The following is a 57,671-nucleotide window of genomic DNA, read 5'->3' as shown; positions in this document are numbered from 1 at the left end:
CTCTGCGGATAATGTCAGCCAGTTACACACGCCATAAGCATGATTGATACAAAAGGCATGCGCTTTCCCTTCTGCCTTTTCTTCCAAAGGCAACCATGTTCCATCGGCCTGTGGTTCTAGCGCAGTCATGGCAGCAAGCTCTGGCAAATAGCCTACGGTAACACCACAGCACTCACATTGTGTCGCCTCAAACCCCACCAGATGGTTGCAGGATTGGCAGAAAAACCGTTTCATTGTTGGGGTAAGTGCTGCACTTGCATGAACACATCAAATACGGCTTTGCAACAATCCAACACGCCAGAAACTGGCGCTGCATCCTGCGGTGTATTTGCAACTGCCAATGGAATATGCCCTGCTCCTGCCAGAAACCCAGATGTGGTATCAAACCCAATCCAACCCTTTTGCGGGATAAGAACCTGCGCCCACGCGTGTAAGTCACCATTCAGGGTTGTCATCTTACCTTCCGCACATTCTTCCTGAATAAGATAACCGGAAACAAAGCGCGCCGAAAAACCAAGCTGACGCGCGGCACTTACCAGCAACCATGCGCTATCTCGGCAAGAACCGCTTGCACGCTGCAATGTTTCCTCTGCCGTCCAGACCCCCGGCTCCATACGCCGTTGGTATTGAATCCGCTGTGCGATAAGCTGGTTAAGGGCTTTTATTTTATCCAAAGGGTTTTGTGCGGCCCGAACCTGATGCGCACCTATGAGTGATTGCATATTCTCACTTATATGCTGCGGCGTGTGCCCATTTCCCTCATTCACAGGTTCCGGGCCTATAAGTGTATGAGCAAGAGGATCATACGGCGTAAGATCCACCATCAGCGCAACTTCAATATCAAACTGCGTCACCTGATCGGCACATTCAACACACGCAATCTGATTGCCCAGTGCATCCTGTGTCCAATTTACCAAGCATTCAGTTGGTTGCACATGTAGGTTATACGAGAGCACAGGTGTGCGGGAATATAGCGTAGGGCGTAGCCGAATTGTTTGTGGCCCCATGCTGACAGGCCTATCATACCGATAGCAGGTTTGATGCGTCAGCATAACGTGAGAACTCATCAAACCCTAACCCTGTCTTTTATCTTATTTATGGCAAGCATTGTTGCCTCGTTCAACAAGAACACACACTTGTAGCGTAAAACCATAGCAGCATGGTCTGCACATGCAATACATATCCAACGCAATCAAAAACTTGCTCAAGTAGCCGCTTTTTTAGACTTGGCAAACATCTGGAAACCTGTTCAGTTAATTCGGTAGTGAAACAAGTTGAGGCCGCACTGGCCGCCAGCCTGACGGGAGAGAAACCATGACACCAACAGCCCTGCATGCTCCCCCTCAGGCCACTTCCTCAGGATTACTGGATAATTACCACATCCCTGATTTTTTCTGCGAGTTGATGAATCGGCGTGATCCAACGCCCGCCACCCTACAATGTGTAAAAGACCGGCTTGCTGCACTCAGTCTGTCAGAACTGCGCCGCAGAACGCAGGCTGCAGAGGCCCAACTCTACCGCATGGGCATTACCTTTACAGTGTATTCAGATAAGGAAGCGATTGACCGTATTCTGCCGTTTGATGCCATCCCTCGCGTTATTACCGCACAGGAGTGGGACCACGTAGAGCGCGGTGTGCAGCAGCGTATTCAGGCTATCAATCTGTTTTTGCATGATATTTACCATGATCGAAACATCCTGCGTGATGGCATATTACCCGCCGAACTGGTGCTGAATAACCCCAATTACTGTGAGGCCATGGTGGGGGTAAATGTTCCGGGCGGCGTTTATGTGCATATCAACGGCACGGATCTGATACGGGACGATAACGGCCAGTTTCTGATTTTGGAAGATAATGCCCGCACGCCCTCCGGCGTATCCTACGTTATTGAAAACAGGCATATGATGCTACGCCTTATGCCGGATCTGGCATCGGGCCTGCCCATTCGCTCGGTTGAAGAATATGGCCTGCGCCTACACCAGACCTTGTGTGAAGTGGCCCCAGAAGGCGTAGTTGATCCACAAATCGTTCTTCTTTCTCCCGGCATTTATAATTCTGCTTACTTTGAGCATGTTTTTCTCTCGCGCGAGATGGGCGTGCCTCTTGTAGAAGGTAAAGATCTGTTTGTTGAAAACCATCGGGTGTTTATGCGCACGGTTAACGGCCCGCGGGCCGTACATGCCATTTATCGCCGCCTGAATGATGATTTCTTAGACCCACTCGCATTTAACCCTAACAGCTTGTTGGGGGTTCCCGGATTGGTAGAAGCGTATCGACGCGGCAACGTCACGCTCGCTAATGCCTTAGGCACAGGTGTGGCTGACGATAAAGCCGTATATGCTTATATGCCGCGCATTATTCGGTACTATTTAGGGCAAGACCCCATTCTGCAAAGTGTTGAAACGCATATCTGTGCAGAACCAGACGGCCTTGCCTATACATTAGCCAATCTGAACAAGCTGGTTATAAAACCTGTTGGGGAATCAGGGGGATATGGCCTGTTAATTGGCCCTCACGCCAGCCAGAAAGAACTGGCAGATTTTAGAGAAAAATTACTGGCTGATCCTTCCAACTATATCAGCCAACCCGTTATCAATCTGTCTGTCACCCCCACCCTCTGCCCGGATGGCGTGGAAGCCCGGCATGTGGACCTGCGCCCCTTTGCCTTAACCGGTCGCTCTGTATGGGTTTTGCCCGGTGGTTTGGCCCGTGTGGCACTCCGCAAAGGATCTCTGGTGGTGAATTCATCTCAGGGTGGTGGTTCTAAAGATACATGGGTGATGGCATCATGATGAACGAAACACAGGGCCACCTGCTCTCTCGCTACGCCGAATGCATGATGTGGCTGGCACGCTATATGGAGCGCACAGAAAATCTGGCCCGCCTTCTGGAAGTGACAGAAACATTTGTGCGCGATGCCAACGGCCAGATTGCATGGCATTCCATTGTGCAAATTAACTCGGACGAGCAAACTTTTCTTGCCCTGCACCCATCAGGCGATGCAGACGCTGTCGCCAGCTTTTATCTGACAGAACAGGCTAACCCGGCTTCTATCTGCGCAACTGCCCACGCGATACGTGAAAATGCGCGTGCTGTTCGCCCTTTGGTTTCTATTGAAATGTGGACACAGTTAAATGTGTTCACGCGCTGGGTTCTGGATCTAAAAGAAAAGGACATTTATCAAAACAGTCTTTCCAGCTTGTGCACACATATCAAACAGGATTGTCAGGCTCATTTTGGTATTACAGAAGGTACGCTTTACCGCGATCAGGCATGGCTTTTTTACAAACTCGGCAAAACGCTTGAGCGGTGCGACCAAATTACGCGCTTGGTAGATATTCGCTACCATATGCTGCTACCGCAGGGAGAGGCTCCCGGTTCTGAAATCGACATCACACAATGGACAGCTGTATTGCGTTCTGCCGCAGCTTACCATGCTTTCCGCCGTTTGCGGCCTGTTACAATTACGCCCGCCAATATTGTAGGCTTCTTGTTAAAGAATGAAGGTTTCTGCCGGTCCTTAGCTACCAATTTGCGCTTGATGGATGAAACGCTTGCGCTTTTAGCCTCTTATCCCGGTTTGCGTTCACGTTGCAGCCAACTGCAGGAATGTGTTGCAGAACTGCGCGTGACACTTGCTGATCAAACTGCAGAAGATATTATTATTCGTGGCCTACATGATTACATGAGTTGGATACAACAGCAGCTTGCACAGCTACAGGGGCAGATTGCATTGGAATTCTGGCCTCCTGTTTCAGTTGTGTCCGTTCAGGCAGATTTTCAGATGCAAGCCTAAGATTGGTTGCATAGAGTATAAAAGCTTTTGGATATAATTTTGGAAAACTAGATGTAATCCAAACCAATATCCAAAGCTTTTACGCTATGGGTTAGCCACCCTGCAGAAATAACATCCACTCCGGTTTCAGCAACAGCGCGCACTGTTTCATGCGTAATCCCGCCTGATGCCTCGGCTATGGCAGAGCCCTTGATCATACTGACAGCTTTACGCAGAGTGTCCGTATCCATATTATCCAGCAGATAGGCATCAGCACCGCCGCAGGCTAGAGCAGTTTTTAACTGTTGAAGCGTATCTACCTCTAGTTCGATTTTCATAAGATGACCTGTTCGCTCACGCGCTTTTTGCAAAGCCACATCAACCCGACCATCACACAAGGCAAGGTGATTATCCTTGATCAAAATAGCATCATCTAACCGAAAACGATGATTGCCACCGCCCCCCGCCTTTACTGCATATTTTTGCAAAGCCCTTAAACCCGGGAGTGTTTTACGGGTGCAGCAAATAACAGCTTTTGTGCCCGCCACTGCATCCACCATCTGGCGTGTTTGAGTGGCAATACCACTCAGATGCGAGAGGATATTCAGGGCTGTCCGCTCTCCTGCCAGAACAGTTAGGGCATCGCCTTCTACTTCGGCAATTACATCACCAATGGCCAGCCTGTCCCCATCCTGCTTGAGGGTACGAAACTGCACATGCTCGTCCAACAAAGCAAAAGCTTGCCGTGCGCCTTCAAGCCCCGCAATAACACCTGGATGACGCGCACAAAATACTGCGCGTATTTTCTGCCCCGGCGTTACCAATGCTTGCGTGGTAATATCTCCTCCCTGCCCCAGATCTTCAAACAATGCGTCTTGAACAACAGGTTTCCATAACAAAGCAGGAAAATGGCATGTGTAAGACATATGTATGAAAGCTCCTATCCTAGCCTTTAAACACGCAGCATACGCTCAACAGCCAAACGGGCACGCTCTTGCAAGGCTTCTGGAATAACAACCTCGGCCTCCAGATTTTCCAAAGACTTTCGAATAGCGGGCAATGTAATCCGCTTCATATGCGAGCACAGATTACAGGGCCGCACAAAAGTTGTATTTGGATATTCTGCTGCCAAATTATCACTCATAGAACATTCTGTTACCAGAAGGACTTTTTCGGGTTTTTCTTGCGCAATATAGGCAATCATCTGGGCAGTAGAGCCCGAATAATCTGCCGCTGCCACTACCTCTGGTGGGCATTCAGGATGCGCAACAACTTTAACCCCTGGATGTATACGCCGATACTGCCGAATTTCTTGCGGGGTAAACCGTTCATGCACCTCACAATGTGCAGGCCATGTTATCATTTCAATTCCGGTTTCAGCTTGAATATTACGGGCCAGAAACTCATCTGGAATCATGATGACACGCGGAACGTTCAGACTTTCCACCACCTTGCGCGCATTGCCTGAAGTGCAGCAGATATCGCTTTCGGCCTTAACTGCGGCCGTGCTGTTCACATAAGTTACAACAGGCACACCGGGATACGCTTGTTTAAGGCTACGCACATTCTCGGCTGTAATGCCTTCCGCCAAAGAACAACCTGCAGCTACATCCGGAATAAGAACTTTCTTTTCTGCATTCAGCAATTTGGCTGTTTCTGCCATAAAATGCACGCCAGCCATAAGAATGATATCGGCATCTATATTCTGCGCTGCACGTGCAAGAGCGAGGCTATCGCCCCGTATATCAGCCACACAATGAAAGATTTCTGGCGTTTGATAGTTATGCGCGAGAATAACGGCATTATGCTGCTTTTTAAGGCGTATAATCGCCTCAATATCCGCTGCATACCGTTCTTCCCACAAATCTCGTGCCATAATGCTGGCTACAGGCTGATACAGAGTATCCCTGTCTGGAACATTGACGACCAACATGAATACCCTCCTGTGCGGTACATATGCTCAATTTGAGTATATGTACCGCACAGGAAAAACAAGCACTTTGAACCTACTTTTTATAACAATGGCGTTAGCGGCAATTTAGCGCCAGCCAGATAGCAGTTCTGCCCTGCTTCTGGCCGAAAACAGTATAGTTTTGCAGGCCGCCCCTGCTGAGGAACATCAAAATTACCCGTTTCTTCCACAAGCTTTTGCTGCAAAACTAGGCGTCTGAAGTTTTGCTTGTGCATCCAACAACCCGCCAATGCTTCCATGGCCAGCTGAAGCTGCAACAATGTGAACGTTTGTGGCAACAGATCGAATACAACCGCTGTATAGCGAATTTTAGCCCGCACGCGCGAAAGAGCAGTCGCCAAAACGCGCCTATAATCTGCCTGCATGGGCAAACCTAATTGAAGTTGTCCTTCAAAATGTTTGGCTTCGTGCACCAAACCAGCTTCCCACAAAAGTTCGTAACGATCTAAAGCCAGTTCATCGTTCCATGGATGCGGAGAAAGGCCAAACAGTCTGGCGCATCTTTGCTGTTTGGCAGAACTCTTCCCGGCCCAATTTTTCAGTAATAAAATGATACTTTCCAGGAGAGGCTGAGCCTCTGGATTTCTCCGATCCTCCCACGGAAAATAATCATATAGGGAACGCTCTGCTATTGTCTGATCTGCATTGGAACTGATCAGAGCCATATAGGAAATACGCACCAAGCGGCTTTTATCTGCCACCTGTGTATCTGCAAACGTATAAAGCTGTTCTGTATGGCCCAATACCACGCCCGTTTGCTGCTCCACCCATCGGCATAGTTCCTTTTGCAAGGAATGACCGCCCAAGGTTAACGGGCCAGATGGTAAGGCCAGACCATTTTCCAGCGTAAGCACACAGGGCGTATCCTTTCTGACATTCAAAAGAACGGCTACAAGCTCTGCCCTGCAAAACGCTGTCTGTTTCATGAAGCCTCAATAATGGAGCAAAAATGAAAATATCATGGATGAAATCTGCATACTCATTTTTCATATGGGCGTGAAGATTCCACACAAAAAAACAGATATTCTTAACAATGTTTCCGCTGCAATATTTTCCAAATGCACATGTCTCGTGATATTATACAAAGACATCATTCATTTCTGGCATCTTCAGGCTGATATTTGTGCTTGTTTAGATAAAGATATAGAAACTTTTTGAAAGAAATCAGGATATTCCCGCGCCCATGAAGACGCCTACAAAACATGATATCGCAAAAAAGAAAATTGTAGATTCAGCACGTGCGCTTATTGCTGAACGCGGATTTTCGGCAGTGGGTCTTTCGCAAATTCTAGAAGTTGCGGGTATTCCCAAGGGTTCGTTTTACCATTATTTTGCATCTAAAGAGGCGTTTGGAGAGGAACTTCTCCGCTCTTACATGCATGATTATTTAATAAATATTCATGCACTCTTTGCCACACCAGATAAAAACGGTGCGCAAAAGTTATTTTCTTATCTGGATTTCTGGCGCTGTTCACATATCAAAGGGCAAATTGGGGATAAATGCCTGATTGTTAAACTGGCCGCAGAGGTTTCTGACATATCAGAACGCATGCGCCGTATTATGGAAACCGGCACAGCTTCTGTTATCACCCATGTCTCTCAAGTTATCAAAATAGGACAGGAGGACGGATCTGTACACTCCGCCCTCCCCGCCCATAAACTTGCATCATCACTCTATCAGCTCTGGCTGGGTGCAACCTTAATGACGAAAATTACGCATTCATCCCATCCAATGGATGAAGCATGGCAAACTTCGCTCACGCTTCTTGGTTGCACCGCAAATCAGATCAGTCCAGCCGCACGGAAGGACGAATAACGGTTTCTACCATATCAGCAAAGATGGAAGCCAAGCCGCGTATCCAGCCAAACAGTTCTATCTGGTGCTGACGATACAGCATGATATGCCCAATACGGGCTGAAAGCCCATGCAGCATACCGCCCCCCATAACGCGGCCACCCGGCAGAGCGGCCCAGCCATTGTAATTACCCAATGCAACAATGGCGCCTTTGTTATGGAAGATGCAGGAAGGCACTTCCTTACCGCTTTCCAGCCATGCTGGCAGATGCTGTGCCAGATGATGCGCCTGCTGGCGAGCAACCTGTGCCGTAGCGGGCAGCGGATCATCTACAATGTAAGAACAATCCCCCATTGCAAAAATACGATCATCATCAACAGAACACAGGTTGGGTTTGACGTTGATCTGCCCAGAACGGCTTAGGGAAAGGCCGCCATAGGTTTTTGTCACCTCCGGCGCCTTCACACCGGCTGCCCATACGCGCAGGGTAGCTGGCACATGTGTGCCATCTTTAAGCGTAAACCCTGTTGGATCAGCAGCAGCAACACGCGCAGATGTGCGCACATTCACACCAATCCGCTCCAGTTCCTGCTGCGCTGCAATGGAAACAGATTCCGGAAAGGCAGGAAGAATACGTGCGCCAGACTGTAACAAAGTGATGCTCAGTTTTGGCGGTGCCTTGCCAAATGCATGCAAGCTGACCGGGTCAACAATCTCAAGAGATTTATGAAGTTCCGCAGCGAGCTGAGTGCCTGTGGCCCCACCCCCAACAATAGCAATATCCAATTCGGAATTATCAGCAAATGACTTCAGAATTTCCATTCTGAACTTTTCATTAAAAGCATTTGCTTCAACAAGATTATCAATAAACAGACAATTTTCCAGTACACCGGGGGTGCCAAAATCATTGGCGCGGCTTCCGATGGACAGCACAATGGCATCATACGTCATGGTTCTGCTATCCAGAACCTTGCTGCCGTCTGATGCATGTAGGGGGCTTAAAACAACTTCCCGCTTTTCTCTATCAATAGAAACAACTTCACCAGGCCAGAATTCAAAATTGTGGCTGCTGGCTTGTGCCATAAAACTGATGCGGTCATTTTCATTCTGCACTGTGCCTGCGGCAAAGCAATGCAGCATGGGCTTCCATACATGTGAAAAGCTTTTATCAATAAGCGTGATACGTGCTTTTCCATGCCGGCCAAGTGTTTTACCCAGACGCGTTGCAAGGGCAAGTCCTGCCACTCCGCCACCGACAATAAGAATTTCAGACTTGGACGACATCAGGTTTACATGCCTCTTTCAGGAAGTAAGCGGGAGATAACGTTATATTTTGAGATGAATATTTTTATTAAAAAGAATTATTTGTTATTACACTATATAATTCTAATTACTTATATTTCTTATACTATAACTATTCTGTGAAAGCAGGCGCCTTTACAGGCGCCTGCTAACAGTATGATCAGAACGGTGCGTCGATATCGACCGTGTTGATCAGCTTGTGGTTCACGAACTCTTTGATACCAAGACCAATCAGTTCACGACCATAACCGGAGTTTTTAATACCACCGAAGGGCAGATCTGCCTTAGGCACCAGCGGATGGTTGATGAACACCATACCCGTGCGGATTTTTGCAGCCACACGTGCGCCGCGTGCTTCGTCTTTAGTGAAGACAGAACCACCCAGACCATAAGGAGAATCATTGGCAATGCGGATTGCATCGTTCTCGTCTTTTGCACGATACAACTGCGTTACCGGGCCAAAGAATTCCCAATGGCGGGCTGCGTTATCACCGTCCAGACCGGTCATCAGCAGCGGACGGAAGAAAGCACCCTTACCAGGAACTTCTGGCCCAATTACTTCAACCTTCGCACCATGCTTGATGGCTTCTGTTACCTGGCGATGCAGATCATCCATAGCGCCTTTGGAGCACAGAGGTGCCAGCGTTGTGGCAGGATCCATCGGGTCACCAGCTTTCAGCTCGGAAACACCCTTTTTGTACAGTTCCAGGAAGCGATCATAAATGGAATCAGCAACAATCAGACGCTTGGCAGATACACATACCTGGCCAGCATTCCAATGGCGGCCAATAACGGCCCATTTAGCAGCTTTTTCTACGTCGGCATCGTCCAGAACAATAAAGGCGTCTGCGCCGCCCAGTTCCATGGTTGCCTTTTTCAGGGCTTTACCAGCAACACCAGCAATAATGGTGCCTGCGCCTTCAGAGCCTGTTAGTGCCACACCGCAAACGCGAGGGTCATTCAGGATAACTTCTGTGTGGCGGCGTGCTGTATAAAGGTTACGGAACAGACCTTTGGGCAGGCCAGCTTCGTTCATCAGTTCTTCACATGCAGCAGCGCACTGCGGCAGGTTGGAAGCGTGCTTAAGCAGAACAGCGTTACCAGCAGAAAGCTGCGGCGCAATAATGCGAACAACCTGATAGAACGGGAAGTTCCATGGCTCAATTGCCAGCACAATACCCAGAGGTTCGTGCACCAGAACAGCCTTGCCTTCAGCCGGATCAGCAACCGGCAGAGATTCCGGCTTCAGCAGCTCTTCTGCATATTTTGCATAGTATTCGAAAATTTCAGCAGAAAGAATAACTTCTGCTTTGGACTCTGCAAACAGCTTGCCCATTTCCAGCGTGCCCAGACGGGCATACTTATCAACATCACGACGCAGAATGGCAGCTGCGGCATTCATAATACGAGCGCGTTCAGCAAAGGAGGTATCACGCCATTTTTCAAAAGCGGCATGAGCTTCGGACAGTGCGGTCTGAACTTCCTGATCTGTAGCTTCAGGAAAATTAGCAAGAACTTCCCCTGTATAGGGATTGGTTGTCGCGTACGCCATTTTTACCTCGTGAACAGTGAAATGGAAAAAGCAGAACGAGCCCGCAAATGCGGCATGCACCCGGCAGAGCAGAATGCTCTTATGTGTGGCATCGTCTCCCTCATCCAAAAAATAGACCGGTCAACTTTTATCGAGCAGGAAAATCCCTGATGGTAAAGTTCCATATACAAACTGGAAATATTCCTACCGAATCTGTATGGCCTGTTCTGGTTATCTGTATATGAATGGATATAGATGAAGTCAATTTATAATTAGACCAGTCGTCTTATAACTCTTATCCCATTTATGGTGGGATCGTATAAATGGGTTCAAGCAGGCATTATGCTTCTGCCCTCCCCCTTTCACCTTGCCGCGTAGTAAATACAAAAAATCTGGAGGGGATATTGCCCTTCCAGCTTAAAATGTTCGCACACAACTCAATATAAAATGCCGTCTCAGGCATTCTATCATAATCTATTCAGGAAATAGGTTGTCTGACTTCTTTCTGCCCACTCCGGCGCAACACCAGAATGGCCAGCAAATACACGACAAGACCACCAGCTGAGAGAACAGCGCCCCCAACACCCAGAGCCGAATACCCAAACTGATGTGCCAGCAACATGCTCCCCAGCGCTGCCCCCAATGCATTGGCAATATTAAATGCAGAGTGGTTAAGGGAAGCCGCCAAGGTTTGTGCATCCCCTGCAAAATCCATCAGACGTGTTTGCAATGCAGGCCCCAAACCATTTACAAAGGTTGGAATAAGAAAGACTGCAAGCGCCAAGAGCAACGGCTGATGCAACACCGTAGAAAAGCCAAGCATAACAACTGCACTCCCGCCAAGAGCCAGTATTGCAGCCAGATCCAACTTACGATCAACAAGCCATGCGCCCAGATTGGCCCCTACCAACATGCCCATGCCCCAGATAACCATGTACACCATAACGGACCATTCCGGCACATGCGTTACATTCTGCAAGATACTGGTAAGATAAGTATAAATGGCGAACATACCGCCAAAGCCGATAGCTGCTGTAAGCAACGTAAGCAAAACCTGCGTGTTACCCATGGCAGAAACTTCTTTTAGCGGTGAGTTCTTGCGGTTGGGTTGATCTGCCGGAATATACCGCCACACCCCCAAAAAGGTAATGCAGCCAAATATACCGATAATAAGATAGGCCACACGCCAGCCAAAATGATCCGCCGCAAATGTAGAAAACGGTGCGCCGACCAAAGTGGAAATGGCAATACCAGACAGAACCCGCCCAACAGCCCATCCGCGGCGTGAACGCTCCACCATGGAAGCCGCAACAAGCGCAGAAATACCAAACAATGCCCCATGCGGCAGGCCGGTAATAAACCGCGCCACTTCAACCAGTTCTGGCGTGGGCATGCAAATGCTCAGGAAATTCCCGAAACAAAACAACACCAACAAAGAAAGAAGGAGCTCTCTGCGGGAAAGCCGCGCACCCAGAATTGTAATAAGTGGCGCGCCAATCACCACCCCCAAAGCATAGGCTGTAATGGCGTATCCTGCATCTGCCGCGGATAGATGTAAGGAACGAGCAAATTCTGGCAACATGCCCATAATGGCAAATTCACCAGTTCCCACAACAAAAGTGCCAAAAGTAAGAATAAAGAGGGCTGCAGCACGACCATGAGGGGGTTCAATGAACGAGGTACTTGCGGGAGGAGGCTGAGGAGCTGTGGTCATTTAAAAACTCAAAAACAAGATAGGATCAGTTATTTACGGCCTGCTTCATTGCAACACGCGCAATGGCAATATCATCTTCCGTTTTGGCGCCGGAAACACCTATGGCACCTAAAAAGGAACCATCAGTGGCTTTAATTACCAACCCACCACCAAAGCTGGTTAAACCACCGTTTGTATTTTCCAGTGTATAGGCCTCTCCATTCGGGTGGCCTTTTGATGCAAAATCCGCACTGTCCATCTGAAACAGAGCCGCCGTGCGCGCCTTTTTCTGGCTGACATCAACCACACCTAATGGCGCCCCATCCATCCGGGCAAAAACCACTGGCCATGCAGCGGCATCTACAATGGAGACACATACATTCACATTAAGCCGGCGTGCCTCTGCCAAGGCGGCATCCAGCATAGATAAAGCCATAGAAAGCTGCATGAAACAGAACTCCTGCACGAAGAAAAGCGCGCAGACTACTCATCTCGCTCTTAAATGAAAGAGAAATTATACACAAAACACATTTATTTAACGGCAATGAACATATTCTTGTTACAAATGGAGCGTGAGGCCCTTATTGGTTTTTTATTTTCGGCCCCACAATTCCTCCGATAGTCTATTTTTGTTCTCTACGTGCCAGATCTGCCAATGCCTGTATCTGGCGCGTAAGAAAAGCGCGTGTTCGCTCGTCTGTCAGTTCCAGCTTATCTGTATCAAACTTATCCGCTGCCTGACCGATCATGGCTTCTGGCCTGTTCAGCACAAGAGCATCCATAAACACCATGCTCTGGCGTATGTGATACTGCGCACGTGCACCACCAATCATTCCGGGAGAAACCGTCTGTAAGGCAACAGGCTTACGTGCAAATGGTTGCGGCGTAAGACGAGAAAGCCAATCAAGCGCGTTTTTCAGCACACCCGGCACGGAATAATTATATTCTGGCGTAACAATAATAACGCCGTCGGCTTTCCTAATCTACTCCCCCATCGCAAGCACAGCAGCAGGAAAACCCTGCTCCTGCACATCCTGATTATAATGTGGAAACTCAGCAATGGACCCGAGTGCTGAAATAGTTATGCCCTCTGGCGCCAATGCAGGTAACGTGCGTGCCACAATACCGTTATAAGATGCCTTACGCAGGCTTCCCAACATCGTTACAAAATGTAGAGTTTCTTTGTCCTGCGTCATATTTTCTGCCCTAACTTGAAGTCATTATTGAACAATAGATCGCCATGGATGACATGACGTGCAGTCTGCACAATCGTTGCGTGCCATGGCATGAGGTATCAGGCTGAGATATTGCCAAAACGTCCGCTCTTGAAATCTTCAATCGCCTGACGGATTTCCTCCCGCGTGTTCATGACAAACGGTCCATAGCCGGCAATAGGTTCATTCAACGGTGCGCCAGTTAAAACAAGAAAACTGGAAGGCTGGGTTGCTTGTAATGTTACCTCTGCCCCTTCCCTGTCCAGAAGCGCAAATTGTGCACTTCCCACTTCTTCCGCACCATTCACAATCAGCTTCCCTTCAAGTGAAACAATGGCTGCGTTATGCCCTGCTGGCAGAGGAAGTGTGATGTGTGCTCCTTCCTCCAGCTTCCCGTCCCACACATTCAGCGGAGAGAAAATACGCGCAGGGCCGTGTTGGCCTTCATAATCTCCTGCAATAATACGCAAGCTGCCAGTATTACCCGGGAATATAACTGCCGGAATATTTCCTGCCTCTATGGTTTGGTAACCTGCAGGCACACCTTTGTCTTTGGCGGGCAAATTCACCCACAACTGCACCATCCGAAAATCTCCTCCCGTTTTTGCATAGGTTGGAGAATGAAATTCCTCATGCTGGATGCCATTGCCTGCTGTCATCCACTGCACATCCCCGGGGCCAATAATACCGCCACCGCCAGATGAATCACGGTGTTCCACTTCACCATCATAAACAATGGTAACGGTTTCAAACCCTTTGTGTGGATGCTGGCCTACGCCGCGCCGCTTATCTGTGGGCGCAAATTTATGCGGGCCTGCATAGTCCAACAGCAGAAACGGGCTCAGATGTTCACCAAAATCCGTATAGGAAAACAGAGAGCGTACGGGAAAACCATCACCAACCCAGTGCCCACGGTCATTTCCATAACGGCCAAGAATTTTCTTCTGCATGACTTTTGTCCTGTCTGAAGCAAGAAGCGCTTTTTGCGCCTTGTGTTGACATGAAACATGCACCCTTCTTATCGTCTTATAAAGATTTCTAAATAAAACATTGCGTTGCATGAGCAGGACGATGAGAGACCTTAACGACTTTGGATATTTTGTGCAGGTTGTAAAATATGGTGGTTTTTCTGCCGCTGCGCGTGCAACTGGCCTACAAAAATCTCTCCTCAGCCGCCGCATCCGCCTTTTGGAAGAACGCTTGCATACACGCCTGATCCAACGTTCATCACGCCACTTTAGTGTTACAGAAACAGGACATCGTTTTTACGAACACTGTATTGCCATGTTGGAGGAAGCAGACACGGCAGAGCGCTCTGTAGCTCAACTTCAAAGCGAGCCCTGTGGCCTTGTGCGCCTCAGCTGCCCTGTAGCCTTACTGAACTTTCAGTTTGGCGCCTTACTTGCCCGCTTTATCATGCTCTATCCGGCCGTAACACTACAGCTTGAAAGCACCAACAGGCGCGTAGATGTTTTAAAAGAAGGCATGGATCTTGCAATACGCGTGCGGTTTCCGCCCATTGCATCATCGGATCTTGTAATGCGTACGCTTGATACCAGCACGCAATGTTTAATTGCAGCCCCTAGCCTTGTACCTCGCCCTCTGGCTTCTCCGGCTGATTTAAACGCTTTTCCCAGCCTGGATTTTCATACCACGCCGGGTTCTCACTCATGGTTGCTCGAAAATCAGGAAGGACAAACAGCGACCATTTTCCATGAACCACGATTGGCAACAGACGATATGGCTGTGCTACGTGAAGCTGCCCTTGTAGGTGCAGGTATTGTGCAAATGCCCACCATGATGGTTTGGCAGGATATTGAAGCAGGGCGCCTCGTACGTGTGCTTCCCGGCTGGCATCCACAAGCAGGTATTATTCATGCAGTCTTTCCATCTCGCCGTGGGCTTGTACCCGCTGTTCGCGCTTTACTGGATTTTTTGGCCGCGGAATGCCGCACACAACGCAACCTAGCCACTGAAGTTTTTAAAACATCCCTCTGACACAAAACCCTCTTTTCGAAACAGATAACAAAAACATTTTTCAGAATTGTAAAAACGGAAACCTTATTTGTCGGGAACGTTGTATCTACACGCCCTACACCAATCAGGCAGACACCCAAATATTCTGCCATTTTGGATGCGGCTTGTTCCACTACAATATGTATGAGGTTTGTTATGGCCGAAAAGAAAAACAAAGACAGCAAAAAGCAGGCTCAAGATGAAAAGCTTGATGAGGCTTTAGATGAAAGCTTTCCGGCTAGTGATCCGCCGTCTCAAACGGGTTTTACCGGAGATAAAGATCCGCCTAAAAAACCCAAGAAATAAGAATGTTTATCTTTAACGTGCCTTCAAGATAGCTCTCTCTTTAGGCAAACATTCCTAAAGAGAGAGCTTACCCTTAATCACTTACCGTCAGCGAACTGTTCCTGTCCGACGATTCCGAGTTTTGTGACGCCGAGGCGCTGTGCGTCGGCCATGACGTGGATGACGGTCTTGTAGTCAGCCAGACGGTTGGGCTGGAGATGGAACTCCGGGCGGGAAGCCTCTGGCCCGCTGGCGATCTCACGCAGATGCGCCTGCAGATCGGCCTCGCCATTGATGGGCTGGCCATTCCAGGTCAGCGAGTTGTCAAAGTCCACAACCAGTGTCACCACAGGTGTTTCTTCCGTGCTGGGCGGCGGGTTGCCCTGCGGCAGATCAATCGAGACCGCCTGCGTCTGCAACGGGATGGTGATGATCAGCATGATCAGCAACACCAGCATCACGTCAATCAGCGGCGTGGTGTTGATATCGACAATGCCTTCATCTTCCGTTGTGCTCTCAGAGCCAACATTCATGCCCATGGCCTGTGCTCTCCCCCACAGGATGGGGTGGCGTGCTGCGCCACCCGCCCCTGCCTATTTCGGCTTTTCCGTAATGAAATCGATATGGCTGATGCCCGCTTCCTGACACGTCGCCACCAGACGGCCCACACTCTCATAGCGTGTGGTCACATCTCCGCGGATCTGGATCTGCGGCTGAGGCTTCTGCACCGCCGCCTTCTCCAGCCGGGCCAGAAGATCGGCCCGGTCCTTGATCGGCGTTTCATCCCAGAAGGTCTGACCATCCGCCGTGACTGCCAGAACCACATTGCTCAGCTTGGTCTGGGTTGGCTGGTTCATGTCCTTGGGCAGCTGCACCTTCACGGTATGTGTCGCCACCGGAATGGTGATCAGAAAGATGATCAGCAGCACCAGCATCACATCCACAAGCGGTGTGGTGTTGATGGCGGAGACGACGTCGTCTTCCCCGCCGCTATCGCCAACCTGCATGCCCATAAGCGTTCTCCTTGCCTTGACCTGACCCGTTGATTAGCCGACGCGGTTGGAAACCGTGGCCGTGGTGGGGGAGTTATCGGGGCGCACCACAATCTGATCCACCGCAGCCCCATGACGCACGCCACCGATGAGGATGGACTGCAGGTCAGCGGCAAAGTCACGCACCAGGTCCATGGCCGTCTTGTTGCGACGTACCAGCAGGTTGTAGCCCAGAACGGCCGGCACAGCGGTGGCCAGACCAATGGCCGTCATGATCAGGGATTCACCCACGGGCCCTGCCACCTTGTCGATGGAAGCCTGACCGGCAATGCCGATGGCTGTCAGTGCGTGGTAGATCCCCCACACCGTGCCGAACAGACCGATAAACGGAGAGGTGGAACCCACGGTGCCCAGAAAGGCCAGACCCTTTTGCAGGCTGTTCTGGATGTTGTTGACCGCGCGCTGGATGGACATGCCCGTCCAGCTATGCAGGTCAATGCTTTCCTGCATCGTGCCTTCATGGTGTTCGGCAGCCACAATACCGGTATCGGCGATGTAGCGGAACGGAGAGGTGGAGGTGAGTGCGGAAGCACCTTCCTGAATGCTGTGCTTGGTCCAGAAGCTTTTGGTGGCTTCCTTGGCGGCGGCGAACAGGCGGGCCTGCTCGATGAACTTGGTGATCATGATATACCAAGTGCCCAGGGACATGGTGAGCATGATCAGCAGCACGCCGCGGGCAATGATATCGCCATTGGACCACAGAGCACCCAGACCGTAGGGGTTGGCTTCTTCCTTGGTGTCTGCTGCCGCAGGTGGCGCCTGTTCAGCCGGAGCGCTGGCAGCAGGTGCAGGGGCTGGGGCTGCATCCGGTGTGGCGGCAGGTGCCGGTGCGGAAGATGGCGCCGCATCAGGAGCCGGGGCCGTGGCTGCGGGTGCTGCAGGAGCAGCATCCTGCGCAAAAGCCGCAACTGGGGCTGCAGTGCTCATCAGCAGCGCCAGAGCCGGAGCCGCAAGACCTGACACAAAAGAACGGGGCAGTCTGGTCATCTTCCTCATAATCCTCATCATCAGGGCCCGATCCGGCAGGGTATGGCCATTATGGGCCGGGCAATCCGTTATTGTGTTCGTAAGCTGATCTCAGTCATCCAGCTTGAAATGGATGACATAGACCTTGTGCAGTTCCTTCACCGGCACACCATTGCGCATGGCCGGACGATAACGGGCCTTGTGCACGTAATCCAACGCCGCCTGGGCAAAGGCCTGACCACCAGAGACCGACTGCACCTGGCAGTTGCTGGTCATGCCCGTGGGTTCCACATCACATGCAACCGTCACGCGGCCTTCAATGTTGTCTTCCTCCATTTCTGGGGGATAGACCGGCTGCACATGGTTAAGCGGTGCCGTTCCGGCCGTGGTGTCTGGCGCATCGGATGACGGTGCGCTGGCTGCGGGTTCGGTAGCGGCAGGTGGCGCCTTGGCCGTTTTGGTCTGTGGGGGTGCCGGATGTTTGGGGGGCGCCTTGGCCACATGCTTGATGGGCGGCTTGGGCGGGGGCGGCACCTTGATCTTGGGCGGTGGAATGAACGGCGGGGGCGGCTCTGCCATCACCGGCGGTGGCGGCGGCGGTGGAGGTGGCGGCTGAGGTGGTGGCAGCACTTCCGTCTGGATGGGCGGGTGTTCAACGGGCACGCTCGCCTTCGTGCCCATCCCATACATCAGCCCCCACACACCAGCTCCATGCAAAAGAAGAACCGCTATAAGCGCACCAGCCCCAACCGCACCACCAGCGCGAAGAACATAACGCTCCTTCCCCTCTGTTCGTTGAGCAGCGTCACTTTCCAGCTTTTCGGAGTGTTCTGAAATATTCTGCATTATGCTCTCGCTGTTTTTGCACTGGCTTGGGCTATTTGTTTCAACAACCCAAGATGTGTCAGCCATGGTTCCAAAGGCTTAAATGTGAACACCTTCCTTTCCCTTTAGAAATCCAAAGAAGTTTTCACATAATACATCCCGCCGCTGAACCCATACGGAGAATAGGATGCGTATTTGGCAAGACCTTGCTGGGTATTGGCAATGGAGCTTGGCACACGGGTAGGATGCTTATTTCCTACATTGTTAGCCCCAATACCCACAGTCCACCGAGGGAAAATTTTATAGTCAACTTCCAGATTGGTAATAAAGCCTGGATTCTGCTGGAACGGTACACTACCCGCCCCCGTTGGGGATGCCATATAGACAATGGAACCATACCGAAGTTCCTGCGCCATAAAGGACCACTTTCCACGCGTCCAATTGACGCTGATCTGCTCACGATTTTTGGGAGCAGAGTGCAACACCATCATCTTGGTATATTCATTTACCAGATCAGACTTTGCAGAACGAATTTCGTTATCCGAGAAGTTGATCCCCATAGCAAAGCGGAACTGACCAAGATTTTTGGTGTGCAGGGTATAGTCTGCACTCAAATCGCCACCAAATGTCTGCGTATTATACAGGTTTGCATAATATGAGAGTGAGGTTGCGCTTTCCAGATTTGCGTTTTTCAGCATTTCCAGAAGAACAGAATCGTTCTGATCTACCGAATAGGTTTTTGTGCTCCCCATTCTGCCGTTAATGGCAATGTAATAGAGGTTGCCTGTTACGTGGAAATCATCAACCGGCGTGGAATCAAAACCGATTGAGTAGCTACGGGAGTATTCCCCTTTCATGCTGCCCGCACCAAGATATTTGGCAATCTGGCTGCCTGCAGGAATCTGGTCTACCGTATAGCCAGGATACGGCGCAGAATAGAAGTAGTTCATCGCACCCAAGGTAGGTGGACGATACCCCGTATTCACATTCGCACGGATCGCCCAACGCTTATTAAAGTTATAGCGCGTGCCAACAGAGCCTGTTTCCACTGTTGCAATGTTATTATAGCTGCCAACACGGCCACCCAATGTCCATTCCCACTGCTTGGTCACATAGAAATCAAGGTTGACGTTACCTTCATAAACATCGCGGTTCTGATAGGTTGCCGCCATGGGAACGTTACCAGGGTGATCTGTTGCGCCCATCCCGCTCCATGAGGCCATTTCACCTTCAACCATCTGGAAAGTATCGTGGCGATATTCACCACCAAACCGCAGATTGATAGGCCGTGGTGCCCAATCTGGACGGAACGAACGAGAACCACGCAGGCCAGCCGTTAACTCTGTTGCAACTGAAGCACCATCATAAAAAGATGTTTGTGTGCTGCCGGGTATGGAAACGTTTTCAGAATTGGTAGTGCGATAATTCTGCTTATCACGTGCGTAGGTTACATAAGCATCCCATGCAAAACCAAACTTGCGGGCCTTGATGCCGTTATCCGTTTCAAAATCCAGCTGATCCATTGCAATATAAGGCTGGTTACCAGCAGGATACAGGTCTGGATTGATCCACTCATCAGACGCCGTGTTGGCACGGTAGGTTTCAGGCACGTTGGCACGTCTGTGAGAAAACGTGGAGGTGCTGTAGAAATTGAACCCGCTACTTGCCAACGGCACAGACATATTTTCGCTGATAGTTTCCAGTGTGGATTTAGGAATACCTAGCCCACGCTGAACATTGCGGTTTGCCGTTTCATTTCTGGAATCATCAAACATTGTCCCATAAAAATCGCCACCACGTGTGGTTGGCAATTGATGAGAAATCTGCGCTGCAAGATCCAGATAGCCACCATTATGACCCAGCGCCATACCGTAGTTAGCCGAGCCATCCAAGGCCTGACCATCACCTGCATAATAACCACTGTTCTTAAAATTAACGCTGCCACCATGCGTATTGTGCTTGAGCACAATGTTTACAGCACCAGCAATGGCATCCTGCCCATAAAGGGCCGAAGCACCTTCTGTAACAACTTCAATATGATCAATAGCAGATACTGGAATGAGAGAAATATCAGCAGGCTCACTCCCCCAGTTTGTGCCAGAGTTTGAATTGAAGTTGGCCCCGATATGCCGGCGATGACCATTCACCAAAATCAATGTATCATCAGGAGATTGCCCACGCAGCTGCATAGTCTGCACAAATGAACTGGCACCACCACCTGGCAAAGCTGCTGTTGTAATAGCCGGGTTTGCCTGCGCCAGAGCAGAGAGCACGTTTGTCTGGCCTGTTTTTAACAGTTCAGCACCCGTCACCACAGTAACCTGCGTCGTACTATGCTTCTGCGTTACCGGAGAAAATACAGAGTTGCTGGAATGTCCACCAACTTCAACAGCCTCTTCACCACCACGCAATGCCGCAAGATTTTTGGTGCGTCGGGTTGGCGCTGCTTTTGCACTTTTGGTTTTTTTACAAGAACCTTTTGTGGGTTTGCTGTTGCAGATGTTGTATCTGCTGCAAACCCACTTTCTGCCGGAATGAGAGCACCGAATGCCACACTCGCGACAAGCGACAATTCAAACTTTGAGATCCTGGCCATCGCATCACCCTCAAATCCGGTAGGATTAAGAAAATATCTTATGAAATTATGATACGGTTCCGTTACGTTTTGACGTCATATTTAATATTGATATATCTCCCCTGCGCTCACGGCAGAGCTTATATCTCTCGGTAAAACCGAGGTTTTGCATAATAAAAAATCCCCGCAAAGCTGCGCTTACAGCTTTCACGGGGACTTTCCCATACAATCAATAGATACTCTTAAGTATCTATATTTCTCTTTTAAGCACTTATGCCATAACAATCGGCTTACGCACTGTCAGCAGCGAAATGAAGCCAGCAAGAATCAACGCAACTGAACAACTATACCATGCCATATTAAAATTTCCTGTATATGACACAATATATCCTGTCAGAATTGGTGCTGTAAGCCCAAGGGCATTACTAAAAGTAAGCGTAACCCCTGTAACGGATCCTATTTTCTGTCCATCCTGCAACATGTCGGCCAACATGGCTGTGTTGGCACCATTTGCTGCAATCAGACAGCAAAGAGACAGAGATAAAATAATAAGGATAGGCGTTGCCTGATGAAAGAAAGGAAGAACACCAATCATCGCACTTCCTATAATGCAAAACGCGACAATAAACCGGCGATGACTAGGATCTGAATGATTGCGGAATACAATGTGCTCCGCAATACGCCCTAAAATAATAGCTCCCACAGCGCCCAGTACATAACATCCAGCCGTACCGCTCCCTGATCCAATAACATTAACATGCAGTTCATGAATAAGGTAAAATGGTACCCAGGACATCAATAGAAAATTCAGAAAGTTTTGAGTACACTGCACAACCAGAATGCCGCAAAAGGTTGAAGATCGAAAGAGTGCGCATACTTCTGAAAACCGAATAGGGCGAACACGCGGTTGCGCGGCAGTTTTAGCCGGATTTCTATAAATCAACCACCATGCAAGAGCCCAAACAAGCCCAATGGCACCCAAGGCCATAAATTCAAACCGCCACCCTACTTTTGCTATAAGATACGCGCCAGCAATTGTTCCCCCAGCCAACCCAATCTGCATACCGGTCAACAATATGGTCATCACTGTTCCACGCTCATGCGGCTTAGCCCAGTTCCGAACTATAGTTGCCCCAACCCCGAATGTAGGAGCCTCTCCTACCCCCAACAGCATGCGTGATAAAATAAATTGAGTAACATTTTGTGTAAGTCCGCCAAGCACCATGGCGCATGACCAAACAGAAACAGCCAGACTACCAACCAAACGCGCGCCAACAAGATCCAGAAATATTGTTGAAGGCAAATTCAGCAAGAAATAAGACCACAGGAAGCTGGAAGAGACCCACCCCATCTGCACGGAAGACAAGGAGAACTCCTGCCCCAATGCCGGAAGTGAGATAGAAAGAGCTGCGCGGTCTCCATAACTGATGACATACATCAGAAAAATCATAGTGAAGAATATGTATCTTGATGAACCTGCAGCCTTGTTCATATCTTCCTCTACCCTTCAACTTTATGGCTCCAAGAGCCACCCTGCATCGCGCAGATCATCAATATTACTTACGATACCGAAACATTATGGACGCAATTCACCCGTCGACAAAAGAAAAAACGTCTTTCAGATTATGCGCCAGATGAAGATTCCGTTTCTAAAACCACTTTTTGTTTTTGTGGTCGTTCATGCCTTAACATCCACAGGCCTGAACCAATAATCAGCAGACCGCCTATAAACATGGCAACACCAGGTATCTCATGAAAACCTAGCCAGCCGATAAGAGCCGCCCAAATCAGACCGCAATATGCAAATGGCCCAATGGCTGAAACCTGAGCCGAAGCAAAAGCCTCTGTCTGCAACACCTGTGCAATGCCAGCAAAAGCACCAACTGCAATAAGGCATAATACATCAGCCCGTGTTGGCATCTGCCAGACAAAAGGTAGAGCTGCTGCTGTAGCAATTGTCATTAAAATGGCCTGCCACATTGCAATTGTTGTGCTTTTTTCCGTTGCTGAAAGCTGCCGGATCTGCATGGTTGTTAATGCCCCAACAGCACCCTGCCCCAACGCAACAGCGTAAGCCCATGTAGGCACCGTACCATGTGCCGCCCCTAACAGACCCTTGCCGGTTGCAACAATAATAACCCCAACAAATCCGACACCCACCGCAACCCATCTTTGAACAGATGGCCGTTCATGCATGAATGGAATAGACAGCAAGATGAGAAAAAGAGGCTGTGTATAAGAAAGAACCTGTTGTTCAGCTAACGGTAGATGAGTGACTGCCACAACAGTCATAATCATGCTGATAAGCCCCACAACAGAGCGAATAACATGGCCGCCAAAGTGGTGTGTTTTCAAAACCAGACCACCACGTAGGGCGATGGCAATGACAAACGGCATTGAAAAGAGGTTTCTAAAAAACACAATTTCAACAACAGAAAGTGTTGAACCTGTAATTTTTTGAAGCGCATTAAGCAGAGCCGTAAACAATGTTGCCAAGGCAAGCAAATAAGCGCCTCGCGCCAGATTATGCTGCATAGCCATTACTGCTCTGCTCCGGACAGAAACATATCCTCTTTTTTCTGTCCTTTTTTGCGCAAAATCATATCCTTTTTCTTACCGTATTTTCCACTGTTATCTGCCGGATAATGGCAGCTTACTCCGTATCCGCCGCAGCAATTCTTCCCCCCATGGCATGAACCTGAGTTGCAATGGCCTCTGCCAATTTATCGGAACCCGCCGTATCACTATGCACAAGTATGGAGTGTGATTTTATAGGTAATATTTTACCATCAATTGTCGTTACACTTCCTGTTTCCAAGAAGTTCTTTACACGGCCTTTAACTTTATCAAGATCATGAATCACCGCCCCTTCCTGCCCACGCGGAACTAGAGCTCCGGTGGACTGATAGGCCCGATCTGCCAGAAAAAGATATCTTACACGTAATCCTGCTTTTCTGGCAGCAAGATCGATGGGGTGCCCCTCCATCGCCAGCATAACCAGTTCAGGATCAATTTTTGCAATCACACGGGCTAAGCGGTCTGCTAAATCCTGATCAGCGTTGGCCATATTCCCAAAAGCAGCATGGTAACTTACATGGCCCACACGCATATCATGCCTTGCAGCAATCCCTTTCAGTGCGCCAATCTGATAAGCCAGCATCGCTTCCATTTCTTCCGGGCTGACCACCATATTGCGCCGACCAAACCCCATGCGATCAGACAAACCGGGATGCGCCCCAATGCTCACTCCCTGTTCCTTGGCTGCTTTTACCACGCGATCCATAATCAGATGATCACCTGCGTGAAAACCGCACGCGATGTTTGCAGATGAAATCACCTTCATCAACGCATCATCATTGGCAACAGTCCACCGGCCAAAGCCTTCGCCAATATCAGCGTTCAAATCAATCTTCATGATTTTTTACCGGCTTTTCCGGCATCCCTTCTGATGAGCGATTTTTTGTAAAGTGCCGCGATATCTTGAATATTGTTCAGATAGTCATCAACTTCTCGCATGGCCTGCAAGCCTTCTGCTTGATCGCATTGCTGGAACTGAATGTAACTTCCGATACGGGCCTGCGCGAGCCGCCACAAATCAGCATCAATTACTGTTGCAATACGTGGGTAACCACCAGCAGTATTGGCATCTGCCATCTGCACAATAGGCTCCCCAGCAGGAGGAACTTGAATAAGACCCGGAATGACACCGTAAGAACGTAATTCCACAGGGTGCTGCAGTTTCAGCGCGCCACCTTTTAGGCGGTACCCCAAACGGTTACTTTGCGCTGTGATTTGCCATGATGCATCCCAAAAATACTTGCGAGAGTCTTCAGTAAACAAAAGATAATCCGTTGCCGGAATAACCCGTAATGTTACGGTTTTTTCCTTTTCACAGGTTGCTTTCAGAGCCTGCGATGGTGGAAGCGCCCCAAAGCCATCAGGCACACACCCTCCGGCACCTGCAAGATGATCTCCCTGCTCTAAGGGGCGGCCATAATAGCCACCAAATCCACCTCGCAATTGCGTGCTACGGGACCCAAGAACCTCCGGCACATCAATGCCACCACGTACGCAAAGATACATCCGTGCACCAACGGTAGGATGATCAATTGTTAAAACATCTCCGTCTTGGGCAGACACAACAAACCAAGGCAGGATTTTTCTTTCGCCAAGTGTAAGGGTACCTTCCCCACCTGTGACAACAAAACTGACCGCTTTGTCGAAGCGAACCTTGAATGGAAATGTCTGCACCTCAATACAGGCAGCATTGGGCGCATTTTCCAACAGTGCATTGCCGCAGCGCAAAGCCAGCGGATCCATTGCTCCAGCAGTACTAACACCCAGATGGCGATACCCAAACCGCCCTACATCCTGCACACTGTTGAGCACACCTGTTTCAAGAACTGTAATCACACTTCAATACTTTCGGCATAAAAGCGGATCTGATCCCCCACAGCAAATAATGCTGGCGGATCACGCTCCGGATCAAACATCACAAGGTCTGTAAAGCCTATGGAATTCCAACCATTCGGCCCTGTCAGGGCTGATATACCTGCTTGTGGCCCGCCAATAGTGATAGTACCAGCAAGCATTTTCAAAGAAGGTACAGACTTGCGCGGTGTGGCAAGGCGTGGGTCCAACCCATGCAGATAGCCAAAGCCGGGCACGCTGCCCAAGGCACATACTGTATAAAGGGGTGCCTGATGTAGGGTAATCACATCCTGCGCAGACATACCGCAATGTTCTGCCACACGTGGCAGGTCACTCCCCAATTCCCCACCATAGCGCACGCCCACTTCAAACAAGCGGCCTTTGATATGCTTTTCTGGCAATATTGCCCATGCCTTGCGCAACCAGCCTGCCACAGCTTCCGGGTCTTCTGGCGGAACTGAAAAAATCAGCATCAGGTTGGTTACACCCGGCATAACTTCTTCAATATCTGCCCGATCTGCACAGGCATCCATCAACGCCCAGATACGCCGCTGACAAGCCAGAGTGAATGCACCGGGCGCTTCAAACAGCATAGCCCGCGTGCCGATCATACTAATTGTTGGCGTATCCGCTGAATGCCCAAATGGAGTGTTTTCCAGCATAGAGATAGTATCTGTCATGAATGTGCGGCCTTATCACCCCAAATGTGCTTGGAAGATAAACAACACGAGCACTGAAATAAGAAAGCTACCACCAAAGACATCCTGTTTTGCGGCGTTACGTATTGTATTCGTAACGATAAAGGGAGAGAGCAAAGCCCGGCTAACATTATCTTTGTGTGGTGATATACAATAATCTTATGACCAATTCACAACTTGGACGCATTGGATAATCTTATGACGCAAGATCGAACTCATCTTGGTCAATGCATTATTTCGTCTCTAAAGTGAAATGACTTGGTGAATTCTGTTTTTATCATAAGCAGATTAATCCATATTTTATCGGGAACTTATGCCATGACAAATCAGCCCTATCGTACAGCACTTGTTACCGGCGCCTCATCTGGCATTGGCGCAGCAACCGTACGCCGCCTGCGAGAACTGGGGCTGGAAGTGCATGCTGTTGCACGTGACAAGGCGCGTCTGGACAAGCTGGCAGAAGAAACGGGCTGCATTGTGCACGCTGCAAGTGTTGCCGATCTTGATGCCATGGCTGCTATTTTCCAAGACCATGAAATTGATATTCTTATCAACAATGCTGGCCAGTCCCGCACAGGCAACATTACCAACACCACAGAAGAAGACATTGATGGCCTGGTAGACATCAATCTGCGCGCTGTTCTACAACTCACCCGCCTTGCCCTTCCCGGAATGATTGCACGTGACCGCGGCCATATTGTGAACATCACCTCCATTGCTGGGCATTATGCCTTTGCTGGTGGCAACACGGTTTATCATGCCACCAAGGCTGGCGTGCATTCTCTCTCTCAACAGCTCCGATGTGATCTGTTCGGCAAGAACATTCGCGTTACGGAAGTTTCTCCGGCTCGTGTACAAACAGAAGTGTTTGGTCGCCTGATTGGGAATATGGAAGAAGCACAGCGCCGCTTCTTTGATGAATATGATTCACTGCTGCCAGAAGATTTAGCTAACTCCATTGCTTTTGCCATTACAGCACCGCAGCGCATGAATGTTAGCTTTATGGAAGTGCTGCCAACCATGCAGGTTGTGGGTGGCCTGAACTTCGCAAAGAAACCTACCAAAGCCTGATAGCTGATAACCATGGATACTCAAGCTCTTAAAGCGCTGATAGACCTGTTTGGCCGTGCTCCGCTCCGTGAGCTTGAGATTTCGGATTGCGGCCAAACTGTTAAAATCACGCGGGCAAAGCAGGTACAGGCTTCAATGTCTCCTGCTTCTTCCCTTCCGGCAGCTACACCAGTTGCGCCCACAACATCTTTGCCCCCTATAGAAAAAGCAGAAGCCAGCCCTCCCAAAGAACTACTGGTAACTGCCCCCATGTATGGAACACTGCATCTTTCTCCTGCACCCGATGCACCGCCTTTTGTGGCTGTGGGAGACACTCTTCATGCCGGACAGCAAGTAGGTCTGATTGAAGCCATGAAAGTTTTTACACCTATCAAAACCGAGATTGCCGGACGTGTTGAAGCCATTTTAGTAACAGATGGCAGTGAGGTTGAGGCTCATCAGCCTCTGATGCGTCTATCATGAGCGCGCCGCAGCGCTTTGGGCGCGTTCTAATTGCCAACCGGGGTGAAATTGCACTCCGCATTCAACGCGCCTGTCGGCAGCTTGGGTTAGAAACTGTTGCCGTTTATTCGGAAGCTGATGCTCAAAGCCGCCATGTTCTGGAAGCCGATATTGCATTATGCATTGGCCCGGCTTCTGCCGCACGCAGTTATCTGGACGCCGCTAGCATTATTCTAGCTGCAAAAGTGACTGGAGCCACTGCCATTCATCCTGGCTATGGGTTTCTCTCAGAAAATGCTGATTTTGCAGAAGCCGTTGAAAAAGCAGGAATAACCTTTATTGGCCCTACGCCTGATTCTATCCGCCTGATGGGGGATAAAATTACGGCAAAACAGACCATGCAAGCCTCTGGCGTACCCTGCGTGCCCGGATCTGATGGCCCATTACCAGAAGACGAAAACGCCATTCTGGACCTTGCCAATTCTGTGGGCTTTCCGGTTATTGTGAAGGCCTCTGGTGGTGGTGGTGGCCGCGGCATGCGGGTTGTCTGGTCTGCTGATGAACTTGTCAAAGCTGTTGCCCTTACGCGCAAGGAAGCACAGCAGGCATTTGGCAACCCAACACTGTACCTTGAACGGTTTATGCAAAAACCCAGACATATTGAAATTCAGGTTCTGTGCGATACGCATGGCACCGCCTTATGGCTGGGAGCGCGCGATTGTTCCTTACAACGTCGTCATCAGAAAGTGCTGGAAGAAGCGCCTCCTCCGGGTATTCCATCTGAACTTATTGCAGAAATTGGTGCACGCTGTGCACAGGCTTGCCGTAATATCGGGTATCGCGGTGCGGGCACGTTCGAGTTTCTGTATGAAGACGGCATCTTTGCATTTATTGAAATGAATACGCGCCTACAGGTTGAGCACCCTATTACAGAAGAAACCACAGGCATTGATATTGTGTGCGCGCAAATTGAAATTGCGCAAGGCAAGCCACTCATGATGGCACAAAACGCTGTTCAAACATCTGGTCATGCCATTGAGTGCCGAATTAATGCTGAAGATCCCTTTACCTTTGCACCTTCCCCCGGCCAGATCAGCCAGTGGGATCTGCCCGGTGGGGCTGGTATTCGTATAGATACGCATATTGTTGCGGGCAGTGTGGTGCAGCCATATTATGATTCCTTGATTGCCAAGGTTATTGCGCGCGGAGCAACACGCGAAGAGGCCATTGAACGCCTAAAGATTGCCCTCTCTGAAATGCAGGTTGAAACAATAGCAACCAATATTCCGCTCCATCAGGCATTGCTATGTGACCGGGATTTTCTGAAAGGTGGCGTTGATATCCACCATTTAGAACACTGGTTGGAAAAAAGGGAAAATCCTGATGACAAAGCCTCTGTCTCTGCCGACATTTGAAAGCCTGCCCAATTCAGACGAAGTTGTGCAGATTAGCCAATGGCTACATGCAGCAGGCCTGAGTTCTCTGGAGCTTTCTAATGCACAGGGCACGCATTTCCGTATTTGTGTTGAAACGGCTGAAACACCTACGGATGGTTCTGAGCAACACAATGCTTTGGAACCATCATCACTCAACATACAAGCGGAAACAGATGTAACTGTTACAGCTCCCTATTTTGGTCATTTGTTGCTGCACAATCCTGCTACAAAGGAAGCATTAGCACCTGTTGGAAGCTCTGTTTGCACAGGTGCAATTGTTGCCATATTGGAGATAGAAGACGTTACCATACCAGTTACAGCATCCAGTAATGGTATAGTTGCAGACGTTCTCGCTAAAGAAGGTGAGTTAATTGGATACGGTCAGCCTATTCTAACGCTTCAGTCTTCTTAATTTTTATTCTTTTCTAAAACCCCAGTAAAAGAACAAAAAATAACCCCATCTCGTTAAGAAATGGGGTTATCTCAAAAGCCTTGCAGGCAAAAATCTCTTACTTCAAGCCTTCAACAAACTTTGCAATACGCTCACAACCTTCGCGCAATGTTTCTACATCTGTTGCGTAGGAAATACGGAAAAACGGGCTCATTCCGTAAGCTGTTCCCTGCACTGTTGCTACCTGCTGTTCTTCAAGCAGCCCCATGACAAAATCTGTATCCGTGGCAATAGTTTTACCACCAGCAGAAACCTTGTTCATACATGCGCCAATATCTGCATATACGTAAAAGGCACCTTGTGGCTTGTGGCAATACACATTTGGAATGGCGTTAAGCAGATCAACTACAAGATCACGCCGTGCCTGATATTCTTGCGCACGATCTTTGAGAAAGTCCTGAGGCCCTTCCAGCGCGGCTACGGCTGCGGCCTGTGCTATTGTGTTGATACCGCTTGTTGACTGCCCTTGCATGTTATTCATAGCGGCAACCAGATTTTTGGGGCCGCCACAATATCCTACACGCCAGCCTGTCATGGCATAGGCTTTAGAAACACCGTTAACAGTAAGAACACGATCTTTTAGCCGTGGCTCAACCTGAGCAATCGTGCAAAATTCAAAACCATCATACACAAGGTGCTCGTAGATATCATCCGTCATGATCCAAACATGAGGATGCTTGAGCAGTACGGCTGCAATAGCTTCCATATCTGCACGGGGGCAACAGGCACCAGATGGATTATTAGGGAAATTGAGAATAACCCATTTGGTGCGTTCGGTAATCGCAGCATCCAAATCTGCTGCGTGGAGGCGAAAACCATTTTCTGCTTTGCATGGCACCTGCACCACGCTTGCCCCGGCAAGGCGTGCCTGATCAGCATAGCTAATCCAGAAAGGTGTTGGCAGAACAACTTCATCACCCGTGTTACAGGTTGCCATAATGGCATCGAAAATGATTTGCTTGCCGCCATTGGCAATCAGAATTTCATCCAGCGCATAATCCAGATTATTTTCGCGCAAGAATTTGGTCTGCACCGCTTTTTTAAGTGCGGGCTTGCCTGATTGTGGCGGATACTTTGTATCACCCGCACGTGCGGCTTCAACCGCAGCTTCAACAACATGTGGAGGCGTAGGAAAATCCGGCTCTCCCGATGAAAGGCTGATGACCCGAATGCCCTCTGCTTTCAATGCTGTTGCTTTATCCGTCATTGCGGCTGAAGCAGAAATGGCAATTCCGTTAAGTCGATCGGCAAAACCCGGCATTACACACATACTCCGAAGATATTCTTGCGCAGGCGCGTGAGAATATTCAGTCAATTATCAATATCCAATGAATGTACGCCAAACCCACCCTTAAGAGATAGCTTTGAAAATCTTCTACCCCCATACAAGAATATTATGGAAAGTATATAAATGGAATACACAACAAATATTTTGTGTTTTCTTATTTTATTTATAACTTTATTGAAAATAATGTCGTTTCATAGGTTTATTAAAATAAATACTCAATCATGAATGGAAGTTCCATCAAAATATTCGTTTCGAATGCTTATTGACTGATAGCATATTTTCGGTAACAATAATTTGAAATGCAGCGCATGGAGATGACTCAAATTGGACATCAGGCGACTACAGGCATTCGTAAAAATTATTGATATCGGAAGCATTCCCCGTGCTGCTGATATTCTGAACATTGCGCAGCCAGCCCTCAGCCAACAGTTAGCCTCTCTTGAAACCGCATTTAAACAAAAGTTGCTTATCCGCAGTAAAATGGGGGGCACTCCTACAGCTGCAGGGTTGGAACTTTACCGTCACGCTCAAACCATGATCAAACAGCTTGATCGGGCCATGACAGAAGTCAGCAGTGGTGGTGGGCCTTTAGTTGGCAAAGTATCTGTTGGTCTTTCGCCGTATTCCTCTGGCTCTACTTTGTCTTTGACTCTTCTGAAAGAAGTGCGTGCCAAACTGCCTGGCATCATCCTTCATTTAACCGAAAGCTTTGATGATATTTACAGCGAAATGGTCATGACCGGTCGGTTAGATATGGCCATTATCCACGGTGCTGGGCCAATCAAAGGTGTGAATTTTACACCCTTGATGAAAGAAAATTTTTTCTTGGTTGCGCCAGAAAACTCCCCTTTTGCAGAAAGGGGATCGGCACCTGTCAAACTTTCAGAACTCACTGAAGTGCCCCTATTGCTTCCTCCAGACTACAATTTTGTGCGCAAACGTATCAACACTGCTTTTGCACGCAAGCAAATAGAGCCACATATTGTTGCAGAAGTTGAAGCTCTTCTGACACTTCAGGATGCCGTTGCTGCTGGTATTGGTTTTACTATCCTGCCTTGGTCTGTTGCCAGCAAGATTATTGTTCCGGGCAAATCCCGCGTGCATGAACTCCGCAGCCCCATCATTCAGGAAGATGTTTCTCTATGCGTACCAGAAAGTATTCCTGAAACAGAAGCTGGTGTTGCCGTTAGAAATATTCTTATTGAATTGGCAAAAAGCATGGTGATGTCTCAAAATTGGCCAGGCACACAAATTATGGATGCCAATAATTAAAAATTTAACGCAATCGATAATTCGGGACATACCTTCACATAAAACTGTCGTGACCTGTCTTTTGCTGTGGCTGTAAGCCAACCATGATACACTCCCACCTATTCTTGTCATGGATCAACAGCCAATAAACACGGAACTGCCCCTCATGTCCCTTCTATTCCCATCCATGCTAGATGCTGCACAGGCACTTGCGGATGGCCGTACAACGGCCCGGCAATTAGTAGAAAACGCTTTAGCCAACATTGCAGACCCACATGGAGAAGGCGCGCGTACCTTCATATCTGTGCACGCCATGGCTGCGCGCCAGCAAGCCGATGACATCGATAGATTACGATCAAAGGGGCAGGCTCCCTCGCCTTTAGCCGGGCTTCCTGCCTCCGTTAAAGATCTTTTTGATGAAGCAGGTTCCACCACCAAAGCCGGCTCCATGGTGCTAGCAGATGCGTCACCAGCCAGTATGGATGCGCCAGCTATTCAGCGGCTTAAGCAGGCCGGGCTGATTAGTGTTGGCAGAACAACCATGACCGAATTTGCTTTTTCCGGCATTGGCATAAACCCTCACTTTGGCACCCCAACCAACCCGTGGCACAGAAATGAAAAACGCATTCCCGGCGGTTCTTCTTCTGGAGCCGCCATTTCAGTCTCGGACAACATGGCTCTTGTCGGTATTGGCAGTGATACAGGGGGCTCCTGCCGTATCCCTGCGGCACTTACTGGCCTTGTTGGTTTCAAACCTACAGCACGCCGTATCTCTACCCAAGGCACTGTGCCCCTTTCTTTCACGTTAGATTCCATTGGCAGCATTGGTCGTACCGTAAAGTGCTGCTGGGCTGCAGATAGCCTTATGGCAACAGGGACACTCCGCATACAAGATGCCCCAACCGGACGGGAGGGGAACACGCTCCGCTTAGGTATTCTTGGCACTTCCGTTATGGAAGATATGGACAAGACAGTAGCCCAGACATGGGAGGAGAGTTTGCGCAAACTCTCCGGTAACGGCGTTGTACTGGAAACATTTACATGCCCTCCCCTTAAGGAAATTCCTAAGGCCAACAGTAAGGGAGGTTTTCCCGCAGCGGAATCTCTCACATGGCATCAATCTTTGCTAAAAATGCACCGTAGCCTTTATGATCCTTTTGTATTGCAGCGCATTCTAAGAGGTTATGAGCAAAACGCCGTAGATTATATTTCTTTGCAGCAAAGCAGAGCCAGACTGATCCGGCAGGCAGCCGATATTATGAACCATTATGACGCTGTTATTTTACCAACTGTGCCTATTATCGCGCCCAAAATCAGCGATATGAATGATAATGCCCATTACATCGCAACTAATCTGCTTTTACTGCGCAACACCACTATAGCCAATTTTCTTGATCTTTGTGCTATCAGTCTTCCATGCCATCGTGTGGGTGAAGCTCCCGTAGGACTGATGGTTATGGGCCGCCACGCAGAAGATCGTACCCTTTTCCATATTGCTGCACAGATTGAACATATGCTGTCAGATTAAACTTCATACACCTGCACCTATTGGCCAACCTGCTTTCCGAAGGCTGCATCAGGCTGGAGTTCCCGGCCTGATATCGTAAGCCTTTTGCACCAGGTCGGACCGTTTCCCAAGTCCATCAGTTACTTTCTGTTTCCATACAGCATCCAGAAGTTCTTTCTGCTGACTGATGATTTCCTTGGGTTCAACATTGCGATAATTATCAATTTCCCCTGTCAGAACGCCAATTGTCGTTTCAAAAACAGGTTCGGGATCATACTGTTCATGCGGAAATGCAATATTTTCATAGTCGAATAGACGTTGTGTAGGATCATCGACCCAACTTTTCCAACTATCGAACATACGGTCGTTAAAGCCAGTAAGGAATGGTCCAGGGTTTACCGTGGCAACTTCGATACCAAACTCCTTGACTTCCTGACTTAGAGCAGATGCAATTGCCTCAACAGCATGTTTGGAAGAGGAATATGCGCCGGAAAACGGATCTGTCGTCAAACCAGCTACAGATGACATAAAAACAATCCGGCCTTTCTTGTTCTTTACCATTTTCTTCAGTAACAACTGCGTAAGTATAACTGGACCAATGACGTTGACTTCATACTGACGGCGCAAATTTTCTGCTGGAATATCTGCAATTGCACCCCCTTCAGAAATACCTGCATTATTCAGCAAAATATCAACATCCCATTTAGCTGCCTTCAAACGGTCCCCCTCACACGTCACATCCAGTTTCTCAACACATAAGTTGACACCACGTTTTTTTTCTTCTTCAGACAAAGAATGAACTTGTGCTGCAATTTCCACGCCAGCAATCACATTAAAACCTTTGGCGGCCAACCGAAGTGCAACTTCATGACCAAAACCTGTGCCTGCACCAGTTATGAGTATTGTCGCCACAACTTTTTCCTCTTCGTCATTCAGATAGAGATCAAACAACGTGTGGTCTGGCGTATATGTTCCCAATCTGCCCTTTAACCTTTAATCCGCATCCTGCTTTATACACCAGATCATGTAACATCATGCGCAATAAGAACATCAAACGGCAATGCACCATAAAAATAACCAAGATTATCAAAGTCTTTATTTGTACAGGATTTATTCCATAAAACACTTTTCCATTCTGCACTTTTCCAATCATCATGTAAAAAAATCTTGGTTTTTTTCCATCCTTCATGACAGCTTTGTAAACTTTCATTAATTTTAAGTGAAAAATTAAACCGTGAAGTAATAACAATTATTTTTATATCTTTAGTAACTCTCTGAAATACCACAACATGATCTGACAAATCACCTTCCACCAAAACTTCTTTATACAAACCGTTTATAAATAATTGTGGATATTTTTTTCTTAATATCAAAAGTTTTCGAATTATTTCTTGTTTAATCCTCCCATCACGCCAACTGGTTGCTAATACTGAAAGATTTTCTTCTCTCCCTAAACTTTTTTGTAATTTTAGATAATTCACAGACCTTCTATTATCGGGATCTACAAGACTAAAATCCCATTCCTCACGCCCTTGATACAGGTCAGGAACGCCAGGAACCGTATAACGTAAAATAACTTGGGTAAGACTATTAATAGCGGCAGCAGAAGAAATATTATTTATGAATGTAGCTAGATCTTTGACAAATGATGTATATAAAAGCTGCACCATAAAATTTTGGCATGTTTTTTCATATACCAAATCAGGATTATCCCAACTAGTGCATAAGCCTGCTTCTCTCAGAGCTTTGGTTAAATAAGATTGAAGTCTTTGAGAAAAATTAGAAAAATCTTCATTATTTAATGGCCAGGCAGCAATAAGGGTTTGGTATATAAAAATTTGCTCTGCTTTAGAAACAGATGGATTTTCTGCAAACCAGCGCATGACAGTTTCAGGCCATTTCACCTCAGGCTCACTTAAAACCATAAGGCGAGCCCTGCCATCCTCTCCGCGTTTATGATCGTGCGTTGCCGTACAAAGCAATGCCTCTGGATATGATGTAAAACGTGACATATTGGCTTGATGAAATGCTTCTATATTTTTTGAAAAAAGGGCTGGATCTGTCCCAACTTCGTTCCGAGACAATAAACGTGCATAACGATAGAATGCGGTATCTTCCCCGGCCTTTGCCGCTAAAGGAGCTGTGAGATTAACAAATAAATTTTCAGGGGCTTTTCTATTCAATGTTTGATAAATTGTCTGGCTTAAAATCTGCTCAATCTTATTCAATAATGGAAGATGATAAGAAGGTAACTCTTTACGTGCTTCATTACAGGCCTTTCGTAAGTATGGAAGGCTCTGTTTGCTGATAGTATTTCCTGAAAAATAAATACGATATATAGGAAATGACAGTAGAATAGTGCGCAGCGCAGTTTCTATAGAATGCGTTGTTATATTCTGCTCTAACGAAAAAAATTTCACAAAAGATGATATCAAATCATGAAACATTTTATAAAATGAAGAATTCAGTTTTTCATTCCGCGCCAAATCCTGCACTTTTTTATAGGGAAAACTGCCACATTGTTCCCATATAAAGTCTAACTTTTTCTCTCCTTTTGGAGAATGCAAAAGAAGAGAAATTTGCTCAAGAAAATCATAACCTGTAGTACCAGAAACCTGCCATTTTTTTGGGAGAGATTCCTTATTAGCTAAAATTTTTTCTACAAAAATAATAGGATCATTACGCAAAGACTCTGGTCTTTTTTGTTTTAATTGTTCCAGTTTTTTTCTTAAATTTTGGCAGTATTCATCTGGTTGCAACAAACCATCTATATGATCAATTCTAAACCCATCAATCAAACCTCGTTGATATAAGTCAAATAAATATGCATGAGTATGAGTGAAAACGTATGACTGTTCCATACGAAGTGCAATAAGCGATGTTACATCAAAAAAACGACGCCAATTCACTAAATCACCAGCATTACGCCACCAAACCAATCGATAATGTTGCTTTTGAAGTAACATCGAAAGGTTTTGTCTTCCTTCTGACGTTTCAGAAGAAAAAAAATCTATCAAATGTTTTCTTGAAACAGAGGTAAGACTTTCTTCATTCTTATACTCAGCAAAACCTTCTACCCATTTCATACTTTCTAAGGCTACTGGAAAAATTTTGTCTTCATAAACAAAGACAAAAGATCTTTCTTCATCCATATATGAAAAACGAATTTTCTTTTCTTTAATAATATCACTTAAAGGTTTCTCAAGAAATGGAAGGATAATATGATGCGCCTCATCTACCTGAGATACATCCCAATCGATATCAAAGAAAGCTGCATATTTACTACTAGATCCATATTTCAAAACATCTTGCCACCATACGTTAAGATGGTGCGTGGACATATGGTTGGGTACAATATCAAGAATAAGACCCATATTATGGGCATGTAGTTCATCTACCAAAGCTTGTAGCCCAGCTTCTCCACCTTTTTCTGGGTCTATATAATCCCAACTAATTGTATCATATCCGTGCATTGAACTTGGCACCGCGGCCAATAGTGGGGATGCATAAATATGGCTAATGCCAAGGTTTTCAAGATACGGCACAAGTTGCACGGCATCATACAAAGTATAATATTTATGAAATTGAAGGCGATAAGTTGCACGTAATGATTTGTTCATGACCTGCTCTCCATACTGGCCACAAAACTGAATGCCGGCAATGTTCCTGCTTCTCTTGTATCTGGAATAGCGAACAAAACACCATGCGGCTCAGTAATTTTATAATTTTCATCAGAAATATTTATAAAAATAGTAAGTAATTTTTTATCGCTCAAATGCCAATGAGCACAAATAGCACCCACTCCTAGTATTTTTACTCCTGCACTCTGCACATAATGCAGATAAGGAATAATCCATTTTTTACGCAGTTCGAGTAAGTGATGTGTAACGGACAACCATTCCTTTCCCCAATCTGTATCCCGCAAACTTCTATCAGGTCTAGATGCTTCAAAAGTGCTTAATGCATTCGGATCTGGAATACGTTTACGGTCTTCCTCATTTTGAAATGCAGAAAATTGAGAAAACTCGTTTTGTCGCCCTTCTTTGATCTGCTCAGCCAAGTCACCATGGAAATCACAGAAAAAATAAAACGGTGTGATACCCCCCCACTCTTCTCCCATAAAAATCATGGGAATCATTGGGCTTAAAAGGAGCAAAGCATACGCTGCCTTCACAGCTTTTGGATTTGCCAGCGCTAACAATCTCTCCCCAAATGCGCGATTGCCTGTTTGATCATGATTTTGCAAAAATAAAATAAACTTTGTTGCCGGCAGATCCCCGCTAGGCATTCCTCGCCTTTTGCCAGAATAAGGGTTGAATTGCCCTTGATAAACAAAACCTTCTGATAAAACACGCGCTAAATCCTGCGTTGGGTTTTTAGAAAACATTTTGTAATATCCTTCATGTTCTCCCGTCAGAAGAACATGCAAGGCATTATGGCCATCATCATTCCATTGAGCCGTAAAACCATTTCTTAGCAGACCTGCATCATTATTTTCGTTTTCAAGGATCAAATGCACATGCCGGCCCGGTTCAATCGTGGTCTGGACCCGTTTCTGCAAAGCTTCAAACCATGTATGGTCAGAAATGGCAGATGCTGCATCAATCCGTACACCATCAAACCGATATTCCATAATCCAGTATATTACATTTTCTATAAAATAATCTCTCACTTCAGGTTTGCTAAAATAAATACCTACTCCCCACGTAGAGTGCTGATCATGATCGAAAAAATCATCAGCATATTCAGGTAAAAAATTTCCCTCAGGCCCAAAATGATTGTAAACAACATCAAGGATAACCATAATTCCACGCATATGGGCTGCATCAATCAGATGCTTCAATTCATCTGGCCGACCATAAGAAACTGCTGGAGCATACGGTAAAACACCATCATATCCCCAGTTTCTAGTCCCCCCAAAGCTATTTATCGGCATAAGTTCAATAACTGTAATGCCAAGCGCTGCCAATTCATCTAGCTGTTGGCATATGCTGCCATAGCCACCCAGCAAACCTGCATGCAGTTCATAAATAACAGCTTCATGCCACGGCCTACCCCGCCATTCTGGGCACTGCCATTGATAATGTTCTGGATCTATCACTTCACTTGCACCAAGCACGCCATCTGGCTGACTACGGCTTGCGGGGTCCGGCACGCACAGACCACCAGAAATACAAAAACGATAACGAGCCCCTGCACCACAAGGAACCATAAGGCTGAAATGCCCAAGGCCATCAGAATGCATTTTTTGATCTTGCATACCTTCGATACGTAAAAAGACATTTTCACTTGAAGGTGCCCAAATAGTGAAAAAGGTTTGTCCTTTTTCCAACAGTTCCGCACCAAAACTTTTTCTAAAAAGAAACGTGCGCATGGTCAGGAACCTTTCAAGCAAGCATAACGTGCCTAGATAGCAACCGGACTAAAATATAAAACAGAAAGAGGTGGGAGCGTTGCCTCTAGAGAACAACACATTCCATGCGCAGGCACATCCTGCGCATACAGGCCCCCAGCGTTGCCAACATTAGAGCCACCAAAACATGCAGCATCAGTATTAAGGATTTCGTGCCAATATCCACCATGCGGCACTCCCACCCTATAATTATGGCGAGGCACAGGGGTCATATTACAGACAACCAACACTGGTGCTGCATCTGGCGCATAACGCAACCATGCAAAAACATTATTTTGCGTATCGTCTGCAATCACCCATTGAAAACCCTGGGGGCTATAATCATCTGCATATAAAGCCGGATAAGCACGATAAAGGCGATTGAGAGTGGCAACGGTATCATGCATCCCCTTTCCAGATGCCTCCACCAGCCTGTGCCAGGCTATTTGGCCATCATGGTTCCATTCCTCCCATTGAGCCAACTCTCCCCCCATAAAAAGCAGCTGTTTTCCGGAATACGCCCACATAAGCCCATAAAGGCACCGTAGGTTTGCATGCTTCTGCCAAGCATCCCCCGACATGCGCGACAAAAGAGAACCTTTGCCGTGCACAACTTCATCATGAGAAAGAGGTAAAATAAACTGTTCGGAATAGGCATAAATCATGCCAAACGTCAGATCATGCGCATGATAACCACGCCAGAGCGGATCTCGCTGCATATAACGCAAAGTATCATGCAGCCAGCCCATATTCCATTTAAAACGGAACCCTAATCCGCCTGCCTCAGCAGACATAGTTACGCCCGGCCACGCAGTAGACTCTTCAGCTATCAGCATAACGTCATTATGCGTATCTCGGATAAGAGCAGAAAATTCGTGAAAAAACGAGACAGCCTCAAGATTTTCACGTCCACCATAAATATTAGGCTTCCATTCCCCATCCTTACGGCTGTAATCACGATACAACATGGACGCAACGGCATCGACCCGCAGACCATCAATATGAAAGTGCTTCAGCCAATACAAGGCACTTCCCAGTAAAAAGCCCCTCACCTCATTCCGGCCAAAATTATAGATAAGTGTGTGCCAGTCCTGATGAAATCCCTCCTGTGGATCAGCATGTTCGTAAAGATGTGTACCGTCAAAACAGGCAAGCCCATGCGGATCAGAAGGAAAATGAGCTGGCACCCAATCCATAATTACCCCGATACCAGCCTGATGGCACCGATCTACAAATGCAGCAAACTCACAGGGCTCGCCATGCCGAGCTGTTGGCGCATACATACTGACAGGCTGATATCCCCAGGATCCAGAAAAAGGATACTCTGTAATTGGAAGTAACTCTATATGCGTAAATCCCAATCCCTGAATATAGGGAATAAGTACATCAGCCAAACTGCTCCAAGATATAAACCCTTGGCCAGTTTCTGGCAGTCTCCAAGACGGTGCATGAATTTCATAAATAGAGAGCGGGGCATTCACTTTATGCCGTTTATGCCTTTGCTCCATCCATTCCGTATCATGCCATTCATAATTCTGTAGGGCGGCAACACGCGATGCTGTAGCTGGAGGCTTTTCCGTAAAACGCGCATAAGGATCTGCCTTTGCTGGTAAAACCTTGCCTTTAGAAGAAAGAATTTCATATTTATAGCGTTCACCTGCCATAAGGCCGGGAACAAACAACTCCCATACTCCCGCTCCATGGCGTAACCGCATAGGGTGGCGTCTACCATCCCAAATGTTGAAATCTCCAATAACAGAAACCCTACTGGCATTAGGTGCCCAAACCGTAAAGCGCACACCTTTTACACCATTAATCTCGATACAATGTGCCCCCATAATGTCATCAGGAGAGTGATGGCGTCCCTCTGAAAACAAATGCAGGTCTAAATCCCCTAGTAATTTACCAAAACTGTAAGGGTCAACAACATCTTGCCAACTATCCGCCCACTTCACCCTTACAAAATAACTTTGGCTACGTTTTGGAATTGTAACACTATAAACGCCATGAGGATGAATACGCTGCATTTGTCGCTCAACGATAGAGCCGTCCGATGAGGTAATAATGGCCCGAACTTCAAAAGCATCCGGGAAAAATACGCGCACAATATCCCCGCGCCCATCAGGATGCCGCCCCAATATAGCAAAAGGATTAGAGCAGTTTCCGACAACAAGCTCTTCTATGTGCTTTTGAAGCGCCAAATCTGCCATTTTACGATTTTTAGATACAGAGCGAGCAGGCATTGCAATACATACCGTTTTTTATTACTGTAAAATAATTCTGTTCTGCTTAATCAAGCATATGTTCCTGTGCTCTTCAGGCTTTCACTTTTTTGCCCACCAAGCGGCATACGGGCTGGCTGTATTCTGCGCAGAGCCCGGAACGAGCGCTGTAAAATATCGCCTCGGCGAGGCGCAATTTCAGCGTAAGTATTATGATGTAATGGGGAGTGACCAGCTAACTCTCTAAATAATTGGGCATATTCTGCCGCTTTCCCTTCCCATGAGACATCATGCAATGCACCATTACGCTGCAAACGTGCCCAAACAGATTTTTGCTGAAACAAGGCATATGCTCGCCTAATAGCTACCAAAAGTGTTTCACTATTGGTTGGAGCGAATAAAACACCGTTCGCAACACCTTCCGCTATAGCTGCTGAATTTGCATCCACAATGGTATCTGATAATCCGCCAACACGCGCTGCAATCGGCACAGATCCATAACGCAGCGCATGTAGTTGAGTGAGACCGCAAGGCTCAAACCTGGATGGGATAAGAGAAGCATCAACAGTAGAATGCAATTTATGGCCAAGATTTTCGCTATAATGCAAATGACATGCTAATTGATGTGGGTAACGACTTTGCAATTCCGCAAGAGATCGCATAATTTCCCGATCTCCCACACCTACAATAATAAGTTGTATATTCCATTCAAACAGACGCGGTACAATTTCGGCCAGAATATCCACACCTTTTTGTGTGGTTAAACGGCTAACAAGCCCTAAAAGAAAGGTTTCTGCCGTTTGCGGCAATCCAAATTCAGCTTGTAATACTCTTTTATTTGCACGGCGCCCAATGATGTCCCCAACTGCATATGGAAACGTTACGGCAGGATCTGTCATAGGATCCCACTCCGAAAGATCTAGGCCATTGAGAATGCCATTCAACGCAGCCGACCGGGTACGAAGCAAACCATCAAGACCCATACCATGTTCTGGCATTTGAATCTCTTCTGCATATGTAGGAGATACCGCTGTTAAGCGATTTGCAAAAAACAATGCTCCCTTCAAAAAACTTATCTGCCCATGATACTCCAAACCTTCCAAGGCAAATGCATGCGGTGGTAACCCGAATTCTTCAAGTTTATTACGGGGGAAAATGCCCTGGAACGCCAAATTATGAATAACATGTGCAACAGGCGGAGCTTCTACGGCATCATAATGCAGATAAGCTGCAACTAATGCGGAATGCCAATCGTGAGTTTGCACGACTGCAGGCCGCCAATGTGCCAGATATCCTTGTGCAATAAATGCGCCAATACGTGCCAGAACCGCGTAACGTATGCCATTATCTGGCCAGTCCTGGCCTGTTGGGCTGCCATAAGGGTTTCCCACTCGATTATATAAAGCGGGCACATCAGCTACAAATAATGCACGATTCTTTGTCACGCCTTCCCAAATAGTAACAGCATATCCCAATACATTATCAAATTGTTTAACAATTTGTCGCTCTTCCAAAGCATCCATGACGGAAGGGTAGCCAGGCAATAATGTATGCGTTTTTATTCCATATGAACGTAAAGCACCGGGTAAAGAGCCGACAACATCCCCTAAACCACCAGTTTTTATTAACGGATACATTTCTGACGCAACAGAAAGAACGTTCAGATTGGTTGGTAGCATTTCAACGGATGTCTGCGTCATGTCTCATCCCTTTTTGTATATCTTGAATGGAATATTTCGCCCTGACAGGCATGACGCAGCTATCAGTAGCTATGACATATAGAACGTTGACCTTCCTAAAATGTCCCTCACACACGATTATGTTACTGAATTTTCGCAATGACCACGCGTTACGGGCTTATGCTGTGCCATGTTTTCGCCAAGAGGTGAAAAATGAATGAGGACACTGCCAATGAGTCTTCCGCTTCGTCAGCGCCTACGTGAAGGAAACCCCATAGAACTTGGGGCTACATATGATGGATCTGGTGTTAATTTTGCTGTTTTTTCTGCCAACGCTACGGCTGTAGATATCTGTCTTTTTGACCAGGATGGAAAAACAGAAACAAACCGTATTCGTCTTCCAGAATACACAGATCAAGTCTTCCATGGTTGGATACCTGATTTACATCCGGGTCAGCTCTATGGGTTACGTGCACATGGCCCCTACGAGCCCGATGCTGGACACCGTTTCAACCCCAACAAACTGCTTTTAGACCCATATGCTCGCAGCTACTTGGGAAATCTGGAATGGAACCCTGCCCTTTTTGGGTATCAACTGGGACATCCTGATTTGGATTTAAGTTTTGATGAACAAGATAGCGCACCTTTTATTCCGAAATGCATTATTTCCACACCATCAGAAAGAAAAAACAAACCACTAAAAATAAATTGGTCTGATACTGTTATTTACGAAACACATGTTAAGGGATTCACACAAAATAACCCTTTGGTGCCTGAGAATTTGCGCGGCACCTATGCCGGATTCTGCCATGATTCTGTATTGGATTATATCAAGTCTTTAGGCATAACTTCTATTGAACTTCTGCCTATCCAGAGTTTTGTAAACCCTCAATCTTTTATAGAAAAAGGTCTTACAAATTATTGGGGCTATAATACCATCGGTTTCTTCTCCCCAGACACGTGCTATGCTGCAAACCACGCTGATCCAACAGCAGAGTTCCGGCAGATGGTTGCTCGCTGCCATAAAGCTCATTTGGAAGTTATTATGGATGTCGTCTATAATCATACGGCAGAAGGTAATGAACTTGGCCCCACATTGTCCTTTAAAGGGTTGGACAATGCCTCTTACTATCGGCTCATACCTGATAATTTTCGCTATTACATCAATGATACAGGCACCGGCAACACGTTCAATCTGAATACCCTACACGTCATAAAGTTTGTGGCAGACAGCTTACGTTACTGGGCTGAAGAAATGGGCGTGGATGGTTTTCGCTTTGATCTTGGCTCTATTCTAGCGCGGGAAAAAAATGGTTTTGACCGCCAAGCTGGTTTTTTACGCGTCTGCCGACAAGACCCCATCTTGGCGCATCTCAAACTCATTGCCGAACCATGGGATATCGGCCCCGGTGGATATCAGGTTGGAAATTTCCCTCCCAGTTGGGCAGAATGGAATGACCAATTTCGTGATACCGTGCGTGATTTCTGGCGAGGAGAAGCACGTGCTGCTGCTCTGGCACCGCGCCTTCTTGGTAGTCCGGACCTTTTTAACCATAGCGGCCGTCAGGCATGGGCGAGCATTAACTTTATTACAGCCCATGATGGTTTCACACTTAAAGATTGTGTTTCCTACAACGATAAACACAATGATACCAATGGTGAAGATGGCAAAGATGGATCAGACAACAACCGTTCCTGTAACTATGGCATAGAAGGCCCTACTCACGATAAAAATATTAATACATTACGCTGGAGGCAATGCCGAAACATGTTGGCAACTCTCCTGTTCTCACAAGGTACTCCCATGATTCTGGCTGGAGATGAATTTGGTCGCACTCAAAATGGAAACAACAATGCATATTGCCAAGATAACGATATATCATGGATAAACTGGAACATTGAAGAAGAAGGGCAAACCCTAAAAACTTTCACACAAAGAATACTCTATCTTAGAAAGCGTTTTCCTATTTTACGGCGTAGCCGTTTTCTTACTGAAGCTTACAACAAAGAACTGGATATTAAAGAACTCACCTGGATTAGCGCAAATGGCATGGAAATAATGCAGGAAGAATGGGACCATGCACAATGCTTTGGTCTTATGCTAGATGGGCGCGCCCAACCGAGTGGAATTATGCAACGTGGTGGAGATGCAACATTATTCCTGATTTTAAACGGCTGGACAGACAGCGTGGAATTTACTTTACCAGAAGCTGAAGGCGGTGATTGGAAGTTGCTTCTTGATACCAACCGTCCCGATGCTGGCGATGAAATAGAAAAGGGTATCTTTGAACAGAAAAGAGTTTTTACTGTTACAGAACGTTCCATTTTACTTTTTGAACTCCTTGGAACTTAACTTTTCATTAACAGCGTATAAAGCAGGCTGATTTAACAAAAACTTTTCTTATTACTCAACGTTACTATCAAACATATATCTTTCTTTCGTGAGATACGAAAAGAAAGTTAGAACCATAAAAAAAACGGAGCATAAATCATGCCTCGTGGTGACAAATCTGCTTACACAGACACGCAAAAACGACAAGCTGAACATATCGAAAAAAGCTATGAGCAACATGGTGTCAGTGAAAAGGAAGCTGAACGCCGGGCTTGGGCTACGGTTAACAAAGAAACCGGTGGTGGCAAGAAAAGTGGATCAGGAAGAGGCCATCCCGTAACACATGCCCCCTCACGCAAAGGTGGCAAAGCGGGTGGAGAGGCCTCCGCCCACCGGACGGCAGAAGAGCGCTCTGCCTCTGCACGAAAAGCCGCTCAAACTCGCAAGAAAAATTCAACATAACGCACTCTTTAGGAGCAAATATGATGGTACATGAAGAAAGAATTCCCCCTCAACATCAGGCAGTTCCTGGTGAAACAGACAAAATGAATCCTATCCCCGATCATGGGGAAGAAAGTTATCGAGGCTCTGGAAAGCTTTCTGGCAAAGTTGCTTTGATAACAGGAGCAGATTCTGGAATAGGTCGAGCAGTTGCCATTGCTTTTGCACGTGAAGGTGCAGATATTGCAATTGCTTATTATACAGAAGACAAAGATGCTCAGACAACAGCTGAATGGGTAGAAAAAGCCGGGCGCCGCGCAATCTTACTCCCGGGAGATATTCGATTACGCTCACATTGTAACGATATTATAAAACGCACCATAGATGCATTCGGAAATCTCAATATTTTGGTAAACAATGCGGCTCATCAAAAATCTATTAAAGATCTTTCCGAAATTGATGAAGAAGAGCTTGATACTACGTTCCGTACAAATTTTTACGGTATGTTTTTTCTCTGTCAGGCAGCTTTGCCATATTTAAGCAGTGGGGCTTCGATTATTAACACAACTTCGATCAACGCTGTACAACCATCCCCGCATTTGCCTGTCTATGCTGCCACAAAAGCAGCTATTTCCAATTTTACAGCGGGCCTTGCCCAAATGTTGGGAGAAAAAAATATTCGTGTAAATGCTGTTGCACCTGGTCCAGTTTGGACACCACTTATTCCATCAACAATGCCGCAGGAAGAGATTGCCAAATTTGGTAAAAACACTCCTCTTGGCCGGCCAGCACAACCAGCAGAACTCGCTTCTGCCTACGTCATGTTCGCTTCAGATGAAGCAAGTTACACAACAGGCGCTGTTCTTCCCGTAACTGGCGGAAGACCTATGCTTTAGAATAAAGATGCCGCAGGTAAAAACAAAAAACTTACAGCCGCCTTATTTTTAATAGGCGGCCAAAGATTTTACCCAACGGATTATGATTTACGTGCAGGCATAATAGATGCAAAAATCTGCTTAGCTGATCTACTGATTACACTTCTACGTTCTGCATCTGTTGGCAATGATGAAAGAAAGGCCTTGGCTTGCTGTAAAGTAATATGAGGAGGCAATGGCGGCACATTGGGATCTGTTCGGGCTTCAAGAATAACTGGCCTATCTGCATCTAGGGCCTCTTCCCATGCTGCCGCCACTTTTTCTGAATCATCAACATAAATCCCCTTAAGCCCCAGCAGTTCTGCATACTTATGGTAAGGAAAATCAGGAATAGATTGAGTTGCTTCGGTCTTACCTTTACCTAGCTGAATACGCTCTTCCCAAGTTACCTGATTCAGATCCTGATTGTTTAATACAAGGACAATCAATTTTGGGTTGGACCACTGCTTCCAGTATTTGGAAATTGTAATCATAACATTCAAACCATTCATCTGCATGGCGCCATCTCCCATACAGGCAATAACTGTGCGTTCTGGAAACGCCATTTTTCCTGCCATAGCGTATGGTGTGCCTGCCCCAAGAGATGCCAACCCACCCGAAAGAGAAGCCTTCATGCCTCGTCGTATTTTAAGGTCACGCGCATACCAATTGGCAACAGAACCAGAATCTGCCGTAATAATAGCATTTTCTGGCAAACGGGATGAAAGCTCCCAAAATACACGTTGGGGATTAAGAGGCTGTGCGCGCGCCATGGCGCGCATTTCCAGAACTTTCCACCATTTAGCCACCTCTTTTTCAATTCGCACCCGCCACGAACGATTGTGGTTGCGCCGAAGGAGCGGAACAAGGGCTTGCAATGTTGCTACGCTATCACCTTGAAGATTTACTTCCATTGGGTAACGCAGGGAAAGATTGGCACTGTTGATATCAATTTGCACACCACGCGCCTGCCCTGGTTTGGGCAGAAATTCACTATAGGGAAAGGCTGAGCCAACCATTAAAAAAGTATCGCATTCTTTCATTAAGTCCCACGAAGGTTTTGTACCCAACAAACCAATGGAACCGGTAACAAAAGGCAAGTCATCAGGAACTGCCGCCTTACCCAAAAGAGCTTTGGCTATACCTGCACCAAGTATTTCCGCAATATCCACAAGCTCATCTGTTGCATCCAAGGCGCCAGCCCCAGCAAGAATTGCAACTTTTTTTCCTGAATTCAGTATCTCGGCAGCCGCACGTAAGGCTTCATCTTCTGGCACTTTGCTAACAGTTGTTCTGCCAATGCCCGTGTGCGTAAAGCCGTGCGCCATAAGTGGTTCTAAATAAGGGAGTAACTGTAAATCATTAGGCACAATAATAACCGTGGGGGCACGTTTATCTCGTGCAATCCGTACTGCACGATCAATCGCGTGGCGGATCTGTGATGGTTCAGTTACCGTCACGATATATTCGCAAGCAACATCCTTGCAGAGTGATTGCAGATCAACTTCCTGTTGGTAATTGGAGCCAATCGCTACCCGTGCCTGCTGGCCCATAATGGCCACAACACCAACATGATCTAGCTTGGCATCATACAGTCCATTTAAAAGGTGGATCGCGCCAGGGCCGGATGTCGCAAAGCAGAGCCCCACTTGCCCTGTAAATTTGGCATGAGCCGTGGCCATAAATGCGGCCATTTCTTCATGCTAGACTTGAATATATTCAAAGTTCCCAGCATCAATTTCTTTTTGAAGCGCGACATCAATACCACCCACTCCATCGCCCGGATAACCATAAGCACGCTTGAGCCCCCACTCCTGAAGACGTTTCCATAAGAATTCACTCACATTCATTTTTGGAATCTCCTCCAGGGGGTGAAGTGAATAAACGCCCATATTTTGAAGAGGTTGCTTTTAATTACGTAAATATATTTTAAATTACTGATGTTTCTTTACGGATATACTAGATAAAAATGTATCAATAATTGTCCAGTCTCCACCTTGCGCTGCCACTGCAACATAACCATCCGGTCTTATAAGCCAGATACCATTTGCATACGGTGGTGCGTATAGTTCTGGTTCTAACAAGGACGCATAACGTAAAAGCATATTACGTGCTTTTACGCTGTATTTAGCTGCAAGCAAAAAACGCGGAGTATCACCCTGATGGAAGTGATGCTTTATAGGCAATCTTTTTCCAGGACTATATAAACCATGTATTGAACCTGCATTGAGAGGACTATCAGGATAATTGATTCTGATACCAGACAGCCTGTTAGCAAGAGCGCGACGAATTATCGGAATACTGAAAACCAATTTCACAATAACATTGCGCATTCTCTGCAACTGGTGGTTTCTGATGAGAACAACTTTAGTCATCCACCTAGAGACCGACAATATCTGCTGCGCCACACCATTGCGTTCAATACTATAACTATCCAGAAGGAAGGGTTTAGCTTTTCCCTGTTCTACAAGGGCTAACTTCCATGCAAGATTAAAGGCATCTTGCATGCCTATATTCATGCCTTGCCCACCTGCAGGACTATGAACATGTGCTGCATCGCCTGCCAAAAATACACGGTTTTTACGATATTCTTGAACTTTGCGTTCATTAATATTAAAGCCAGATAGCCATATCGGATCAGACAAAGCAATTCCACCCGACCCGCGTTGGTTTATGATGGTCTGCATTTCTTCCAAATTCGGCATATGCGCTGGATTTGACCCAATGTCTGCAATAATACGGTAGCGGTCATGCGATATTGGAAAAACCATGACTGCACCATCAGAACTCCAGAAAATAGCTGGTTCGTCAGATGAAATAGAAAGGCCTGTTATACGTACATCAGCAAGCAGAAAATTTATGGGGATCGTGTCTCCTTCAAACACTATACCAAGCCTGTTGCGTACGAAAGAATGGGCACCATCACAGCCTATAAGCCATGCAGCTTCTAACTGTTCACTCCCCTCCTTATGTTTAAGCGTGCATAAAACACTCTCTGCCTTATCCAAAAAGTCTGTAATTTCCGTTTCACGCTCAACAGTGCAACCAAGAGTTTTAAGGTATTCTTCCAACAACCTCTCTGTTTCCGATTGTGGTAGCATCAGCAAATAATCAAATTCAGAAGGGATTGTCCGAAAGGAAAGGCAACCAAGTATTTTATTACGCCAATAGATACCAAGAGCTTTCGTATGCAGCCCATGAGCGACAAAAGCCTCAACACACCCTGCAGCTTGCAGCAGTTCCAAAGTTCGGGGCCATATCGCCAATGCCCGAGATTGCGTGGTACGTGTTGGCAACTTATCGATAATTCTGACAGGCACACCATAACGGGCCAATTCTATGGCCATAGTCAGGCCCACAGGACCTGCGCCAATAACAAGAACAGGTTTCGACATGTTTTTTGTCCGAAGAAATCGTTATTCATACGCAAGACATAGCACAGCCCTTAACGCTGAACAGGCTGCCCCTGTTCCAGCATCTTCTCCCAAATATGTAACCCGCTGACCTATCGGAAATAACAATGCATTGCTGCAGATATCTGTGCTGTTTGCTATAATATGTTCATGACCCAGAAGAGCCAACGCAACCCTTTATCTCATAAGAAAAAAACCATTCCTCCACGTAAACAAAATTGGAAAATGGCGTTGCCCGTTGTCGGAATTAGCTTGGCTCTTCTTATCAGTGCGGCTGGGCTACGTGCTGTTCTAACAGCGCACCCACACACTCAGATTGGCGGCCCTTATACCCTGACGAATGAAAACGGGCGCATGGTTTCACAGGCAGATTTTCACGGTCATTATACGCTTATCTACTTTGGTTACACACATTGCGTAGATGTCTGTCCACTTACACTTGCTACTGTCTCGGCGGCTCTGGACGAACTAGGCCCCCAAGGGCAAGAGGTTACACCCATTTTCATTTCAGTTGACCCAGCGCGAGACACACCGCCTGTTGTAAAAGAGTATATCCAACGTTTTTCAACGCGCATTGTGGGGCTCACCGGAACTGAAGCAGAACTTCAACCTGTCATGACCGCATTTCATGTCTCTGCACGGCGCCGTGCAAATACAGGGAATGGTTACCTTATGGATCATAGTTCGCTCCTGTATCTGATGGATGGTCAGAACCATCTGGTCGGCATGATACCGGTTGATTCTAGCGCCCATCAGATTGCAGTTGACCTTAAACAGCTTTTACCACCGCCAAAAAATCATCCGGCATAAGTGTTTCCTAATCTTTTCAAAACCGAATACGCACGCCGCCAAAATATGCTCTGGGTGACCCCGCATAGATAGATCCTGTGCTGTTCATAAGCGTGCGGGCTGTTGCCTGTTGTCCGTTAGCCTGCAAACTGTCACTGATATTTGTGGCCCCTGCAATGTATGTTTGGTTTGTGACATTCTGCACTTCAAAATACCAATGCAGCCGATGCGCCCAACCAAGCCGAGTTGGTGGATCATAATGCACTTCCAAATTCAGCAGCGCGTAACCCGGCGCTTTCAGACGATTGGCATTATCCAGCCAGTATGAATCCCGCCACGTCACTTCGGCGTAACCACCCAACCCTTCCAAAATGCCATCAGGCTGATCGTATAAAAAACGCGCATTCAGAAAATTGGGAATAACCCCGGGAATAGACTTTCCGTTACGGCTGAAACTACGCGAAAGGTTACTATTTGAAAGGACTTCAGTATAATTTGTATAAACCTGATTATCATAAGTATAGCTAAGCTTGATCCGCCCCCCTGGCAGCATTGCGGGAAGAGGCTTCCACTCCAGCCCCAGAACGATCCCCCGATGTTGGGAAGCTGGTGCATTAAACGTATAGGAACCAACCGCATTTACACCGGCAGACTGGCTGACAAGCTCATTGTTATAGAACTCGTAAAACCCCGTTGCCTGAATACTCATGTTAGAAGAAGGGTGCCAATCTGCACCAAGGTCAATGCCAACACTTGTCTGGCTTTTCAGTTGCGTATTGTTACCGTATTGCCCCTGCGGCGTAATAAATAGATTTGAAGATGATGGCGTTCCATATGCCGTTCCAACACGCGTATGGAGTGTCCATTTCTTTGATGGCGTATAAATTAATGCTCCTTCTGGAGCCAGATTGAAGTAGAAGCGGTTGGCTGTAATATAGCGTAAACTTTGGCCCGTAGCAGAGTAACTGTAGAGTGTTTCGGCAGCCCCAATATCGGAATATGTTCCACCAAGCCCCACAACCATGTGCCAGTTGGGAGCTAAATGCCAATCTTCCTGAAACCGTGCACCAAGATTCCACTGATGGCCGTAAGATTCTGAATTCATTGCGCCACGGATCGCACCACCTAGCGGCATAATGTTGTATATTTGAGAACCAAAATCGAGGTAATCAAAACTAATCCCGCCAAAAGTTTCCAATGGTCTGCCGCCAAGACGCGCATGGTTGGTTACATCGCTACTGGCATTGTAGGAATTGTATGGACCAACATAAGCTACTGGTGATGTTGGCTGATCAATATGGCGCTGATCATAGGTAAACTGATTACGCCAGATTGTACGGGCATTAAAATCATGCTCCCAACGCAAGCCGACAATCGTACGACGGTCAAAGCGGCCTAACCCCGCCGCTTCCGGGCTCATGGCTTCCTTTGCTCCGTAGCGGCCATTGACTAGCAAATTAACAGATGCACACCCGGTTGCGGCATCTGCTGCATTGTAACATCCCCTCTGATAAGGGTTAGGGCCTGTTAGATCTTGAATTTCTTCCCATATTGTAGGGATGGAAGAAGGAGACAGAACAGGCACCTTTACGGACGAGACATGGGCGATCTGGGAACCTCTGATTGAGGAGGTTCGCCCGAGGGGCAAGACGCCGCCACATGATCTGCGGCGGACGATAGCAGCGATTTTCTGGCGTCATGAGAATGGCGCGAAATGGCGGAGTATCCCCGCTGAACTGGGTCCGTGGTGGCGGGCTGCGCAGCTTTTCATCCGCTGGGCGAAGCTCGGCGTATGGGAGCGGCTGCTCGCACTGGTTCAGGAACAACAGGGAGTGGCATTCGGAATGACTTTTCTGGATGGCACGAACATCAGGGCTCACCACAAAGCGGCGGGAGCCCAAAAAAAGGGGCCTCTTTCGAAGAGCGAGACCATCGTGAAGCACTTGGCCGCTCTCGCGGTGGCTATGGCACAAAAGTCTGCGTGATCGCTGATGGACATGGAAAAGCCTTCGGTTTTGCGCTGGCCCCTGGACAGGCTCATGAACTGCCTCTGGCACCAGCCATGCTCGACAGCCTTCCCGCCACTCCCCTGTGGGTAGTAGCGGACAAGGGCTACGCGTCGAACGCCATGCGTGAACGGATATGGGACATGGGAGCACGGCCAGCCATTCCCGCGAAACGACGCGATGGCCCGGTCGCCTGCCCCAAATGGGCCTATCGGTGTCGGCATCTCGTTGAGAACCTCTGGGCTCGCCTCAAGGAGTGGCGCGCTGTCGCAACCAGATATGAAAAAACAGCAACGTCGTTCCTCGCGGTCATCCACATCGCTGCCGCAGCAGACTGGATCAAGCCCTAACAGGCCCTAGTACGATACTGATTGAGTGAAAGCCTTACAGGTAAAAAAGCATCTGTAACGTTATTCACAAACTTGAAGATAAGCCGATCTGATGCTGTTAGATTAACACGCAGCCGCACATTTTCTGTTGATGTATTGTACCGGCTATTGGCAATAACCCCTTTCCCTCGGACGTCGCTTCCAAAAATCATCAGATCATAACGCTTATTGCCAAATCCTAACGCAGCGTAATTGTTGAACATCCCAAAGCTGCCGAAATCAGAACCAACCTCAAGGCCATGGATATCGGTGCCTTTGCGGGTGCGAAAATTGATTGCACCGTTAATGGCATAATTGCCGTAAAGGGTTGATGCTGGGCCTTCAAAAACATCCATACCTTCATAAGCATGAGGGTCTATCAGATCGGCACGCGCGGTTCCGTCGGGTTGTGTCATCGGAAAACCATCTTCGAGAACCTGTAAGTTTTTTAGACCGTAGGACTGACGATCCCCAGAACCTCTGACAGAGACAACTGTATCCCGCGGGCCGTTCCCTTGCGTGAAACTTACGCCGGGAATGGTGACAACCATGTCCGCAACACTTTGCCCAATCTGATTGCCAAAACTGCTTCGGTCAGCACTGTAGGTTGTTTGTCCGGCCGGACGCGCCATTGCGGAATTACGGCTGTTTCCTATTACCGTAACCTGTTCAGTTTTCACCTTATGCGTAGCTGAAGAAACTTGTTTGCCCTGATGTGTCTGCAAGCGCCCACGAGTGATCTGGGCTGTAGCAACAGACATATTGGCAGCGGAAAGAAGAGAAACGGCAGCTATCACCCCGGAAAACCGAAGGGGTATGCCATAAACATGAAACATGATTCTGAACCTGAATGAACAACACGAAAAGCCCGCGTGCCAAAACACGCGAGCGGCCCTGTAATTTCAGGTCAGACGGGAGGTCCTTGCGGACATAGAGACGTACGTTTTGGCGCAGGTGGCCCACGGATAGGGGCAAACACCCACGCCCGACAAACGCTTACTGTGCTCAGCTTAGCAAAAATACAGAATGCAACACTAAGCAAAAACAGCTCAAGAGCTTCAGATAACAGGAAACCATCATCCTGCGGATCTGAAACGTGATGCTGCTGCCCATCAGGATTAGAAAGTGGTGACTGATCGTCGCAAAGAATACTCAGTTTCGTGAGTTCTCTGATCGGATCTTCAACCAAAATGTTTGGGGAAACAATTCCACCAAATGTTAAACGCGCAATCAGAGCAAGCAGCACCAATGGCCAGAAGACCACCAGATGCTTCAAACTATGAGAGCGCGCTGACATGCATAATGCCTACTGCAGATTATCCTGATTAACCAGATCATATTTGGTAATCAAAATACGCAGCAAAGAAGAATGCTTTTTAACTGAGCCCCTCTTGGTGCCAATCACGCTATCATGGCAACCCGCTCTATGCTTGTTGGGTTATTGTCAGCCAAATATGGGCCAGCGGCTTCAACATGCACAACCAGAATTGTGTGGCAACTTGGTTTACAAGAACCTATTGGCAACACGGCATCCCCTTGCGTCCAGCGGCCTTCCCCCTCCTCCCGCGCATGCCAACCCGGAAGATCGTTGGCGAGATGCGCATTAATGTCATAGGTTTGGTGCGCATCACAAACCGCAATGCGGCCAATCAACACACCAAGGCTGCGTCTATCATCCACATATGGGCCAATTGTATCGCACGGGCGCGCTGAACGAGAGATAACCCGAACAACATCAACATTGGCAGGCAACGCAAACACATAACGACAACCGATAATACGCAAGGGCACTATTTTTGAGCCATTTGGCAGAAGCAGCCTAAGCGCAGGATCCTGCACGTATTCTTGCTCGTTTTCAGCCGCAATAGCTCCTATCATACAGGCCCGTTGGATGATCTGATGATAAAGCCGTTCAACAAAAAAACGCTCTGTGCAAAGCTGGGCGGCCGCATGTTCGTTCCAGTTGCGTGCAGACCCATTAAAAGCGGGCACTACAGCGCCATCTGCTAGTGGGTTAAAATTACGACGGTTTCCGGTATCAAGATAGCTTTCTGTAAAAAGACCATTTGCACGGATTACGGCGTGATCTCGTATTTCTATATGATAACATTTGTAAGAACGTATTTCATGTGCATAAGAAATCGTCATACCATTCACGAGCATCCGAACGGGCACAAAACGCCCTTCCAGATAAAGACAATGCTCAGGTGTCACCAACAGGTCATGATGCGGCACACCAACCGCAAGCGCATCTTTGGAAATACGGATGGGCACTCCGCCAACATCAGGTGGACAATCCGCCCGTATTGTAACGTGCTGGCAACCAACCCATACGATATCTTTTGGCGTGATTTCACCATCGTCAAAAGTCAGGACAGACATACCTGGGCGCAACGTTTCCACAGCACGTTCGCCATCGGGAGTAGCAATCATACCCCCTGGAAGGAAACATACCGCGGCTTCCAGCATAAGTGAGCCGTCTTCATCTTTCGCTAACTGGAGTTGCTCTGATGTGTCCGCTAAAGAGATCGTCAGTGTATAAGTAATGCCATCACTACTGATAACAACCTGATTATCCGATACACTCACAGTCGCTTCTGTATCATACGTTACTGTCGAGAAATCTAGAATATTGCCGATAGCAAAGTTGGAAAGTGTTGCATTGAAAGATGACAGACTACCTAAAATAAGCCCTGCACCTCCACTAAAGGTAATTGTTTCCGTAGAAGGTGCGCTGCCCTGAAGGGTTAAAGCGGCGTTGTCAGCCAAAGATATTGTGGAATAGGATTGATCTCCTGAGAGTATCCAACTTCCAGAAACAGTCATCGTCTGAAAATTATTGGCACCATCGAATGTGCCCGATCCAGACAGATTAACAGTATTAGTACCCGCACCACCATCCACTGTTCCAGAAATAACAGAACCTGTCTGGATATTTAATGTATCATCCCCATCACCCAGAAGAATTGCATCTGTTGTTCCAGAAATTGTGCCAGCATTTGTAATCGTATGACCAAACGTATCAGTGATACGAATACCGTAACCATCTAACCCTTGGATGGTACCATTATTGCTAATAGTCGTTGCATAAGGCGCATCTCCCTGGCTGCTGTTATCAACCAGAATACCATTTGCTGCGCCACTTATAAGAGCGCCGCTTTCGTTAACAATATCACCGCCACCTATCGAAACCCCTTCGCTGGTATTGGGATAACCGTCACTTCCGTTTCCGCCCGCGCCTGTTCCCTGAATGGTTCCATAGTTAGTAATGCTTGCATAACCATCTATATCAACACCATCGCCGTCACCTGTACCAGAATTATCATAGGCTCCGGTGATAGTTCCGTAGTTAGTGACGGTGCCATTCCCGTCTGACCCAACACCCGACCCATCGCGGCCTGTAATTGTCCCACCGACTTTGTTTACAACCGTAACATCACTACTACTGGTTATGCCGTGACGTGCACCGGAAATAGAACCCGAATTATCAACTGTTCCGCTGTAATCCTGAAAATCGACCCCATCATTCTTTGTGGCCCCATTGGCGCCATCTGCATAAATCGTACCAGAATTTTCAATGGTTGCATTTGCCCCGGGGCGTAGCGCATCTGCATCTGTAGACTTAATGCTGCCGTTACTATCATTAATGATTGTAATGGAAGATGCTGAACTGACAGAATTAAAATCTACGGCCTGACCATCGTCTGTAGATTGAATGATGCCGCTGTTATCCAATACCAACGTACCATTGAGCAATGCATCATCAATACGGATGGCATCATCAGACCCAGAAATAGTCCCCGTATTATTAATAGTAACCGACGTACCTGATGAAGCCGCGCCTGACGTATCAATCCCACGCTTGGCAGTTGAAGAAAGCGTTCCGCTATTTTGAACAGTAATATCATCGATATCACTAAGTTCTATGGTTAGCGTTGTCTTGGATGTCGTAACTGAAGACGTATTTTTATAAGTCTGATCACCATCCAGATCAATCTGACTGCTCATAAGCGGGATTCTCAACATTAGGTCTATGACTGACCATACTGAGAGGTGAATTTTTATAGATTGTTAATACACCTATGCTCAGTTTAACTGAACATTCATAATATAAATCTATAAATAGACGAATCCCGCCGCGGACACCAAATTAGCTAGGGCTTTTTTGAGACACAAAAAAGCCCCGCCAACCGATTGGTTGAGCGGGGCTTTAGGTATGGTTGCGGGGGCAGGATTTGAACCTGCGGCCTTCAGGTTATGAGTTTGTAGGCAAGAGCTACGCCCTGCCACGAAATTCCCCGACGCATCCCGAAGAACCACTACTATCCTATTATTTTAATTGAATAAGTCGTTCATTTTGGCTCTTCTGTCTACGCTTACTCACGCTGACGTTTCAATCCCATTTGCATCCTATACGCATCCTGTGGAGGCAGCCATGCCCCGGATATCAAAGCGCATAATCGCCACCCTCCAGCCTGCTGAGAAGGACTACATCGTCTGGGACGATCAGGTCGCCGGCTTCGCCCTGCGGGTCTGGC

45 protein-coding genes and 5 pseudogenes (2 of these 50 only partly in view) are annotated in these 57,671 nt (G+C 47.4%); 17 read left to right on the top strand and 33 right to left on the bottom strand.

The window, feature by feature from the left end; genetic code table 11:
* Together ABNV41_RS01230 and ABNV41_RS01225 are read right to left on the bottom strand one after the other, a co-directional pair.
* A protein-coding gene (locus tag ABNV41_RS01230; protein WP_050818385.1) for a putative zinc-binding metallopeptidase crosses the window boundary here: on the bottom strand, window positions 1-234 show its start. 843 nt of this gene lie to the left of the window's left edge; 234 of the gene's 1,077 nt are visible here — the first part of the coding sequence; its start codon is at window positions 232-234; the stop codon falls past the left edge of the window.
* Complete coding sequence (locus ABNV41_RS01225) at window positions 231-1,067, bottom strand: transglutaminase family protein (protein WP_050818386.1); 837 nt, start codon at window positions 1,065-1,067, stop codon at window positions 231-233. Before ABNV41_RS01225 ends, ABNV41_RS01230 begins: the two co-directional genes overlap by 4 nt.
* Window positions 1,068-1,314: 247 nt before the next feature.
* Here ABNV41_RS01225 and ABNV41_RS01220 point away from each other — a divergent pair, with 247 nt between their 5' ends.
* Both ABNV41_RS01220 and ABNV41_RS01215 read left to right on the top strand, forming a co-directional pair.
* Complete coding sequence (locus ABNV41_RS01220) at window positions 1,315-2,793, top strand: circularly permuted type 2 ATP-grasp protein (RefSeq protein ID WP_050818387.1); 1,479 nt, start codon at window positions 1,315-1,317, stop codon at window positions 2,791-2,793.
* Complete coding sequence (locus ABNV41_RS01215) at window positions 2,775-3,797, top strand: alpha-E domain-containing protein (protein WP_050818388.1); 1,023 nt, start codon at window positions 2,775-2,777, stop codon at window positions 3,795-3,797. The genes ABNV41_RS01220 and ABNV41_RS01215 overlap by 19 nt, the downstream gene beginning before the upstream one ends.
* A gap of 47 nt (window positions 3,798-3,844) precedes the next feature.
* Here the strand turns inward: ABNV41_RS01215 and nadC are convergent, their stop codons facing one another.
* From nadC to ABNV41_RS01200, 3 genes are all read right to left on the bottom strand, one after another.
* Complete coding sequence (gene nadC, locus ABNV41_RS01210) at window positions 3,845-4,702, bottom strand: carboxylating nicotinate-nucleotide diphosphorylase (RefSeq protein WP_050818389.1); 858 nt, start codon at window positions 4,700-4,702, stop codon at window positions 3,845-3,847.
* Window positions 4,703-4,728: 26 nt separating this feature from the next.
* Window positions 4,729-5,709 (bottom strand): quinolinate synthase NadA, encoded by a 981-nt coding sequence (gene nadA, locus ABNV41_RS01205; protein ID WP_050818390.1) that lies wholly within the window; start codon window positions 5,707-5,709, stop codon window positions 4,729-4,731.
* A gap of 80 nt (window positions 5,710-5,789) precedes the next feature.
* Window positions 5,790-6,674 (bottom strand): NrtR DNA-binding winged helix domain-containing protein, encoded by an 885-nt coding sequence (locus tag ABNV41_RS01200; protein ID WP_050818391.1) that lies wholly within the window; start codon window positions 6,672-6,674, stop codon window positions 5,790-5,792.
* A gap of 257 nt (window positions 6,675-6,931) precedes the next feature.
* Between ABNV41_RS01200 and ABNV41_RS01195 the strand changes: the two genes are divergently transcribed.
* Window positions 6,932-7,564 (top strand): TetR/AcrR family transcriptional regulator, encoded by a 633-nt coding sequence (locus tag ABNV41_RS01195; RefSeq protein WP_050818393.1) that lies wholly within the window; start codon window positions 6,932-6,934, stop codon window positions 7,562-7,564.
* Here the strand turns inward: ABNV41_RS01195 and ABNV41_RS01190 are convergent.
* From ABNV41_RS01190 to ABNV41_RS01165, 6 genes and pseudogenes are all read right to left on the bottom strand, one after another.
* Window positions 7,536-8,828 carry an NAD(P)/FAD-dependent oxidoreductase gene (locus tag ABNV41_RS01190; RefSeq protein WP_050818394.1) on the bottom strand — a complete coding sequence of 431 codons (1,293 nt, stop codon included), beginning with the start codon at window positions 8,826-8,828 and terminating at the stop codon, window positions 7,536-7,538. The genes ABNV41_RS01195 and ABNV41_RS01190 overlap by 29 nt on opposite strands.
* A 178-nt stretch (window positions 8,829-9,006) precedes the next feature.
* The gene (locus ABNV41_RS01185; RefSeq protein WP_050820250.1) at window positions 9,007-10,398 is read right to left on the bottom strand and encodes an NAD-dependent succinate-semialdehyde dehydrogenase; all 1,392 of its coding nucleotides are present in this window, start codon (window positions 10,396-10,398) and stop codon (window positions 9,007-9,009) included.
* A gap of 457 nt (window positions 10,399-10,855) precedes the next feature.
* Window positions 10,856-12,091 carry an MFS transporter gene (locus tag ABNV41_RS01180; RefSeq protein WP_050818396.1) on the bottom strand — a complete coding sequence of 412 codons (1,236 nt, stop codon included), beginning with the start codon at window positions 12,089-12,091 and terminating at the stop codon, window positions 10,856-10,858.
* 25 nt (window positions 12,092-12,116) lie between these two features.
* Window positions 12,117-12,518 (bottom strand): heme-binding protein, encoded by a 402-nt coding sequence (locus ABNV41_RS01175; RefSeq protein WP_050818397.1) that lies wholly within the window; start codon window positions 12,516-12,518, stop codon window positions 12,117-12,119.
* Between the two features lie 175 nt (window positions 12,519-12,693).
* Window positions 12,694-13,266 (bottom strand): annotated as a pseudogene (locus ABNV41_RS01170) (NADPH-dependent FMN reductase).
* A gap of 98 nt (window positions 13,267-13,364) precedes the next feature.
* Complete coding sequence (locus ABNV41_RS01165; protein WP_050818399.1) at window positions 13,365-14,234, bottom strand: pirin family protein; 870 nt, start codon at window positions 14,232-14,234, stop codon at window positions 13,365-13,367.
* A gap of 121 nt (window positions 14,235-14,355) precedes the next feature.
* On the opposite strand from ABNV41_RS01165, the gene ABNV41_RS01160 reads away from it, so the two are divergent.
* Both ABNV41_RS01160 and ABNV41_RS01155 read left to right on the top strand, forming a co-directional pair.
* Complete coding sequence (locus ABNV41_RS01160; protein WP_050818400.1) at window positions 14,356-15,282, top strand: LysR substrate-binding domain-containing protein; 927 nt, start codon at window positions 14,356-14,358, stop codon at window positions 15,280-15,282.
* A 174-nt stretch (window positions 15,283-15,456) separates the two neighbouring features.
* The gene (locus ABNV41_RS01155; RefSeq protein ID WP_167506833.1) at window positions 15,457-15,606 is read left to right on the top strand and encodes a hypothetical protein; all 150 of its coding nucleotides are present in this window, start codon (window positions 15,457-15,459) and stop codon (window positions 15,604-15,606) included.
* A 77-nt stretch (window positions 15,607-15,683) separates the two neighbouring features.
* Here the strand turns inward: ABNV41_RS01155 and ABNV41_RS01150 are convergent, their stop codons facing one another.
* The 10 genes and pseudogenes from ABNV41_RS01150 to pxpB all read right to left on the bottom strand — a co-directional run bounded on the left by ABNV41_RS01150 (window position 15,684) and on the right by pxpB (window position 26,114).
* Complete coding sequence (locus ABNV41_RS01150; RefSeq protein WP_012812288.1) at window positions 15,684-16,124, bottom strand: biopolymer transporter ExbD; 441 nt, start codon at window positions 16,122-16,124, stop codon at window positions 15,684-15,686.
* 54 nt (window positions 16,125-16,178) lie between these two features.
* The gene (locus tag ABNV41_RS01145; protein WP_003627566.1) at window positions 16,179-16,598 is read right to left on the bottom strand and encodes a biopolymer transporter ExbD; all 420 of its coding nucleotides are present in this window, start codon (window positions 16,596-16,598) and stop codon (window positions 16,179-16,181) included.
* A gap of 33 nt (window positions 16,599-16,631) precedes the next feature.
* A complete protein-coding gene (locus tag ABNV41_RS01140) occupies window positions 16,632-17,645 on the bottom strand; it encodes a MotA/TolQ/ExbB proton channel family protein (protein ID WP_196332575.1) in 1,014 nt (337 codons plus the stop codon).
* Between the two features lie 69 nt (window positions 17,646-17,714).
* Window positions 17,715-18,449: an energy transducer TonB gene (locus ABNV41_RS01135; protein WP_349934866.1), complete on the bottom strand. Its 735-nt coding sequence runs from the start codon at window positions 18,447-18,449 to the stop codon at window positions 17,715-17,717.
* Window positions 18,450-18,553: 104 nt separating this feature from the next.
* Window positions 18,554-21,024, bottom strand: a pseudogene (locus ABNV41_RS01130) (TonB-dependent receptor plug domain-containing protein).
* Window positions 21,025-21,274: 250 nt separating this feature from the next.
* Window positions 21,275-22,495: an MFS transporter gene (locus tag ABNV41_RS01125; protein WP_050818402.1), complete on the bottom strand. Its 1,221-nt coding sequence runs from the start codon at window positions 22,493-22,495 to the stop codon at window positions 21,275-21,277.
* 131 nt (window positions 22,496-22,626) lie between these two features.
* On the bottom strand, window positions 22,627-23,538 hold the full coding sequence (locus ABNV41_RS01120) for a DMT family transporter (RefSeq protein WP_087652147.1): 912 nt from the start codon (window positions 23,536-23,538) through the stop codon (window positions 22,627-22,629).
* Window positions 23,539-23,656: 118 nt separating this feature from the next.
* Window positions 23,657-24,418: a 5-oxoprolinase subunit PxpA gene (locus ABNV41_RS01115; protein WP_349934865.1), complete on the bottom strand. Its 762-nt coding sequence runs from the start codon at window positions 24,416-24,418 to the stop codon at window positions 23,657-23,659.
* Window positions 24,415-25,416, bottom strand: coding sequence for a biotin-dependent carboxyltransferase family protein (locus ABNV41_RS01110; protein WP_050818404.1), 1,002 nt, complete (start codon window positions 25,414-25,416; stop codon window positions 24,415-24,417). The genes ABNV41_RS01115 and ABNV41_RS01110 overlap by 4 nt, the downstream gene beginning before the upstream one ends.
* Window positions 25,413-26,114 (bottom strand): 5-oxoprolinase subunit PxpB, encoded by a 702-nt coding sequence (pxpB, locus tag ABNV41_RS01105; RefSeq protein ID WP_050818405.1) that lies wholly within the window; start codon window positions 26,112-26,114, stop codon window positions 25,413-25,415. Before pxpB ends, ABNV41_RS01110 begins: the two co-directional genes overlap by 4 nt.
* Before the next feature lie 336 nt (window positions 26,115-26,450).
* Between pxpB and ABNV41_RS01100 the strand changes: the two genes are divergently transcribed.
* Genes ABNV41_RS01100 through ABNV41_RS01085 form a run of 4 tightly spaced genes read left to right on the top strand, consistent with a single transcriptional unit; the run spans window position 26,451 to window position 29,492 of the window.
* Window positions 26,451-27,203, top strand: coding sequence for an SDR family oxidoreductase (locus ABNV41_RS01100; RefSeq protein WP_050818406.1), 753 nt, complete (start codon window positions 26,451-26,453; stop codon window positions 27,201-27,203).
* Window positions 27,204-27,215: 12 nt separating this feature from the next.
* Window positions 27,216-27,665, top strand: a complete 450-nt coding sequence (locus ABNV41_RS01095; RefSeq protein ID WP_050818407.1) for a biotin/lipoyl-containing protein — start codon at window positions 27,216-27,218, stop codon at window positions 27,663-27,665.
* The gene (gene accC, locus ABNV41_RS01090) at window positions 27,662-29,059 is read left to right on the top strand and encodes an acetyl-CoA carboxylase biotin carboxylase subunit (protein WP_050818408.1); all 1,398 of its coding nucleotides are present in this window, start codon (window positions 27,662-27,664) and stop codon (window positions 29,057-29,059) included. Before ABNV41_RS01095 ends, accC begins: the two co-directional genes overlap by 4 nt.
* A 25-nt stretch (window positions 29,060-29,084) precedes the next feature.
* Window positions 29,085-29,492, top strand: a complete 408-nt coding sequence (locus ABNV41_RS01085) for a biotin/lipoyl-containing protein (protein WP_050820253.1) — start codon at window positions 29,085-29,087, stop codon at window positions 29,490-29,492.
* Between the two features lie 97 nt (window positions 29,493-29,589).
* Here the strand turns inward: ABNV41_RS01085 and ABNV41_RS01080 are convergent, their stop codons facing one another.
* Window positions 29,590-30,792, bottom strand: coding sequence for a pyridoxal phosphate-dependent aminotransferase (locus ABNV41_RS01080; RefSeq protein WP_050818409.1), 1,203 nt, complete (start codon window positions 30,790-30,792; stop codon window positions 29,590-29,592).
* A gap of 351 nt (window positions 30,793-31,143) precedes the next feature.
* Between ABNV41_RS01080 and ABNV41_RS01075 the strand changes: the two genes are divergently transcribed.
* Together ABNV41_RS01075 and ABNV41_RS01070 are read left to right on the top strand one after the other, a co-directional pair.
* On the top strand, window positions 31,144-32,091 hold the full coding sequence (locus ABNV41_RS01075) for a LysR substrate-binding domain-containing protein (protein WP_349934864.1): 948 nt from the start codon (window positions 31,144-31,146) through the stop codon (window positions 32,089-32,091).
* A gap of 145 nt (window positions 32,092-32,236) precedes the next feature.
* The gene (locus tag ABNV41_RS01070; RefSeq protein ID WP_349934863.1) at window positions 32,237-33,598 is read left to right on the top strand and encodes an amidase; all 1,362 of its coding nucleotides are present in this window, start codon (window positions 32,237-32,239) and stop codon (window positions 33,596-33,598) included.
* A 48-nt stretch (window positions 33,599-33,646) separates the two neighbouring features.
* On the opposite strand, the gene ABNV41_RS01065 is transcribed toward ABNV41_RS01070, so the two are convergent.
* The 5 genes from ABNV41_RS01065 to glgA form a co-directional block, all read right to left on the bottom strand.
* The gene (locus ABNV41_RS01065; RefSeq protein ID WP_230844563.1) at window positions 33,647-34,528 is read right to left on the bottom strand and encodes an SDR family oxidoreductase; all 882 of its coding nucleotides are present in this window, start codon (window positions 34,526-34,528) and stop codon (window positions 33,647-33,649) included.
* A gap of 71 nt (window positions 34,529-34,599) precedes the next feature.
* Window positions 34,600-37,197, bottom strand: coding sequence for a malto-oligosyltrehalose synthase (gene treY, locus ABNV41_RS01060; RefSeq protein WP_349934862.1), 2,598 nt, complete (start codon window positions 37,195-37,197; stop codon window positions 34,600-34,602).
* Window positions 37,194-38,951, bottom strand: coding sequence for a malto-oligosyltrehalose trehalohydrolase (gene treZ, locus ABNV41_RS01055; protein ID WP_050818412.1), 1,758 nt, complete (start codon window positions 38,949-38,951; stop codon window positions 37,194-37,196). The genes treY and treZ overlap by 4 nt, the downstream gene beginning before the upstream one ends.
* Before the next feature lie 32 nt (window positions 38,952-38,983).
* Window positions 38,984-41,212, bottom strand: a complete 2,229-nt coding sequence (gene glgB, locus ABNV41_RS01050) for a 1,4-alpha-glucan branching protein GlgB (protein ID WP_050818413.1) — start codon at window positions 41,210-41,212, stop codon at window positions 38,984-38,986.
* 50 nt (window positions 41,213-41,262) lie between these two features.
* On the bottom strand, window positions 41,263-42,891 hold the full coding sequence (glgA, locus tag ABNV41_RS01045) for a glycogen synthase GlgA (RefSeq protein WP_349934861.1): 1,629 nt from the start codon (window positions 42,889-42,891) through the stop codon (window positions 41,263-41,265).
* A 211-nt stretch (window positions 42,892-43,102) separates the two neighbouring features.
* On the opposite strand from glgA, the gene glgX reads away from it, so the two are divergent.
* The 3 genes from glgX to ABNV41_RS01030 all read left to right on the top strand — a co-directional run bounded on the left by glgX (window position 43,103) and on the right by ABNV41_RS01030 (window position 46,539).
* Window positions 43,103-45,223, top strand: coding sequence for a glycogen debranching protein GlgX (gene glgX, locus ABNV41_RS01040; protein ID WP_050818415.1), 2,121 nt, complete (start codon window positions 43,103-43,105; stop codon window positions 45,221-45,223).
* A 138-nt stretch (window positions 45,224-45,361) separates the two neighbouring features.
* Window positions 45,362-45,664 carry a hypothetical protein gene (locus ABNV41_RS01035; RefSeq protein ID WP_050818416.1) on the top strand — a complete coding sequence of 101 codons (303 nt, stop codon included), beginning with the start codon at window positions 45,362-45,364 and terminating at the stop codon, window positions 45,662-45,664.
* 20 nt (window positions 45,665-45,684) lie between these two features.
* Window positions 45,685-46,539 carry a glucose 1-dehydrogenase gene (locus ABNV41_RS01030; protein ID WP_050818417.1) on the top strand — a complete coding sequence of 285 codons (855 nt, stop codon included), beginning with the start codon at window positions 45,685-45,687 and terminating at the stop codon, window positions 46,537-46,539.
* Window positions 46,540-46,619: 80 nt separating this feature from the next.
* On the opposite strand, the pseudogene ABNV41_RS01025 reads toward ABNV41_RS01030, so the two are convergent.
* Both ABNV41_RS01025 and ABNV41_RS01020 read right to left on the bottom strand, forming a co-directional pair.
* A pseudogene (locus tag ABNV41_RS01025) lies at window positions 46,620-48,407 on the bottom strand (thiamine pyrophosphate-requiring protein).
* Between the two features lie 84 nt (window positions 48,408-48,491).
* Window positions 48,492-49,952: an FAD-dependent monooxygenase gene (locus tag ABNV41_RS01020; RefSeq protein ID WP_050818418.1), complete on the bottom strand. Its 1,461-nt coding sequence runs from the start codon at window positions 49,950-49,952 to the stop codon at window positions 48,492-48,494.
* A 270-nt stretch (window positions 49,953-50,222) separates the two neighbouring features.
* Between ABNV41_RS01020 and ABNV41_RS01015 the strand changes: the two genes are divergently transcribed.
* Window positions 50,223-50,780, top strand: coding sequence for an SCO family protein (locus ABNV41_RS01015; protein ID WP_250698107.1), 558 nt, complete (start codon window positions 50,223-50,225; stop codon window positions 50,778-50,780).
* Between the two features lie 16 nt (window positions 50,781-50,796).
* On the opposite strand, the pseudogene ABNV41_RS01010 reads toward ABNV41_RS01015, so the two are convergent.
* Window positions 50,797-52,278, bottom strand: a pseudogene (locus ABNV41_RS01010) (TonB-dependent receptor domain-containing protein); the annotation flags it as partial.
* 40 nt (window positions 52,279-52,318) lie between these two features.
* Between ABNV41_RS01010 and ABNV41_RS01005 the strand changes: the two are divergent.
* A protein-coding gene (locus tag ABNV41_RS01005; protein ID WP_082779839.1) for an IS5 family transposase occupies window positions 52,319-53,115 on the top strand; the annotation gives its coding sequence in 2 pieces (ribosomal slippage) (window positions 52,319-52,658 and window positions 52,658-53,115; 798 coding nt in all).
* A gap of 11 nt (window positions 53,116-53,126) precedes the next feature.
* On the opposite strand, the pseudogene ABNV41_RS01000 reads toward ABNV41_RS01005, so the two are convergent.
* The 3 genes and pseudogenes from ABNV41_RS01000 to ABNV41_RS00990 all read right to left on the bottom strand — a co-directional run.
* Window positions 53,127-54,017: pseudogene (locus ABNV41_RS01000) on the bottom strand (TonB-dependent receptor plug domain-containing protein); the annotation flags it as partial.
* A 23-nt stretch (window positions 54,018-54,040) separates the two neighbouring features.
* Complete coding sequence (locus tag ABNV41_RS00995) at window positions 54,041-54,430, bottom strand: hypothetical protein (RefSeq protein WP_050818420.1); 390 nt, start codon at window positions 54,428-54,430, stop codon at window positions 54,041-54,043.
* A 104-nt stretch (window positions 54,431-54,534) separates the two neighbouring features.
* Window positions 54,535-57,192, bottom strand: coding sequence for a Hint domain-containing protein (locus ABNV41_RS00990; protein WP_050818421.1), 2,658 nt, complete (start codon window positions 57,190-57,192; stop codon window positions 54,535-54,537).
* Window positions 57,193-57,568: 376 nt separating this feature from the next.
* On the opposite strand from ABNV41_RS00990, the gene ABNV41_RS00985 reads away from it, so the two are divergent.
* Window positions 57,569-57,671, top strand: the 5' end (the start) of a protein-coding gene (locus ABNV41_RS00985; protein ID WP_034931190.1) for a site-specific integrase. The gene runs 1,067 nt beyond the window's last position; the window shows 103 of its 1,170 coding nt (coding positions 1-103); its start codon is at window positions 57,569-57,571; its stop codon lies off the right edge, out of view.

This window comes from Acetobacter sp. A11-2 (assembly GCF_040208445.1).
In the GTDB taxonomy this organism is placed as follows: domain Bacteria; phylum Pseudomonadota; class Alphaproteobacteria; order Acetobacterales; family Acetobacteraceae; genus Acetobacter; species Acetobacter oryzoeni.
The sequence above is the reverse complement of the archived record's forward strand: the minus strand, read 5'-3'. Positions and strand labels throughout refer to the sequence as shown.

What these genes read in the sequence shown, in the direction of transcription:
- ABNV41_RS01115 (WP_349934865.1), bottom strand. Translation starts at nt 24,418, where the DNA reads ATGAAGATTGATTTGAACGCTGATATTGGCGAAGGCTTTGGCCGGTGG.
- ABNV41_RS01035 (WP_050818416.1), top strand. Translation starts at nt 45,362, where the DNA reads ATGCCTCGTGGTGACAAATCTGCTTACACAGACACGCAAAAACGACAA.
- nadA (WP_050818390.1), bottom strand. Translation starts at nt 5,709, where the DNA reads ATGTTGGTCGTCAATGTTCCAGACAGGGATACTCTGTATCAGCCTGTA.
- ABNV41_RS01150 (WP_012812288.1), bottom strand. Translation starts at nt 16,124, where the DNA reads ATGGGCATGAATGTTGGCTCTGAGAGCACAACGGAAGATGAAGGCATT.
- treZ (WP_050818412.1), bottom strand. Translation starts at nt 38,951, where the DNA reads ATGCGCACGTTTCTTTTTAGAAAAAGTTTTGGTGCGGAACTGTTGGAA.
- ABNV41_RS01165 (WP_050818399.1), bottom strand. Translation starts at nt 14,234, where the DNA reads ATGCAGAAGAAAATTCTTGGCCGTTATGGAAATGACCGTGGGCACTGG.
- ABNV41_RS01120 (WP_087652147.1), bottom strand. Translation starts at nt 23,538, where the DNA reads ATGCAGCATAATCTGGCGCGAGGCGCTTATTTGCTTGCCTTGGCAACA.
- ABNV41_RS01070 (WP_349934863.1), top strand. Translation starts at nt 32,237, where the DNA reads ATGTCCCTTCTATTCCCATCCATGCTAGATGCTGCACAGGCACTTGCG.
- ABNV41_RS01175 (WP_050818397.1), bottom strand. Translation starts at nt 12,518, where the DNA reads ATGCAGCTTTCTATGGCTTTATCTATGCTGGATGCCGCCTTGGCAGAG.
- ABNV41_RS01195 (WP_050818393.1), top strand. Translation starts at nt 6,932, where the DNA reads ATGAAGACGCCTACAAAACATGATATCGCAAAAAAGAAAATTGTAGAT.
- ABNV41_RS01220 (WP_050818387.1), top strand. Translation starts at nt 1,315, where the DNA reads ATGACACCAACAGCCCTGCATGCTCCCCCTCAGGCCACTTCCTCAGGA.
- pxpB (WP_050818405.1), bottom strand. Translation starts at nt 26,114, where the DNA reads ATGACAGATACTATCTCTATGCTGGAAAACACTCCATTTGGGCATTCA.
- accC (WP_050818408.1), top strand. Translation starts at nt 27,662, where the DNA reads ATGAGCGCGCCGCAGCGCTTTGGGCGCGTTCTAATTGCCAACCGGGGT.
- ABNV41_RS01135 (WP_349934866.1), bottom strand. Translation starts at nt 18,449, where the DNA reads ATGCAGAATATTTCAGAACACTCCGAAAAGCTGGAAAGTGACGCTGCT.
- ABNV41_RS01190 (WP_050818394.1), bottom strand. Translation starts at nt 8,828, where the DNA reads ATGTCGTCCAAGTCTGAAATTCTTATTGTCGGTGGCGGAGTGGCAGGA.
- ABNV41_RS01185 (WP_050820250.1), bottom strand. Translation starts at nt 10,398, where the DNA reads ATGGCGTACGCGACAACCAATCCCTATACAGGGGAAGTTCTTGCTAAT.
- ABNV41_RS01180 (WP_050818396.1), bottom strand. Translation starts at nt 12,091, where the DNA reads ATGACCACAGCTCCTCAGCCTCCTCCCGCAAGTACCTCGTTCATTGAA.
- ABNV41_RS01020 (WP_050818418.1), bottom strand. Translation starts at nt 49,952, where the DNA reads ATGTCGAAACCTGTTCTTGTTATTGGCGCAGGTCCTGTGGGCCTGACT.
- glgX (WP_050818415.1), top strand. Translation starts at nt 43,103, where the DNA reads ATGAGTCTTCCGCTTCGTCAGCGCCTACGTGAAGGAAACCCCATAGAA.
- ABNV41_RS01155 (WP_167506833.1), top strand. Translation starts at nt 15,457, where the DNA reads ATGGCCGAAAAGAAAAACAAAGACAGCAAAAAGCAGGCTCAAGATGAA.
- ABNV41_RS01080 (WP_050818409.1), bottom strand. Translation starts at nt 30,792, where the DNA reads ATGCCGGGTTTTGCCGATCGACTTAACGGAATTGCCATTTCTGCTTCA.
- ABNV41_RS01095 (WP_050818407.1), top strand. Translation starts at nt 27,216, where the DNA reads ATGGATACTCAAGCTCTTAAAGCGCTGATAGACCTGTTTGGCCGTGCT.
- ABNV41_RS01100 (WP_050818406.1), top strand. Translation starts at nt 26,451, where the DNA reads ATGACAAATCAGCCCTATCGTACAGCACTTGTTACCGGCGCCTCATCT.
- ABNV41_RS01145 (WP_003627566.1), bottom strand. Translation starts at nt 16,598, where the DNA reads ATGGGCATGCAGGTTGGCGATAGCGGCGGGGAAGACGACGTCGTCTCC.
- ABNV41_RS01225 (WP_050818386.1), bottom strand. Translation starts at nt 1,067, where the DNA reads ATGAGTTCTCACGTTATGCTGACGCATCAAACCTGCTATCGGTATGAT.
- ABNV41_RS01030 (WP_050818417.1), top strand. Translation starts at nt 45,685, where the DNA reads ATGATGGTACATGAAGAAAGAATTCCCCCTCAACATCAGGCAGTTCCT.
- ABNV41_RS01215 (WP_050818388.1), top strand. Translation starts at nt 2,775, where the DNA reads ATGGGTGATGGCATCATGATGAACGAAACACAGGGCCACCTGCTCTCT.
- ABNV41_RS01160 (WP_050818400.1), top strand. Translation starts at nt 14,356, where the DNA reads ATGAGAGACCTTAACGACTTTGGATATTTTGTGCAGGTTGTAAAATAT.
- ABNV41_RS01200 (WP_050818391.1), bottom strand. Translation starts at nt 6,674, where the DNA reads ATGAAACAGACAGCGTTTTGCAGGGCAGAGCTTGTAGCCGTTCTTTTG.
- ABNV41_RS00995 (WP_050818420.1), bottom strand. Translation starts at nt 54,430, where the DNA reads ATGTCAGCGCGCTCTCATAGTTTGAAGCATCTGGTGGTCTTCTGGCCA.
- ABNV41_RS01125 (WP_050818402.1), bottom strand. Translation starts at nt 22,495, where the DNA reads ATGAACAAGGCTGCAGGTTCATCAAGATACATATTCTTCACTATGATT.
- nadC (WP_050818389.1), bottom strand. Translation starts at nt 4,702, where the DNA reads ATGTCTTACACATGCCATTTTCCTGCTTTGTTATGGAAACCTGTTGTT.
- ABNV41_RS01140 (WP_196332575.1), bottom strand. Translation starts at nt 17,645, where the DNA reads ATGATGAGGATTATGAGGAAGATGACCAGACTGCCCCGTTCTTTTGTG.
- treY (WP_349934862.1), bottom strand. Translation starts at nt 37,197, where the DNA reads ATGAACAAATCATTACGTGCAACTTATCGCCTTCAATTTCATAAATAT.
- glgA (WP_349934861.1), bottom strand. Translation starts at nt 42,891, where the DNA reads ATGACGCAGACATCCGTTGAAATGCTACCAACCAATCTGAACGTTCTT.
- glgB (WP_050818413.1), bottom strand. Translation starts at nt 41,212, where the DNA reads ATGCCTGCTCGCTCTGTATCTAAAAATCGTAAAATGGCAGATTTGGCG.